Annotated in this window: 51 protein-coding genes (2 of these 51 cut by a window edge); 18 read left to right on the forward strand and 33 right to left on the reverse strand. The window is 50.6% G+C overall.

Features of this window, described 5'->3' with window-relative positions:
* Positions 1-67 carry the 5' end (the start) of a PVC-type heme-binding CxxCH protein gene (locus BLQ88_RS08060; RefSeq protein ID WP_090148274.1) on the reverse strand. Its footprint begins 3,017 nt before the window's first position, so 67 of the gene's 3,084 nt are visible here — the first part of the coding sequence; it begins with the start codon at positions 65-67; its stop codon lies off the left edge, out of view.
* 127 nt (positions 68-194) lie between these two features.
* Here BLQ88_RS08060 and BLQ88_RS08065 point away from each other — a divergent pair, with 127 nt between their 5' ends.
* The 3 genes from BLQ88_RS08065 to BLQ88_RS08075 all read left to right on the forward strand — a co-directional run bounded on the left by BLQ88_RS08065 (position 195) and on the right by BLQ88_RS08075 (position 3,037).
* Complete coding sequence (locus tag BLQ88_RS08065; protein ID WP_090148276.1) at positions 195-782, forward strand: hypothetical protein; 588 nt, start codon at positions 195-197, stop codon at positions 780-782.
* A 71-nt stretch (positions 783-853) separates the two neighbouring features.
* On the forward strand, positions 854-1,783 hold the full coding sequence (locus tag BLQ88_RS08070) for an alpha/beta hydrolase (protein WP_090148278.1): 930 nt from the start codon (positions 854-856) through the stop codon (positions 1,781-1,783).
* Between the two features lie 66 nt (positions 1,784-1,849).
* Positions 1,850-3,037 carry a glycosyltransferase family 87 protein gene (locus BLQ88_RS08075; protein WP_090148279.1) on the forward strand — a complete coding sequence of 396 codons (1,188 nt, stop codon included), beginning with the start codon at positions 1,850-1,852 and terminating at the stop codon, positions 3,035-3,037.
* 75 nt (positions 3,038-3,112) lie between these two features.
* Here BLQ88_RS08075 and BLQ88_RS08080 read toward each other — a convergent pair whose 3' ends face one another.
* The 6 genes from BLQ88_RS08080 to BLQ88_RS08105 all read right to left on the reverse strand — a co-directional run bounded on the left by BLQ88_RS08080 (position 3,113) and on the right by BLQ88_RS08105 (position 7,598).
* Positions 3,113-3,529: a T9SS type A sorting domain-containing protein gene (locus tag BLQ88_RS08080; RefSeq protein WP_090148281.1), complete on the reverse strand. Its 417-nt coding sequence runs from the start codon at positions 3,527-3,529 to the stop codon at positions 3,113-3,115.
* 116 nt (positions 3,530-3,645) lie between these two features.
* A complete protein-coding gene (gene moaA / locus BLQ88_RS08085; RefSeq protein WP_090148283.1) occupies positions 3,646-4,638 on the reverse strand; it encodes a GTP 3',8-cyclase MoaA in 993 nt (330 codons plus the stop codon).
* Between the two features lie 9 nt (positions 4,639-4,647).
* Positions 4,648-5,556 (reverse strand): bifunctional molybdenum cofactor biosynthesis protein MoaC/MoaB, encoded by a 909-nt coding sequence (moaCB, locus tag BLQ88_RS08090; protein WP_090148285.1) that lies wholly within the window; start codon positions 5,554-5,556, stop codon positions 4,648-4,650.
* Between the two features lie 104 nt (positions 5,557-5,660).
* Complete coding sequence (locus tag BLQ88_RS08095; RefSeq protein ID WP_090148287.1) at positions 5,661-6,107, reverse strand: molybdenum cofactor biosynthesis protein MoaE; 447 nt, start codon at positions 6,105-6,107, stop codon at positions 5,661-5,663.
* Positions 6,108-6,116: 9 nt separating this feature from the next.
* Positions 6,117-6,356 (reverse strand): MoaD/ThiS family protein, encoded by a 240-nt coding sequence (locus BLQ88_RS08100; RefSeq protein WP_090148288.1) that lies wholly within the window; start codon positions 6,354-6,356, stop codon positions 6,117-6,119.
* Between the two features lie 51 nt (positions 6,357-6,407).
* Positions 6,408-7,598, reverse strand: a complete 1,191-nt coding sequence (locus BLQ88_RS08105; protein ID WP_090148290.1) for a molybdopterin molybdotransferase MoeA — start codon at positions 7,596-7,598, stop codon at positions 6,408-6,410.
* 470 nt (positions 7,599-8,068) lie between these two features.
* On the opposite strand from BLQ88_RS08105, the gene BLQ88_RS08110 reads away from it, so the two are divergent.
* Together BLQ88_RS08110 and BLQ88_RS08115 are read left to right on the forward strand one after the other, a co-directional pair.
* Entirely contained in the window at positions 8,069-8,848 is a 780-nt protein-coding gene (locus tag BLQ88_RS08110; RefSeq protein ID WP_090148291.1) for a lytic transglycosylase domain-containing protein, read from the forward strand.
* 126 nt (positions 8,849-8,974) lie between these two features.
* Entirely contained in the window at positions 8,975-9,418 is a 444-nt protein-coding gene (locus tag BLQ88_RS08115; RefSeq protein ID WP_090148293.1) for a peptidylprolyl isomerase, read from the forward strand.
* A gap of 75 nt (positions 9,419-9,493) precedes the next feature.
* Here the strand turns inward: BLQ88_RS08115 and BLQ88_RS08120 are convergent, their stop codons facing one another.
* The 3 genes from BLQ88_RS08120 to purH form a co-directional block, all read right to left on the reverse strand.
* The gene (locus BLQ88_RS08120; RefSeq protein ID WP_090148295.1) at positions 9,494-11,113 is read right to left on the reverse strand and encodes a sodium/sugar symporter; all 1,620 of its coding nucleotides are present in this window, start codon (positions 11,111-11,113) and stop codon (positions 9,494-9,496) included.
* A gap of 162 nt (positions 11,114-11,275) precedes the next feature.
* Positions 11,276-12,091: a hypothetical protein gene (locus BLQ88_RS08125; RefSeq protein WP_090148296.1), complete on the reverse strand. Its 816-nt coding sequence runs from the start codon at positions 12,089-12,091 to the stop codon at positions 11,276-11,278.
* 52 nt (positions 12,092-12,143) lie between these two features.
* A complete protein-coding gene (purH, locus tag BLQ88_RS08130; RefSeq protein WP_090148298.1) occupies positions 12,144-13,679 on the reverse strand; it encodes a bifunctional phosphoribosylaminoimidazolecarboxamide formyltransferase/IMP cyclohydrolase in 1,536 nt (511 codons plus the stop codon).
* Positions 13,680-13,856: 177 nt separating this feature from the next.
* On the opposite strand from purH, the gene BLQ88_RS08135 reads away from it, so the two are divergent.
* Entirely contained in the window at positions 13,857-14,645 is a 789-nt protein-coding gene (locus BLQ88_RS08135; RefSeq protein ID WP_090148299.1) for an SDR family oxidoreductase, read from the forward strand.
* An 18-nt stretch (positions 14,646-14,663) separates the two neighbouring features.
* Here BLQ88_RS08135 and BLQ88_RS08140 read toward each other — a convergent pair whose 3' ends face one another.
* Positions 14,664-18,020 (reverse strand): VCBS repeat-containing protein, encoded by a 3,357-nt coding sequence (locus tag BLQ88_RS08140; RefSeq protein ID WP_090148442.1) that lies wholly within the window; start codon positions 18,018-18,020, stop codon positions 14,664-14,666.
* A 177-nt stretch (positions 18,021-18,197) separates the two neighbouring features.
* Between BLQ88_RS08140 and BLQ88_RS08145 the strand changes: the two genes are divergently transcribed.
* Positions 18,198-21,173, forward strand: coding sequence for an FAD-binding and (Fe-S)-binding domain-containing protein (locus BLQ88_RS08145; protein ID WP_090148301.1), 2,976 nt, complete (start codon positions 18,198-18,200; stop codon positions 21,171-21,173).
* Between the two features lie 55 nt (positions 21,174-21,228).
* Here BLQ88_RS08145 and BLQ88_RS08150 read toward each other — a convergent pair whose 3' ends face one another.
* Positions 21,229-21,861 carry an NAD(P)-dependent oxidoreductase gene (locus tag BLQ88_RS08150; RefSeq protein WP_090148303.1) on the reverse strand — a complete coding sequence of 211 codons (633 nt, stop codon included), beginning with the start codon at positions 21,859-21,861 and terminating at the stop codon, positions 21,229-21,231.
* Between the two features lie 194 nt (positions 21,862-22,055).
* Here BLQ88_RS08150 and BLQ88_RS08155 point away from each other — a divergent pair, with 194 nt between their 5' ends.
* Entirely contained in the window at positions 22,056-22,982 is a 927-nt protein-coding gene (locus BLQ88_RS08155) for a PDDEXK nuclease domain-containing protein (protein WP_090148304.1), read from the forward strand.
* A gap of 106 nt (positions 22,983-23,088) precedes the next feature.
* Entirely contained in the window at positions 23,089-24,210 is a 1,122-nt protein-coding gene (locus BLQ88_RS08160) for an ATP-binding protein (protein WP_090148306.1), read from the forward strand.
* Here the strand turns inward: BLQ88_RS08160 and BLQ88_RS08165 are convergent.
* The 4 genes from BLQ88_RS08165 to BLQ88_RS08185 all read right to left on the reverse strand — a co-directional run bounded on the left by BLQ88_RS08165 (position 24,207) and on the right by BLQ88_RS08185 (position 30,930).
* The gene (locus BLQ88_RS08165; RefSeq protein WP_090148307.1) at positions 24,207-26,984 is read right to left on the reverse strand and encodes a DUF5686 and carboxypeptidase regulatory-like domain-containing protein; all 2,778 of its coding nucleotides are present in this window, start codon (positions 26,982-26,984) and stop codon (positions 24,207-24,209) included. The two genes, BLQ88_RS08160 and BLQ88_RS08165, sit on opposite strands and share 4 nt — an antisense overlap.
* A 63-nt stretch (positions 26,985-27,047) precedes the next feature.
* Positions 27,048-28,958 carry an AAA domain-containing protein gene (locus tag BLQ88_RS08170; protein WP_090148309.1) on the reverse strand — a complete coding sequence of 637 codons (1,911 nt, stop codon included), beginning with the start codon at positions 28,956-28,958 and terminating at the stop codon, positions 27,048-27,050.
* A gap of 24 nt (positions 28,959-28,982) precedes the next feature.
* Positions 28,983-30,212, reverse strand: coding sequence for a multidrug effflux MFS transporter (locus BLQ88_RS08175; protein ID WP_090148310.1), 1,230 nt, complete (start codon positions 30,210-30,212; stop codon positions 28,983-28,985).
* Between the two features lie 505 nt (positions 30,213-30,717).
* A complete protein-coding gene (locus BLQ88_RS08185; protein ID WP_090148313.1) occupies positions 30,718-30,930 on the reverse strand; it encodes a hypothetical protein in 213 nt (70 codons plus the stop codon).
* A gap of 337 nt (positions 30,931-31,267) precedes the next feature.
* Between BLQ88_RS08185 and ku the strand changes: the two genes are divergently transcribed.
* The 3 genes from ku to BLQ88_RS08200 are packed head-to-tail and all read left to right on the forward strand — an operon-like array spanning position 31,268 to position 34,156.
* Positions 31,268-32,041: a non-homologous end joining protein Ku gene (gene ku / locus BLQ88_RS08190; RefSeq protein WP_090148315.1), complete on the forward strand. Its 774-nt coding sequence runs from the start codon at positions 31,268-31,270 to the stop codon at positions 32,039-32,041.
* A complete protein-coding gene (ligD, locus tag BLQ88_RS08195) occupies positions 32,038-32,937 on the forward strand; it encodes a non-homologous end-joining DNA ligase (protein ID WP_090148316.1) in 900 nt (299 codons plus the stop codon). Before ku ends, ligD begins: the two co-directional genes overlap by 4 nt.
* A gap of 52 nt (positions 32,938-32,989) precedes the next feature.
* The gene (locus BLQ88_RS08200) at positions 32,990-34,156 is read left to right on the forward strand and encodes a glycoside hydrolase family 18 protein (RefSeq protein ID WP_090148318.1); all 1,167 of its coding nucleotides are present in this window, start codon (positions 32,990-32,992) and stop codon (positions 34,154-34,156) included.
* A 41-nt stretch (positions 34,157-34,197) separates the two neighbouring features.
* Here the strand turns inward: BLQ88_RS08200 and nfi are convergent, their stop codons facing one another.
* On the reverse strand, positions 34,198-34,938 hold the full coding sequence (gene nfi / locus BLQ88_RS08205) for a deoxyribonuclease V (protein WP_229212621.1): 741 nt from the start codon (positions 34,936-34,938) through the stop codon (positions 34,198-34,200).
* A 62-nt stretch (positions 34,939-35,000) separates the two neighbouring features.
* Between nfi and BLQ88_RS08210 the strand changes: the two genes are divergently transcribed.
* Positions 35,001-35,507 carry a hypothetical protein gene (locus BLQ88_RS08210; RefSeq protein ID WP_090148321.1) on the forward strand — a complete coding sequence of 169 codons (507 nt, stop codon included), beginning with the start codon at positions 35,001-35,003 and terminating at the stop codon, positions 35,505-35,507.
* A gap of 3 nt (positions 35,508-35,510) precedes the next feature.
* On the opposite strand, the gene nhaA is transcribed toward BLQ88_RS08210, so the two are convergent.
* Entirely contained in the window at positions 35,511-36,689 is a 1,179-nt protein-coding gene (gene nhaA, locus BLQ88_RS08215; protein WP_090148323.1) for a Na+/H+ antiporter NhaA, read from the reverse strand.
* Between the two features lie 269 nt (positions 36,690-36,958).
* Here nhaA and BLQ88_RS08220 point away from each other — a divergent pair, with 269 nt between their 5' ends.
* Positions 36,959-37,180 (forward strand): hypothetical protein, encoded by a 222-nt coding sequence (locus BLQ88_RS08220; RefSeq protein WP_090148324.1) that lies wholly within the window; start codon positions 36,959-36,961, stop codon positions 37,178-37,180.
* Positions 37,181-37,267: 87 nt separating this feature from the next.
* Here BLQ88_RS08220 and BLQ88_RS08225 read toward each other — a convergent pair whose 3' ends face one another.
* From BLQ88_RS08225 to BLQ88_RS08260, 8 genes are all read right to left on the reverse strand, one after another.
* Positions 37,268-38,569, reverse strand: coding sequence for a DUF5690 family protein (locus BLQ88_RS08225; RefSeq protein ID WP_090148326.1), 1,302 nt, complete (start codon positions 38,567-38,569; stop codon positions 37,268-37,270).
* A gap of 21 nt (positions 38,570-38,590) precedes the next feature.
* On the reverse strand, positions 38,591-39,949 hold the full coding sequence (locus BLQ88_RS08230) for an aspartate aminotransferase family protein (protein ID WP_090148327.1): 1,359 nt from the start codon (positions 39,947-39,949) through the stop codon (positions 38,591-38,593).
* A gap of 34 nt (positions 39,950-39,983) precedes the next feature.
* Positions 39,984-40,928, reverse strand: coding sequence for an alkaline phosphatase family protein (locus BLQ88_RS08235; RefSeq protein ID WP_229212622.1), 945 nt, complete (start codon positions 40,926-40,928; stop codon positions 39,984-39,986).
* Between the two features lie 42 nt (positions 40,929-40,970).
* A complete protein-coding gene (locus tag BLQ88_RS08240) occupies positions 40,971-42,098 on the reverse strand; it encodes a TIGR03364 family FAD-dependent oxidoreductase (protein ID WP_090148328.1) in 1,128 nt (375 codons plus the stop codon).
* A gap of 29 nt (positions 42,099-42,127) precedes the next feature.
* Positions 42,128-42,832, reverse strand: a complete 705-nt coding sequence (locus BLQ88_RS08245) for an HAD-IA family hydrolase (RefSeq protein ID WP_090148330.1) — start codon at positions 42,830-42,832, stop codon at positions 42,128-42,130.
* Positions 42,833-43,140: 308 nt separating this feature from the next.
* Positions 43,141-43,719: a helix-turn-helix domain-containing protein gene (locus BLQ88_RS08250; protein ID WP_090148332.1), complete on the reverse strand. Its 579-nt coding sequence runs from the start codon at positions 43,717-43,719 to the stop codon at positions 43,141-43,143.
* Positions 43,720-43,854: 135 nt separating this feature from the next.
* Entirely contained in the window at positions 43,855-44,655 is an 801-nt protein-coding gene (locus BLQ88_RS08255) for an isocitrate lyase/PEP mutase family protein (RefSeq protein ID WP_090148333.1), read from the reverse strand.
* Between the two features lie 16 nt (positions 44,656-44,671).
* A complete protein-coding gene (locus BLQ88_RS08260; protein ID WP_090148335.1) occupies positions 44,672-45,127 on the reverse strand; it encodes a carboxymuconolactone decarboxylase family protein in 456 nt (151 codons plus the stop codon).
* Between the two features lie 299 nt (positions 45,128-45,426).
* Here BLQ88_RS08260 and BLQ88_RS08265 point away from each other — a divergent pair, with 299 nt between their 5' ends.
* Together BLQ88_RS08265 and BLQ88_RS08270 are read left to right on the forward strand one after the other, a co-directional pair.
* Positions 45,427-46,335, forward strand: a complete 909-nt coding sequence (locus tag BLQ88_RS08265) for a helix-turn-helix domain-containing protein (RefSeq protein WP_090148337.1) — start codon at positions 45,427-45,429, stop codon at positions 46,333-46,335.
* A 157-nt stretch (positions 46,336-46,492) separates the two neighbouring features.
* Positions 46,493-47,494 (forward strand): aldo/keto reductase, encoded by a 1,002-nt coding sequence (locus tag BLQ88_RS08270; RefSeq protein ID WP_090148338.1) that lies wholly within the window; start codon positions 46,493-46,495, stop codon positions 47,492-47,494.
* A 125-nt stretch (positions 47,495-47,619) separates the two neighbouring features.
* Here the strand turns inward: BLQ88_RS08270 and BLQ88_RS08275 are convergent, their stop codons facing one another.
* Complete coding sequence (locus BLQ88_RS08275; RefSeq protein WP_090148340.1) at positions 47,620-47,988, reverse strand: hypothetical protein; 369 nt, start codon at positions 47,986-47,988, stop codon at positions 47,620-47,622.
* Positions 47,989-48,209: 221 nt separating this feature from the next.
* Between BLQ88_RS08275 and BLQ88_RS08280 the strand changes: the two genes are divergently transcribed.
* Positions 48,210-48,713, forward strand: coding sequence for a hypothetical protein (locus BLQ88_RS08280; protein WP_090148342.1), 504 nt, complete (start codon positions 48,210-48,212; stop codon positions 48,711-48,713).
* 93 nt (positions 48,714-48,806) lie between these two features.
* Positions 48,807-49,910 (forward strand): Fic family protein, encoded by a 1,104-nt coding sequence (locus BLQ88_RS08285; protein ID WP_090148344.1) that lies wholly within the window; start codon positions 48,807-48,809, stop codon positions 49,908-49,910.
* On the opposite strand, the gene BLQ88_RS08290 is transcribed toward BLQ88_RS08285, so the two are convergent.
* The 6 genes from BLQ88_RS08290 to BLQ88_RS08315 all read right to left on the reverse strand — a co-directional run.
* The gene (locus BLQ88_RS08290; RefSeq protein WP_229212623.1) at positions 49,892-50,338 is read right to left on the reverse strand and encodes a hypothetical protein; all 447 of its coding nucleotides are present in this window, start codon (positions 50,336-50,338) and stop codon (positions 49,892-49,894) included. The two genes, BLQ88_RS08285 and BLQ88_RS08290, sit on opposite strands and share 19 nt — an antisense overlap.
* A 3-nt stretch (positions 50,339-50,341) precedes the next feature.
* Positions 50,342-51,094: a GDSL-type esterase/lipase family protein gene (locus BLQ88_RS08295; protein ID WP_090148346.1), complete on the reverse strand. Its 753-nt coding sequence runs from the start codon at positions 51,092-51,094 to the stop codon at positions 50,342-50,344.
* Between the two features lie 87 nt (positions 51,095-51,181).
* Complete coding sequence (locus BLQ88_RS08300; RefSeq protein ID WP_090148348.1) at positions 51,182-53,446, reverse strand: DUF2357 domain-containing protein; 2,265 nt, start codon at positions 53,444-53,446, stop codon at positions 51,182-51,184.
* Positions 53,446-55,014, reverse strand: a complete 1,569-nt coding sequence (locus tag BLQ88_RS08305; RefSeq protein WP_090148350.1) for an MrcB family domain-containing protein — start codon at positions 55,012-55,014, stop codon at positions 53,446-53,448. Before BLQ88_RS08305 ends, BLQ88_RS08300 begins: the two co-directional genes overlap by 1 nt.
* A gap of 127 nt (positions 55,015-55,141) precedes the next feature.
* Positions 55,142-55,669, reverse strand: a complete 528-nt coding sequence (locus BLQ88_RS08310; protein ID WP_090148351.1) for a YfiT family bacillithiol transferase — start codon at positions 55,667-55,669, stop codon at positions 55,142-55,144.
* Positions 55,666-57,671 carry the 3' portion of a hypothetical protein gene (locus BLQ88_RS08315; protein WP_090148352.1) on the reverse strand. Its footprint extends 490 nt past the window's final position, so the window shows 2,006 of its 2,496 coding nt (coding positions 491-2,496); the start codon falls outside the window, past its right edge; it ends in the stop codon at positions 55,666-55,668. The genes BLQ88_RS08310 and BLQ88_RS08315 overlap by 4 nt, the downstream gene beginning before the upstream one ends.

Genomic DNA, 57,671 nt, shown 5'->3' on the forward strand with positions numbered 1-57,671 from the left:
AGGCGACCATCAGACCCGCGAGCAAGCACCCGGCAGGAAAGAGGATGAGCGATTTTTTGAAGTTCATAGGTAAATCGAGCGCTTTTCGGCCTTGAATCAGAAAGCATTAGCCTGACTCAACGCCTAAACGTGTCATTTTTACAATAATAATTTTAATTAAGTGTATAAGGGACCACCTACTTATATTTACTATCATGAAAACGACTTTTTTTTCCTGCATTGCGCTTTGCCTCGCCGCTGAAATTTCAGCGCAGAACGTCCTTCCCGCCGACATCCAGATCAAAACCGCCGTCATGGCCGCACCGTCGGATAAGCAGGCAGGTGCGAAAGTGTACGGATACGCCACCGACGGCACATTCAAAGTCCTCCGCGAGGGCAATAACGACTTTGTTTGCCTGGCCGACGACCCTAAGAAAGAGGACATTGGCGTATCGTGCTACCTTGCCGAGCTGGATGCATTCATGGAGCGTGGGCGGGTATTGGCCAAAGAGGGCAAGAATCAAAAGGAGATTTTCGATATCCGTGAAAAGGAAGTGAAGGAAGGTAAACTGAAAATGCCGAAGCAATCATCGACACTATACGTTTTGTCCGGCTCGAAAGATAATTACGACGCAGCAACGGGTTCGCTTAAAAACGGTTACCTGCGCTATGTCGTCTACATCCCGTTTGCAACCGCCGAAAGTACCGGACTTCCGCTCAAACCAGACGTTCCGGGAATGCCCTGGATCATGGACCCGGGCACGCACCGTGCGCACATTATGATCAATCCGCCGAAACCGTAAGCTTGCAGGTTCATTTTGAGGGTATATTGCCGATGCGGGCGTCTTTTCGAGGAAAAAGCAATGGGAAATCAATGAAAAAACCAGCACTTATCCTCACCGTTTTGAGCCTGCTCGCATTATCCAGTCCATCCATGGCACAAACAGAAACCATTAACCTCTGGCCGGAAGGCAAAGTACCCAATTTCAAAAAGAGTGATGTCGAAGAAAAATCAGTCACCGATGCACAGGGAATTCTGCGGATCAGCGGGGTAACCGTCCCGACCATCGCAGCGTACATTGCGCCCAAAGAAAAGGCAACGGGAGCCGCGGTAATGATCTGTCCTGGCGGCGGTTACGGCATCCTGGCCGCGTCGCACGAAGGGAGCGATTTCGCCAAATGGTTCAACGACCGCGGCATTTCCGCATTCGTGCTCAAATACCGGTTGCCCAATGAAAAAGCCATGGAGCACCAGCACGAAGTTCCGCTGATGGACGCCATGCAGGGCATGAAACTGATCCGGCAGAATGCTTCGAAATGGGGCATTGATGCGAACAAGATCGGCGTAATGGGCTTCTCCGCCGGCGGGCACCTTGCGGCCACGCTTTCGACGCACTATAATATGGGTGCAAAAGCTTCCCCCGACGGCAAACCGAATTTTTCGATACTCATTTATCCCGTCATCTCATTCCAGCCCGTGATCTCGCACGGGGGCTCGCGCGACAACCTCCTCGGACCCGAAAAATCGGAGGAACTGATCAAGTATTACTCCAACGAATTGCAGGTTTCGGACCAAACGCCGCCCGCATTCCTCGTTCACGCAATGGACGATACAGGCGTGCCGGTTGAAAACAGCATCCAATACTACCTCGCGCTCAAAAGCAAGAAGATTCCTGCCGAAATGCATTTGTACCCCAAAGGCGGCCACGGCTATGGCATGCGCACGGAAGGAAAAGGATCACTGGCGAATTGGCCTGAGGCAATGGCAGGTTGGCTTTATTCAGCGGGCTATATGAAAAAATAAACGGTAACGGAGTGAATTTATCTCTTAGCTTTGACGAAAAATCAACGTTCGGAATAAGTTCACTCTATGACTGCCTTTCAACGCCTGGTGATCAGCAAACGGTCACTGCTGTTTATTGTATTGGCCATTGCGGCCTTTGCAACGCTCCAATCGGTATTCTCCCACCCCAAAACCTTCGCCAATCAGCCGCAGCTCTACACGACGTACAACAACTACATGATTTTCAAACAGTCTTTTTTTCATTTGATTGAAGGCAAAAATCTGTACAGGTGGCACGTCGACGAGCATTGGGATTTGTTCAAATACAGCCCCGCATTCGCGCTGGTATTCGGCATACTTTCCATTATGCCCACATTTGTCGGGCTATTTTTCTGGAACTTGCTTAATGTAGCCGTGATCTTCTTTTCGGTCTATTTTCTCCCTAGAATCGATTTGCGGACAAAGGGGCTGATGGTCACTTTTATGCTGGTGGAGCTCCTCACGGCCACGCAGAACGAGCAGAGCAATGCGTTGATAGCCGGTTTGCTGCTTTTTGCATTCGGGTTCCTGGAACGGGATAAATATTGGATGGGGACGCTGTGCATTGTCTGCACGATCTTCATCAAATTGTTCGGTATTGTCGCGCTGGCTTTGTATTTACTCTATCCGAACAAATTCAAACTCGCCTATACCACTGCGGCGTGGGTATTGCTGCTCACAATCCTACCGATCGTGGCCGTGAGTCCCGAACAGTTTGTGGTACTGTATAAAACCTGGTGGAAACTGCTCGCCGCCGACCGCGATTTTTCCGATGGCTTGTCGGTGATCGGCTGGCTGAAAATCTGGTTTTCGCTGGATGTGAATAAGACTTACGTCAATCTGACCGGAATGGTGCTGTTCTGCCTGCCGCTGCTGAAAATCAGATCTTACAGCAATTTCGTTTTCCGCGCATTGATGCTGGCTTCCGTGCTGGTTTGGGTAGTAATTTTCAACCATCGCGCCGAGTCCCCGACGTTTATCATTGCTATTGCCGGTGTGGCTGTTTGGTATTATTTGCAGGCACCTACCAAACTGAACTATGTGCTGCTAGTACTGGCATTCATTTTCACAACATTATCCCCTACCGACCTCTTTCCGCCATTCATCCGTAACCAGTATTTCTGGCCTTATGTGGTGAAAGCGGTGCCTTGCATTATCATTTGGGGCAAAATCATTTACGATCTCTTGTTCACCGAATTACTTCCGCGACCTACCGAAGCCGAGTTGGCGCAGTAAGTATTAGCATAAAAAAAGCGTTACAGGAACGCTGCGGCTGCATCCTGTAACGCTGAAAAATAGCCTTTTTTTGGATCAATTCACGCCCAAAAGCGACCGGTTTACTTCCCGCACCTCCTTCGTGGAGAGGTAAATGCTTTTCACAATTTTCTCATAGTCGTTGGAAATTTCGAGGGTATAAACACCGTCACCCATTTCATCGAATTTGATGGTCCGACCGGTTTTGGTGATATATTTCGGCACGAACTCCTCGTGAATCAGCTTTCCTTTGCTATCCATTAAGCGGATCGCCACTTTCTCGCCCTTTTCTTTTTCCATCATCACATTCATCGACATCGTCTCACGCACGCGGTACATGCCTACCCGAAACTTTTCACAAGTGTTGTTTTTGCATTCCGCTTTCGGCGAAACGATAGGGTCCGCCTGCACGTGGGCAGCAAGGGTAAATAATGCGAACGAAGCAGCAGCGGCGGTTTTTAAGATGTTCATCATGGCTCTTGAAGGTTAGCTGATTGGTACACTAAGATTGATTTTCGAACCAATGAGGTAACCGCCAGAGGCATTGTTGCTTGCAAAGTTTGGACGGTAAAATAGGAGGTTGAATGGTGCTAACCCCCAATCGCAATCATCTCCCGATTCTGCTCGTATTCCGATTTGGCTTTTTGCTCGGTGAAACCGGCGTGGCCGCCGTGGGCGAAGTGTTTCTTTTGGAAATGCGCGTAAATGAGCGCGCGGACGTCGTCGCCTTTGCGCAATGGAGTGAGTAAATCGACTTCCGAGGTGTCGAAAAGGCAATTTTTGAGCTTGCCGTCGGCGGTAAGGCGGATGCGGTTGCAGCCTTCGCAGAATGGATGGGTTACCGTGCCGATAATACCGAATGTACCTGCGCCGCCATTCACCTGGAATCGCCGGGCAGTGTCGTGTAGTTCACCTGCAACAGGCTGAAATTCAAATTCCTGACTAATACCGTTCAGCAAATCCGCGTAGGAAACGATTTTGGACAGGTCCCATTGGTTGCCTTTGAAAGGCATAAATTCAATAAAACGAACATGCAAATTGGGCTCGTCGAGCGTCAATCTCACGAAATCGTTCACCTCATCATTATTTGTACCGCGCATGACCACCATATTGAGTTTGACCACAAAGCCATCACTCAGTAGCAAGCGAATATGATCGAGTGTTTTGCCAAAATGATCCCGCTTTGTAATCGACCGGAACCGCTCTTCCTGCAACGTGTCGAGGCTCACATTAAGGGACGAAACCCCGGCGGCCTTCAACTCCGGAATGAACTGATCGATGTAAACGGCATTGGTAGTCAGCGTAAGCGACGAAGGCAGCTTTCCGAGGGTAGAAATGATCTCGCCGGCATCTTTGCGTATCAGCGGCTCACCGCCGGTCAGCCGGATTTTTTCAACACCCATTTCTACAAACAACCCGGCCAGATAAGAAATCTCATCTGCCTGCATCAGCCATTTCGACGGCATGAATTGCATGTCCTCCTGCGGCATACAGTAGGTGCAACGAAGATTGCACTTATCCGTCAGCGAAATGCGCAGATAAGTGTGTTTCCGACCAAATGTATCTACAATAGGCAATGCCATCAGTTGTTGCTAATCGTGTTTTTTCCCTTCCAAAACATTAAAAACATGCAAAACATGCGGAAAAAGCGCATCGATATATTCGTTAACGCCGCCTGTGCTGCCCGGCATGGTAATCACGAGCATCTCACCGATAAAACCCGCCGCAGACCGCGATAGCATCGAAGTCGGGACACGCTCCTGACCGTATTGGCGGGCAGTCTCGGCAATGCCGGGAATCTCGCGATCGAGCAGCTCAGAAACCGCCTCGGGCGTTACGTCGCGGGGCGACAGGCCAGTACCGCCGGTGATCAGCACCATATTGTACCCGCTTCCTTGCAGTGCGTGCAATTTCTGCTGAATGCCTGCCTTATCATCGGCAATAATGCTGTAATCGCTTACTTCCAGTTGGAAAGCTTTCAGTTTTTCGATGATCTTCCTGCCGGATTTATCTTCACCGATTCCATTGGAAATACTGTCGGAACAGACTACTACCGCCGTTTTCAAGCCTTCCGGCGCAGCTTTACGGTCGCTTTTCCCTCCCTTTTTCTCCAACAAACGGATATTCCGTATTTCCACGCCCTTGTCGATCGGTTTGAGCATATCGTACATCGTGAGCGCTACCACCGACGCACCATGCATAGCTTCCACCTCGACACCCGTTTTGTATATAGTCTTGACCGTCAGCTCAATGATAATCGTCAAACCTTCAATCCTGTACTGAACGCCAGTATATTCCACCGGAATCGGATGGCAGTCGGGCAATAAATCAGGCGTTTTCTTCACCGCCAGAAAGCCGGCTGCCTTCGCCATTTCAAACACATCGCCCTTCGGCACCGTCCTGTTCCGAATTGCCTCCACGGTCTCCGGCTTGCTCACCTGCACGGTTGCCTGCGCGATCGCGATGCGGAGTGTGTTGGTTTTATGGGTAATATCGACCATTAATAATGTTGAATGAATCAAATGTCATGTATTGTCAGATGTAGTCAGGTATTGTTTTTTCTAATACAAAACATGGCTACCAATGACCTCCTGACAACACCTTACTAAGTATTCTCCTTCCAAACATGCCCCGCTTCCCCTACCAGCTCCTTCCCGAAAATGGGCACGTTGGCTTTAATTTCTTCCACAATGTATTCCGATGCCTCGAATGCAGCACGGCGATGCGGGGATGATACGAACACGAAAAGGCTGATTTCACCCGTAGGGACGAGTCCCAGGCTGTGGTATATATGCATGCACGTCAGCTCGAATTTCGCGAATGCGGCCTCACGGATGTCGTGGAAAGCCTGCTCGGCCATTTCTTCGTAGGCAGTGTAATCGATGCCAGTGACAGTGCCGCCTTCTTTTAGGTCCGCGCGGATCTGCCCGAGGAAAATCGCGTGGGCACCAATGCCGGTTTTGGATTGGTGGCTCGCTATCGACTTCGCCACAAATTCGGGACTGATCGGCCCCTGAACGAATACTTTCTTGGGTTTATGAATCTTTTCCATGTCCTCCTGTTATCCTCCTGCAAACGGCGGAAGCAATGCAATCTCTGCCGGGGTTTCGATCAATACAAAATCCTCGGAGATTTTCTGATTAACTGCAATTTTGAATTTTTTATCGCGCATGGCCGGGTATTTGTCCAGCATTTGTGCACGGAATTGCCCTACGGTGAGACCGCCAGCCGCATTCCAGACCTCGTCAGACAGCCCCGCGATCTCCGCCAGCATTCCGAAATATTTGACTTGAAAACTCATGCTATATCGACTGTCGATTCATCCTGTAAACCCGTATTGCCACATTCAGGTTCAAAGCGGCAACAAATGTACTTCCACCAAATCGCCCGCCTCGACCTTATTTTGTGACACCGGCAAATAGATAATCGCGTTCGCCACCGCGAACGACCCTATCACAAACGACTCCTGCCCGTCCAGCGACACTACTTCACCATCTTCAACCCGCGCTTTCAGGAACTCGTCGCGCTCGCCGTCGAACCGGTAAGCATGCCGCAAAGGCAGCCGCACCCACCGCAAAAACGGCTCTTTGCTCCCCATTACTTTCTTCAATGCCGGCAATACATATTCGTAATAGCAAACCAGTGACGATGCCGGGTTACCAGGCAATGCAAAAATCAGTTTCTCACCCTTCTTGCCAAACAATAGCGGCTTGCCAGGCTTTTGCCTCACTTTATAAAAAACCGTTTCGGCCCCCAAAGCCTCCAATGCCCTTCCCACAAAATCGTAATCGCCGACGGAAATACCGCCTGATGCCAGAACGACATCGTAATGCTCCAACAGCTCAGCCAATGCAGAAATAGTCGCGTCAAGGTCATCGGAAGCGTAGCTTACCGAAACGTCCCTGATACCGGCCTGAGCTAATGCGGCTTGCAGCATAGCGGAATTGGATTCGTATATTTTACCGGGCACCAATGCATCACCTGCTTTCAACAACTCGTCGCCGGTCACCAGCAACCCTATCCGCGGCTTAGTGTGCACTGTTACTTCGCTCACATTCATTCCCTGCAAAAAACCAACAGCACCCGGAGAAATGAGCGTTCCCGCACGCAATGCCACCGCGCCTTGTGCGATCTGCTGACCTGCGCGACGGACATTTTTCCCTTCCGCAACCGGAAATTCATGGATCTGTACCGAGCCGTCGGCCAGCGAGGTGTTTTCCTGCATTACCACCGCCGTCGCGCCCTCAGGTACGGGTGCACCCGTGAATATGCGTACGGCCGTGCCCGCGCTCACAGTCGGCAAGTCGGTCTGCCCCGCTTTGGACTCCCCGGCGAGACGCAGCGCTGTGCCCGGTTCAGTAATATCCGAATGCACGATTGCGTACCCGTCCATCGACGACTGCCTGAATGGGGGCAGTGCGATCGGCGAGATCACATCCGCCGACAGATAACTTCCGACTGCCTCTTGCAACGGTATTTTCACCGTTGGGAGCGTGACGGTATTTGCAATAATTCTTTGTTTCGCCTCGTTGACTGTGACCATATTCGGAAAAATACCATGCAGAAAGTGCAAGTTAACACATTCGCGAGTGCAAATTCAGCAGGGTGAAAATGTCTACCAAAAACCGTTCTTGGCATACATTTGGCGACATTTTCCACAATAATACCATTAATCCTACAAAATAATTTTTGTAACCAATTGACGATCAATAGGTAAAACTTATACTAAAAAACCATCCTCTTGCTATAATTACATTCAATGCGGGAGTTTGCGTTTTGTGCTAAGCACCATTTACCAATTAAAATTTCATGTTCTATTGGGCTGGCGTGGTTTTTATTCAGGATCACTTGCCGGGAGCAAAATGTAGCGATCTTATTTTTGTCCTAGAATTAATTTGATCAAACCCCTATAAATCAGTTTTTTACCCCAAACTCAAATTTTATTTATTCAATACCGTTATCTTTGCACTTCGGCCCTGTGCCTAAAATGATGTTTTACGAAATACCAAATGCATGATTAGACTTATCTTTATGGCCTTCTCAATCGCAATATTCGGCAAGAGTCCGGTGAGCGAGGTGGGGGTGGAAAAGAAGGAACTGAAAGAAACAACCATCATTGATTCAGATCTTCTTGCTATTGACTTCTGTGGCGAAGCCGTTCCTTTATCAGAGCTTCGAATCGCCGAGCGATATCAAAACACGATCAGAAATTACGACAACCCCACTTTTCGTAAGCTGATGACCACGACAAAAAAGAGAATGCGCATTATAGAACCCATTCTCAAGAAGTACGGAGTACCAGCCGATTTTAAGTATATTCCATTGATAGAGAGCGCCATGAAAGATGAGGTCACTTCTCATCGGGGCGCAGGCGGATACTGGCAGCTGATGCCTTCCACCGCAAAATCTCTCGGGCTGGTTGTAAACGAAACCAGGGACGACCGCAAACATTTGGTCAAATCAACCCACGCAGCAGGCAAGTATCTTCGCGACCTGTATAAACAACTGGGTTCCTGGACATTGGTAGCCGCTGCTTACAACGCAGGCCCGACGCACATCCAGAACCGGATGGATTCGCAGAATAAAGACGATTATTTCAAACTGCGCCTCAATTCAGAGACCGCGAGGTATCTCTATAAGCTCCTCGCAGTTAAAGAATGGTTCTCCAATCCCGAAAGAAGCCGCGAATGGGTAAGCGGCGAAGTAGTCGACCGCCTTTCTGCCTTCAAGATCGAGCAGAAAAAGGCCGCAGCGCTTGCCAAGGCTGAAACTGAGCCAAAGGCCGGGTCATAACCTTCGTTATTTATTTGAAAGTTCATGAGAAGAAAAGGATACATTATCCTTTTCTTTGTGTTATTATAGCACGGGCACTATGCTGCCCGGCTACTTTTTCGTACCTCTTTAATACTCACTTTTGACATGACAAAAGCGGAAATGATCACTGACAAGGGCACAATGCTCATCGAATTCTACGATGCGGATGCTCCAAATACAGTGAAAAACTTTGTTGATCTTTCTAAAAAAGGCTTTTACGACGGTGTGATTTTCCACCGTGTGATCCCTGATTTCGTAATCCAGGGCGGCGACCCTACCGGCACCGGCCGTGGAGGTCCTGGCTACCACATCGATTGCGAGCTGACCGGCGGCAATCAGTACCACGACCGCGGTGTGCTTTCCATGGCACACGCAGGCCGTAATACCGGTGGCTCACAGTTCTTTATCTGCCACAGCCGCAACAATACCGCCCACCTCGACCGCAACCATACCTGCTTCGGCCGCGTAGTGGAAGGCATCGAAACGGTTGACGCGATCCGCCAGGGCGACAAGATCCAGAAGATTACAATTATTGAAGAACAAGCGTAAGCTTTTCCGAAATGCAAAAAAAGGGGCCGGAATCAACTTCCGGCCCCTTTTTTTGCATTTATAATGACGGCTATCTCACCAGAAATGGCCGTACAGGAACGAAATAATAGCAAGTACTACCACGGCACCGATAACGAAGGTGCGGTGCGGCATGAACATCGACGCGTCGATCGCAAGGCCTTTCTTTTCGTCAGGCATGATCAGACCTAGAATCACCATTACCACCACACATATTAGGAACACGAGGCCCATACGGTCGAGGAACGGAACTTGCGTCCAGTCGGCGAACGGGAAGTAGTTGTTATGCATCGCCAACGCGATCAGGAAGCCACCCACGATCGCGAACAATGCGCCCGCGGAGTTGGTGCGTTTCCAGAAGAAGCCCATGATGAACGACGCGAAAATACCCGGCGACAATAGCCCTGTCATTTCCTGAATGAACTGGAAACCGCCTTTCTTATCGATACCCATGTAAGGAGAAACGATAATGGCGAGAATCATCGAGATCACCACCACCGCGCGGCCAATGCGCACAAGGGTTTTCTCGTCGGCGTTTTTACCAATGTAGTTTTTGAAAATATCCAGTGTAAAAATCGTCGAAATACTGTTCGCTTTACCGGCCAGGGACGCCACTACGGCGGCTGTCAGTGCGGCGAACGAGAGGCCTTTCAAACCGGTAGGCAGCAGGTTAAGGAGCACGGGATAGGCTTTATCCGCATTGATCACGCCGTCCTCGCCCAACATTTCGGCCTGGAACATGCCTTTGCTGTACAATGCGTAAGCCGCAATACCCGGCAATACCACGATCACCGGCATTAATAATTTCAGGAATGCCGCGAAAAGGATACCATTCCGGGCCGTTTTCAGGTCCGCACCCAATGCGCGCTGGGTAATGTATTGATTACAGCCCCAGTAGTTCAGGTTCACAATCCACATACCACCGAGCAACACCGCCAGACCTGGCAACTGCATATAGAAAGGGCTCGTTTTAGGGAAAATCATATGGAAGTGATCGTCGTGGTTGTCGCGCATCACCTTGAAACCCTGCACGACACCTTCCACACCTGCATTATCGGACACCAGATTAATGGCCAGATAGGTAGTAGCCAAGCCGCCGATCACGAGGAAGAACACCTGAATTACGTCCGTAAAACCAATCACCTTCATCCCGCCGATCGTAATGATAATGGCGAAAGTGGCCAGCGCAATCATACAGAACTGAAAATCAAGCCCTGAAATACCCGAAACTGCCAGTGCACCCAGGTAAAGGATCGAAGTAAGGTTTACAAGAATATACAGCGCCAGCCAGAACACCGCCATGATCAAACTCACCGACTGATTATACCGCTGACTGAGGAACTGCGGCATGGTGTAAATTTTGTTTTTGAGATAGATAGGCATAAAAAAGACGGCCACTATCACGAGTGTTGCCGCCGCCATCCATTCGTAAGTCGAAATCCCGAGGCCCATTGAAAAACCATTCCCCGACATCCCGATAAACTGCTCCGCCGAAATGTTCGACGCGATCAGCGATGCACCGATCGCCCACCAGGTGAGGGAGCCTTCCGCGAGGAAGAAGTCTTTTGTAGATTCAACTTTTGATTTTTTCCGCTGATAAATCCAATAACCGTAACCGGAGACTACAATGAAGTAAAAGAAGAAGACGACATAATCCAGTGTTTGTAATTGTTGCATTTCAAATAATAAAATAGATGAATGAATGAAATTGATCAGCTTAGATTAAAACGTACATTATTTTCAATAAAAAGTACAAAATCCGAATAAGCACACCAATATTCGGTCCTGTTTCAAAAAGGAGCGCATAAATATAGCCTGTAAGCACCTATTCGTAATGCTTTACTCTGATATTTTCTTCGAATCTTTAAAATGATGCGGGCGCATCGGGCCGTAGGCTTCTTCGAACGGAGCGCCATTCCGCATTTCAGCGATAAACCGCTGCAAACCAGCTTCTCTGCGAAGTAAAAGCCAGTAAGAAACCTCCATTCCGGCGGTCATATAGGCGCTCATGACGTGTTTTTGCCCTCCACTGAAAAACTCGCGCATGGTCGAAATATCTTTCAGCAAAAGCAGGTCGCGGCCGTTGCGCGTATAGTAGCGCCATTCGTAACGGTAGGCGCGGTAACGATCACGCGGGCTGATTTCGCCCACGAAGCGGCGATCGAGCATGAGCGCGAGGCCTTCGTTAAACCATTGCGGGATGTCGGTCGTGGTTTTCCACCAGCCTATTTGTTTCAGTAATTCGATATGCCCCATTTCATGAGCGATCACGTCGATATTCATACCCTGCTGTGCATTCAATATCACATACGAACTTCCCCAAGGCGTGCCGATACTGCACCCGGCGCCTTCCGTACTGCTGCAATATTTCTGGTACTGCTGCGGGGTTTGGCAGATAATGATTTTGGGGTTTGATATTTTGCCCTGATAGAAAGAATCTACCCGCGCCTCGGCTAGTGCGATGGTGCTTTTGAGCGTTTTGTATTGTTTTCGGTTGATATCAGGGCTGAAATAGACCTTTTTATCGCTTGACTTGAAGTTGGAGAATGCGATGAATTCGCAGTAGAAGATTTGCGGGTAGAGAAAAAACAGGCTGCCCGCCAGGATCATTAATCCGGTCAGAAGGAATTGGATGACTTTCCGGAGTGGGTTCAAGGGGTTCTTATTTTGCCACCGCAGCGACTGACCGCTGCGGTGGCAACTAAAATTAATGCTTAAAGTGACGAACCCCGGTAGTTACCATCGCAAGCCCATTAGCATTGCAATAATCCACCGAATCCTTATCACGAATAGAACCGCCCGGCTGAACCACGGCAGTAATACCCGCATGGTGCGCGATCTCCACGCAGTCCGCAAACGGGAAGAATGCGTCCGAAGCCATCACAGCGCCATTCAAATCGAAACCAAATGCTTTCGCCTTCTCGATCGCCTGGCGCAATGCGTCCACACGGGAAGTCTGGCCGGTACCGCTCGCCAGCAACTGGTTTTCTCTGGCCAGCACAATGGTATTCGATTTGGTATGCTTACAAACTTTCAATGCAAACTCCAATGCAGTAACCTCGCCGGCAGTAGGCGCCTTCTCGGTAACAGTCGTAAACTGAGCCGCCACTTCGGTAGCAAGGTCTTTATCCTGGATCAGAACCCCGTTCAAAATAGTTTTGAACATGATTTTCGGCAACTCTACCGCATTGCGTTTCAGCAAAATACGGTTCTTTTTAGATTTCAGGAGCTGCAATGCATCTTCATCATAAGCAGGCGCGATCAGGATTTCCATGAACAGCTTGTTCAGTTCCTCTGCCGTCGCCAGGTCTACTTTTGTATTGGTAATAACAACACCGCCGAACGCCGAAACCGGGTCGCAGGCCAACGCATTGTCGTAAGCCTCTTTCGCAGTCGGCGCCGTAGCGATACCGCAGGCATTGGTATGCTTGATGATCGCGAAGGTAGGCTGAGCGTCGGCAAACTCGTCGATCAGGCTCACGCACGCATCCACGTCCACGAGGTTATTATAGGAAAGTTCTTTGCCGTGCAGTTTATCAAAAATGCCTTCCAGGTCGCCGTAGTAGGTCGCGCTCTGGTGCGGGTTTTCGCCGTAGCGGAGCGTTTGCGACGCAAGATTAGTGAAGTCGAAAAGCTCCTTATCGGTCGTTTCTTTACCGGAGGTGAAGAAGCTGTTGATCGCGCCGTCGTAATGCGACGATACGCCGAATGCCAGACCGGCGTAGTAACGGCGGTCTTCGATATCGGTAGCACCGGCTTTCGCATTCAAAAGCTCCACCACTTCCGCATATTGGCTGCGGGAAGAGACGATGAGTGTATCTTTAAAATTCTTAGCCGTTGCGCGGATCAGAGAGATACCGCCAATGTCTATCTTCTCGATAATATCCTCCTCGCTCGCGCCGGATGCCACCGTTTCCTCGAAAGGATAAAGATCCACCACGACCATGTCGATAGCCGGGATGTTGTATTGCTCAGCCTGCGCTACATCGCCCGCGTCGTCGCGACGGTACAAAATGCCGCCCATAATGGCCGGATGGAGCGTTTTAACACGCCCGCCGAAAATCGATGGATAACCGGTCAGCTCTTCGGCAGCGGTCACGGGAATGTTGAGATTTTCAATGAAAGTCTGAGTTCCCCCGGTGGAGTACAGCTTTACGCCGTTGTCGTGCAGGAGGCGGACCAAAGGCTCAAGACCGTCTTTGTAATAAACAGAAATAAGCGCGGATTGGATTTTTTTAGACATTGTGCAACGTTTGCTCTAAGATTACAAATGCGGGATTTTGCTTACATTCGGCATTTCGGCTTGTCCCATGTGGAAAAATAAACCGCAAAGATAGCCGAAAAATCAACGAAACCGGCAGCGGGACAAACGAAAATCAAAACGTTATCAATCTGAAACCAAGTTTAAAAAGCCAAAACCATGAACCTCGACCTGACCGGAAAAACAGCGATCGTATGCGGAAGCACGCAAGGTATCGGACTCGCCGCCGCCGTTGAACTCGCATTGCTGGGCGCAAACGTGACATTAGTGGCCCGTAACGAAGAAAAACTCCGCGAAGCCATCGAAGATCTGGACACTTCCCTCGGCCAGCTCCACCGGTACGTGGTAGCCGATTTCGCCGATCATGAGGCCGTCAAATCAGCCATTGAAAACTACCTTCGCCTCTGCCCCGAGGTACATATTCTCGTGAACAACACCGGCGGTCCACACGGTGGCCCGATCATCGAAGCGGAAACCGGCGAGTTCCTGAAAGCCTTTCAAATGCACGTCATCAACAACCAGTTCCTGGCGCAATCGGTGGTACCGTCGATGAAAAAGGAAGGTTTTGGCCGCATTATCAACATTATCAGCACGTCGGTGAAGCAGCCGATCATCGGCCTCGGCGTGTCCAACACCATCCGCGGCGCGGTGGCGAGCTGGGCGAAAACGCTCTCGCTCGAACTCGGCCAGTTTGGCATTACGGTTAATAATGTATTGCCGGGCTACACCGAAACGGCACGGCTCGATTCCGTGTTCGAAATGCGGAGCAAGAGCCAGGGCAAGCCCAAAGAACAGGTTGCGGAAGAGCTGAAAGCGTCCATACCTATCCGCCGGTTCAGCGAGGCCAAGGAAGTGGCTGCGGCGGTGGCATTTCTGGCGAGCCCGGCCGCTGCGAGCATTAGCGGAGTAAGCCTGGCGGTGGATGGCGGTCGTACGGAAAGTTTGTAGCCAGCGTCAGCAAGCAGATTATAACTTATTGATTTTGAATAAAACCGGTGCAGCATTATTGACCAGATTGATCAGATAAGGCTGCCCGGCAATGCTGATCCGGCTAATCTGCTTCACTTCGCCATCCAGCGCATAACCGCTTTGGACCGACTGTAAAACCTCAAACTGCATATTACCTTTATTAATCAGCACATTGCCCCGGCAGGCATCGAGGCTACCGAATTGGGGAATAAAATAGGTAAAATTGCCGGCCACGATCAGGTCGGGTTTGCCGTCGTGGTTCACGTCCTCGCTCTGGATCGCATTCAGGCAGGAAAATTGCGTCAGATAAGGCAATGCCACCAGTTTGAACTGCCCCTTGCCGTCGTTCACCGCAATGCCCGATTGCATATAAGTCACGGTCTTTTCCACCGATGATTTCAGTAAATCTTCCGGAAAAAGATCCTGAACCGTGAGCACCGCATATTCCGAATGCTTGATACTCTTCTTTTTCAGGAAAGGAAACTGCGTGGTCATTTCACGTTTCAGCAGCACAGGCAGGTCTTTGGAATCGACGGTTTTGGAGATAACTTTTTCAATCGTCCCGTTTTTGTTAAAATCGTTGACCCACATTTTCAACGGCGAACCTGCCGATGCTTGAAGCGAAAAGTTCTCACCAATGTTACCCAAAACAATGTCCTGATCGCCATCCCCATCGAAATCACCGGTTTTGAGCGTGCCCCAGAAACCCGTATACGCTTCCAGTCCCGTGGGTACCTTTTTGAAATTCCCACCTGAAAACCGGAATGCAGCCGGCGCCATCCAATCGCCCACTACCACCAGCTCTTTCTGCCCGTCGCCATCGATGTCCGTCCAGGCAGCGTCGCGTACCATGCCGGGTTTGGTCAGTTCCGGCGCAATGGCTTTCGTAACGTCCTTAAAATTACCCTTACCGTCATTCTCATAAATGTAGCTGGAAGGACTCGAACCGTACTCGCGCGGAACGCTCCGGCTACCCACGAACAGGTCGGTATCGCCGTCCTTATCGTAATCCTCGGCGGCGATTACCGCGGTATTCATTGCATTAGGGGGCAATGCGCGACTATTAAATGTAAAATTGCCTTTTCCGTCGTTCAGATACAGGCGGGTGGGCAAGTCGGCATTCTTCGCCATGCTTTCATTACCACCGCTTCCCACCACCAGGTCCAGGTCGCCGTCGCCGTCGGCATCGAAAAGCAATGCAGCGGTGTCCTCAAAGCCTGCAAAATCGCTGAATGCCTTTTGGGACGATGACGCAAACTGTCCGCCTTTTTGCAAATACAGTTGCCCGCCCTGCCCTTTCGCACCGCATACATATATATCGTCGAGCCCGTCGCCATTCACGTCGCCAATTGCCGCCTTCGGGCCTTCGCGGGAGAGCATTGCCGGGATATTTCTTTCGTTGTAAAAATCCTCATAACGGTTTTCCCGATGCGCGCCCAGCCCTTTCGCAGGCACATTGGTCAGCATTTGGCCTTGCCTGGGATTTGGCCGATTTGCCGGATCAATGTATTTCACTTTGGCATCCCCAATGGTGAGCGTCAATAATGTATCAGATTTAATTGCACCAATGCTCGTCACCTTGCTTGTAGGCCACAGCACACGCACGGAATCTATCTGGCTTATTTTCCCCAAACCGATGGTCACCGGATATTCCGTGCTCGACTGGAACCCGCGTGAGGGGTTCAGTTGCCTGCTGAAAACCTGGCCACCCGCGTAAACCGCTATTTTAGAACCGATAGCACGGGTATTCATCCCCTGCCCCTTCAAATGGAACCGGATGAAGTGGTTCTTATCCTTCCGGCCTTCGGATTTGTTTTTAAATACAAAACAAGGATCGTTCACATTGTTGACGACCAGGTCCAGGTCGCCGTCGTTGTCCAGATCGGCATAGGCGGCGCCGTTTGAAAACGAAGCTTTGCCAAAACCGAATTCCATTCCCCTTTCCTTGAATTGGAGATTTCCTTCATTATGGAAGAAATGATTGGCGACCGGCGTGGAAGGCATCCGGTCGATAATGCTTTGCATATTCTGTTTTTCGCCCGACATCACCATTTTCTGCGTGACTTCATTGGCAAAAAAGTCGATAAAATCCTGATCGAGAATATCGTGGTAAATGCCGTTCGAAACGTAGATATCTGTTTTAGAATCGTTATCCGCATCGAAAAGCAATGCGCCCCAGCTCCAATCGCTCGCCGCCACGCCCGCGTAATGGGCAATCTCACTGAAAGTCCCGTCCTGGTTATTGAATTGCAGGCTATTCTGCATGTACTGGTTATAAAAACCCTTCTCTTTTTTCAGGTTAAAAAGATAATGGTTCTCGAACGAAGTGGTCGTTTTGTAGCGGTACTCATCGCGCGGGAGCATGTCGGTTACGAACAGCTCGGGGTAGCCATCGTTGTTGATATCGGCCATGTCGGCGCCCATCGAAGCGAGGCTCGTATGCTTGATCCGTTTTTCGAGTTCTTCCGAGAATGTGCCGTCTTTTTGATTGATATACAAATAGTCCTTCTCGTAGAAATCATTACAAATGTAAATATCGGGGTAAAGATCGCCATTGATGTCGCCCACGCTCACACCAAGTCCGAAACCGATCAGGCTGCCATAAATGCCCGCTTTCTCGCTCACGTCCACGTATTTCCCGCCGTCGTTTCGGAATAATTTCGCGCCGCCGCCTTTGAGAAAATCCTTGACGGGCCAGTCTTTCGCGCGCAGGTTGCGGTCGTTGGCGTAATTGAGCGTATTAACCGGTATAAAACTGTTGTTCAGCACATAAGCATCGAGGTCGCCGTCGAGGTCGTAGTCCAGGAAAGCGGCGTGGGTGGAGTACCCGGCTTCGTCCAGGCCGTATTTCCGGGCCGATTCGGTGAATGTAAGGTCGCCATTATTAATGTAAAGTGAGTTGCCCTGTTTATTCACAAATTTCTGGTAACCCGCATTGCAGACGTAAATATCCAGCAGATTATCGCCGTTTACATCGACCATGACTACACCTGTGCTCCATTTATCGGCTTCGGCTACGCCGGCTTTGGCCGTAATGTCCTCAAACTTCCAGTTGCCTTTGTTCAGGTACAGTTTGTTTTCACCCATGTTGGCGGTGAAATAGATATCCGGCAAGCCATCATTATTAATATCCCCGATCGACACGCCGCCGCCGTTGTAGAAATTGCGGTAGTTGAATATGTTGATATCCTCCCGGTCCTCGACCTTGTTCACGAAATCGATACCGGTTTCGGAAGCGTCCATCTCCTGGAAGAGCGCATTAGTATTTTTTTCAGGATCGCTGCAAGAAAATAAGGCGCACAATGCTGCGAGGAATACCGATATCCGTGAAGCGGCAAAACAGTTTGTAGTCATGGGTTTGAACTGGCGGAACCGAACACCCACCATTCACAAAATAATATAAATAACTTAAATGATCCAATACGGATAGCAGGCACAAATGCGGCCGCGCACTTTACGCAACTTTTTGCTGGACTTCCTTCGTTGATGTACGTAACTTTGAGTCCGTTATTTTTCCAGTTAATTGCATTTATGACATCCCTGTCTCCAGTATCAGATGCAGATCTGAGTTTGCTTGCACAACGCCTTGATGGTGACCTCTTTTACGACAATACCATGCGGACGTTATATGCAACAGACGCGTCTGCCTACCGCGAAATGCCCCTGGCCGTATCGATCCCCAAGTCGATTGGCGACCTGAAAACGCTCATTTCGTATGCCACGGAAAAGAAAGTTTCGCTGATTCCCCGTACAGCCGGCACCTCGCTGGCAGGCCAGGTGGTAGGTAACGGTATAATAGTAGACGTTTCGAAAAATTTCAATAAAATAGTCGAAATAAACGCCGAAGAACGCTGGGTACGCGTGCAGCCGGGCGTAGTGCGCGACGAGCTGAATATGGCCCTGAAACCTTACGGACTGTATTTCGGACCCGAAACTTCCACCGCCAACCGTGCCATGATCGGCGGGATGGTCGGCAATAACTCCTGTGGCTCCAACTCTATCGTATACGGCAGCACGCGGGAGCATTTGCTGGAAGTGAAAGCGATCCTGGCCGACGGCAGCGACGCGGAGTTCAAAAATGTGAGCAGCAATGATCTGCAATCGCTTTTGAATAGCGCCCGGCAGAAAAACGGCAGCGCATCACTGCTGGATAAAATATATCTCAAAACCGACGCCATCCTGAACTCGCCTGAAAACCAGGCAGAGATCCGGAAAAATTTCCCGAAACCTTCGGTAGAGCGCCGCAATACGGGTTACGCCCTCGATATGCTCCTGAATATGGAGCCTTACACGACGGGTACCGATGCCGACAGGCCGTTCAATATGTGCAGCCTCATTGCCGGTTCGGAAGGTACGCTTTGTTTTTTGACCGAAATCAAAGTCAACCTGGTACCACTCCCACCGAAAACGCAGGGCCTCGTATGCGTACATTGCGATACCATCGACGAAGCATTGCGCGCAACGATTCTGACGCTCAAATACGGCCCGCACGCCGTGGAGCTCATCGATGAGTACGTACTCGAATGTGCTGCGACCAATGTTGAACAAAGCAAAAATGCATTCTTCGTCAAGAATAAGCCCGACGGAAAGTTTCCGGCCATTCTCGTTGTAGACCTTTCGAGGGAAACCAAAGAAGAAGTGGAGCAGCTGGCCGCCGACCTGGAAAAAGAATTCAGAGAAGTGGGCATCGGTTTCCATTTCCCGCTGCTTTTCGGCGACGATACCAAGAAAATCTGGACGCTTCGGAAAGCTGGTCTCGGCTTGCTGGGTAATATTCCCGGTGATGAAAAAGCGGTAGCGGTGATCGAAGACACGGCGATCGACGTTTACGACCAGCCGGAATACATCCGCGAGTTCAACGAAATCCTGAAAAAACACGGCATGTCGGCCGTGCATTACGCGCATGCAGGCTCTGGAGAGCTGCATTTGAGGCCGATTATCAACCTCAAAACTAGTGAAGGACACCGCCAGTTCAGGATGATTGCAGAGGAGATTGCGGACCTGGTGAAGAAATATGACGGCTCGCTCTCCGGTGAGCATGGCGACGGCCGCCTGCGCGGGGAATTTATCCCGAAAATGGTTGGCCAGCATAACTACCAATTGTTCAAGGACATCAAAAAAGCCTGGGACCCTAATAACATTTTCAATCCGGGCAAGATCGTCGATACCGCGCCGATGGACACGTTCCTGCGCTACGAAGCCGATCAGAAAACGCCCGCATTCAAAACGAATTTCCGTTTCCACGACCAGGACATCCTGCAACACGCCGAGCAATGCAACGGTTCGGGCGACTGCCGGAAAACACATTTGAGCGGCGGTACCATGTGCCCGAGCTTCATGGCGACCCGTAACGAAAAGGACACCACGCGCGCCCGTGCGAACATCCTGCGCGAAATGCTCACGCGCTCGCCCAAGGAGAACCGCTTCGATAACAAGGAGATCAAAGAAGTGTACGACCTCTGCCTCGCCTGCAAGGGCTGCAAAGGCGAATGCCCTTCCAATGTGGATGTGGCGAAACTGAAAATGGAGTTCTTGCAGCAATATCACGACGCGAACGGCATCCCGGTACGCTCTTGGCTCGTGGGTAATTTTTCCAAAATGACCGGCATTGCGAGCTATGTACCGTGGGCTTACAACCTGATCTTCAAGAATGCGCCGCTCCGCAAGATTGCAAATACCGTCGTGGGCTTCCACCCGGAGCGTACCATGCCGCTGCTGCATAGCACGACCGTGAAAAAATGGTATGATCAGCGGAAAAGCAGCGCGCCGAGATCGGAGCGGAAAGTTTACTTGTTCTGTGATGAGTTTACCAATTATAATGATGTAGAAATTGGCAAAACCGCCATTCTTGCATTGGAAAAGCTGGGTTATGAGGTAATTATTCCAAATCACGGTCCTTCCGGACGTCCGCAGCTTTCCAAAGGCTTGCTGAGGGATGCGAAGAAAATCGCGGAGGAGAATATCCGTCTGTTGAAAGACATTATCTCATACGACACGCCGCTGGTGGGCATCGAGCCATCGGCGATCCTCACATTCCGCGACGAATATCCCGATCTCGTAAGCGACGAATTGGTGGAAGATACCAAAATGGTCGCCCAGAACGCATTGCAGTTCGACGAGTTCATCGCTCGTGAAATTGAACTGAAAAACATTTCAAAAAACCAGTTCACCAAGGAAAAACGGCTCATCAAGCTGCACGGACATTGCCAGCAAAAAGCCATTTCCAGCGTCATACCAACGAAAAAAATGCTTTCACTACCGGAAAACTACACCGTACAGCTCATTCCATCGGGATGCTGCGGTATGGCGGGATCGTTCGGTTATGAAAAAGAGCATTTCGATATTTCCATGCAAATCGGCGAGCTCGTACTCTTCCCGACCGTGCGCCAGCAGCCGGAGGAAGTGATCATCGCCGCGCCCGGTACCAGCTGCCGTCACCAGATCCACGACGGAACCGGTCGTAAAGCACTCCACCCGGCGGAAATCCTCTGGAATGCATTGGTTTAAAAGCATTTGACTAATATGAGTAGTGGCCGGCAAACGAATTTGCCGGCCACTTTTTTTAGTTGGAAATAAACGGCGCCTTCCGCAGCCAGGTATCATCCGCAAGCTGCCCGATCATGAATGCGGCAATATCCGCGGCATCGATCTTCGTACCCGGCGAATCGACCCCGCTTACCTTCACCTCCGAGCGGTTCCCATTGAATTCGATGTAAGGAACCCGCACCATAATCCATTCCGCATTGCTTTCGGCAAGCACTGCGTAAGATTTCTGGCGGTCGTTGTGAATGGTCGGAAACGTAGTACGCATCCATTCGGTAGCTTTTGCCGTTTCCTCCCCTTTCCGGTCCGTCGGCGTATCTACATTTAAGCCCGCCAGCACCACATACCGCACCGGCCGATCGCCGATCGCATTCAGGATATTGACGCTGGCTTGGCTCGCAACGAGCGGCTCACCCTGCCGTTGCCCTGCCGTGCTCAAAACCGCGTCGCAGCCATCCAGTAGCGTCTGTACCGCGTCCGGATTCAGCACATCGCCATGCACGATTTCGATCTGTGGGTTTTGAATAGTGAAATTCTCAGGATGCCGCAGCAGCAACTTCAACGAATAACCTTTTTTAAGAAGTTGATTGACAAGATATTGACCCGTACGGCCACCGCCGCCGATCACAGCTATTTTTTGTATTCCTTCCATTTCTCTCTGATAAAATTTTGGATGTAGCAAATTGTCCCGGAATCAAGCGCCGGGGAGGTTACAGAAGAGCATGGCTCGATTCTGTGATTTGGAGAGGTATTTTATCAGGAGATTTTAATGAGGGTAAAGATAAGTAACTAGGCGAGACAAATCTGACGCATTCGAAAAAAGTTTATTCTACAAACCGTTACCAAATGAGAGTCCTTATATCAAAACTATACTGGGAAATCGGCAAATCCATTGCCGAAAAACAGAGCGAAAGCTGGGGTAAATCGATTGTAGCATCACTGTCGAAGGAGCTGCAAGCAGAGTTCCCGAAATCGAGTGGTTTCTCGACTACTAATATTTGGTATATGGTTCAGTTTTATACTGATTATCAATCAGATATAAATCTCCAACCACTGGTTGGAGAAATTAGCTGGAGTAAGCATTTGGTCATATTATCCAAGTGTAAACTTAGTCATGAAAGACAATTCTACATTCTTTCCACAAGCAAATATGGTTGGTCGAAAAATGTGCTTCTTCATCAGATTGAGAACAAGGCATTTGAACGATATCTCCTCAATCAAACCAATTTCGACTACGCATTGCCTGAACCGACCAACAAGCAGGCACTACTCGCTGTAAAAGACACATACACATTCGATTTTCTGGATTTAGCAGAGCTGCATTCCGAGTCCGAATTAGAACAGCAGCTTGTAAAAAACATCCGAAAATTTTTATTGGAAATGGGCAACAACTACACTTTTGTCGGGAATCAATACCGGATTCAAGTCGGAGAAAGGGACTACTGGGTGGATTTGCTTCTCTACCATCGTAAACTGCAATGCCTCATTGCCATCGACCTTAAAATTGGAGAGTTCGAACCCGAGCACAAGGGCAAAATGGAGTTCTATCTTTCGGTTTTGAATGACAAAGTTAGGTTACCTCACGAAAACGAGTCAATTGGAATCATCATTTGCAAAAACAAGGACAGAACCGTCGTAGAATATTCATTGAAAAACACCGCGCTGCCTATTGGCGTCGCCACTTACAACACCACCAACCAGTTGCCTAAGCAATACCGAAAACTGTTACCAAGCGAGGAAGAAATTACAGCGAAGCTTAGAGATTTCTACTAACAAATATGCAAAAACTCGACTTTTTGGGAATGGATTCCTAAAAAACATCGACTTTTTAGGAATCCATTCCCAAAAAGTTGTAATTTTATAAAAACCGAGATGCCATATGGTCACACGAAATCTCCAAGCCGTACTCGAAAAGAAGCTGTATGATGGCAAAGCAATTATACTGACAGGTGCCAGGCAGGTGGGTAAAACTACATTACTTCAAAGCCTCTTCGGCAGCTCTGACGACACACTTTGGCTCAACGGCGATGAAGCGGATGTACGGGCATTGTTCGATAATGCGACTTCCACTCGATTGAAAAACCTGTTTGCAGGAAAGAAAAACATCGTCATCGATGAAGCTCAGCGCATTGCTGATATCGGTGTAAAATTAAAACTGATCACCGATAATATTCCAGGAGTTCAGCTCATAGCAACCGGAAGCTCTTCTTTTGAACTTGCCAATAAAATCAATGAACCACTTACCGGTCGGAAATGGGAGTACCAAATGTTTCCATTGTCGTTCGGTGAAATGGTAAATCACCATGGCCTGATCGAAGAGCGGCGGCTGCTGCCTCAACGGCTGCTTTATGGCTACTATCCTGATATCGTCAATAACCCCGGCGAGGAAAAAGAAATTTTAAAACAACTGTCTGACAGCTATTTATACAAAGACATTCTCACCTGGGAAAACATTCAGAAACCTGAAAAACTACTGCGTTTGTTACAGGCATTGGCATTTCAGGTGGGATCACAGGTTTCTTACAATGAATTGGGGACAATGTGCGGGCTCGATAACAAGACTGTCGAAAAATACATAAACCTGCTCGAACAGGTTTTTATCATCTTCCGGCTCAGTTCTTTCAGCCGCAATTTGCGGAACGAGCTTAAAAGCAGTCGAAAAATTTACTTTTACGACAACGGCATCCGCAATGCATTGATCGCCAATTTCAGCCAGCCTGAGCTCCGGACCGACATAGGTGCATTGTGGGAGAACTTCATTATTTCCGAGCGGATGAAGTTTGTCAACTACAATGGCATTTGGGCGAATCAATACTACTGGCGAACCAAAGAACAAAACGAAATCGATTATCTGGAAGACATTGACGGCCAGCTGCATGCCTATGAATTTAAATGGAGCTCGAAAGCCCGGGCCGTTTTATCCAAAACGTTCAGCAACGCATATCCGGGCAGCGAATTCAAGATCATCCATCCGAATAACTTCGAGGAATTTATATTTTAATTCCTCCCCCAGTTAATATTCATCGTAGTCCCGACCCGAAAGACGGTACGCTTATACTTAAATCCTTCAAAACTATTAGCCACCTCGACGCGCAGGGGGAAGCGGATGCCGATGTCCAGTCCGTAGCCTAGCTCTGCGTAGTTGCGCGAGTCGGGGGTGGCGAGGTAATGCAGGAAGAAGTTTTCTTTCACGCCCATAATGCGCAGCCAGGTGATCTGGGTTAGCAGGAATTGGCGGAGCTCGCTGAGTACGTGTGCTTCGAAGAAACTTTTGGAAGTACTGTACTTGTAGTAATCGAGCATGCGGAATGTGCCGACGGGATCGCCGAGCTGGAAAAAGAAACGGTTGCCCGCAAAATGCTCGTAATCGGGAAATTGAAGACTATCTCGGCCCAGGAAACTGCCGACGGCCAGCTTATAACGCAATTTGCTGCGGATACCGGTCTCAAACCCATGCTCGATGCCGATCCGCACGAAGTCATAACCGACGTCGCTGCCGAATGCATTGCGGATGCCTTTGCGGTATCCGATGGAAAATTTCGGTGAATCGTCGTCGTAATAGGAAGTCTTGCCGTTGCGTGTGCGGTACTTCTGCCAGGGTTTGTAGGAAGCGGCAATGCCGATGGTGAGTGCCTGGTGGCGCTGCAATGGTGGAGGCAGCACATTTGCATCGGTGCGGTTTTCGGCATTGTCGGGGATGTTGGAGGTAAACTCCCGCCGTTTCCAGTCGATCCAGCGGTATGGCGACGTCCTTTCCAGGTTGGACAGCGCCGTGCGATCCGCATATTCGATGCTGGCTTTAAGTTCGAAATGTTCGTTCTCCCTGCTGTTCTTAAAATCGACCCGGAAGAAATCCTTTTGATATTCTTTGATAAAATTTTGCTCCAAAAACAGTGTTGTGAGCGTGTTCAGTAGCGGATGCATCGGACTTTCGCCATTGAACTGGGCAATGCCCCGCCCGCCCGACACGCTGATCGCATTACGCGCCCAGCTGTAATTGCCCACGCCTGTCGCGAGCAACTTGTTACGACCGAACGAATACCGCGTCAACCCTCCCACCGACCAATCATGACCACCTTTGACGACTCCTGACTTCCCGGTATCAGAACCTGCCTTCTTCCGCCCGCCCGAATGCCGCAATTTCAGCCCCGCGCCATTCAGTACCAGCCCTTCCACCGTATTCACCTGCACACCAGGCAACGGACCGATGTAATCCAGCCGGAACGGACTTTCCTTACCCAACCGGAAATTACGGCCCGTCAGCAGGTCGCCGAAGCCGAACTTGTTACCCTTCTTCGATCTGGTCGTATCCGCTTTGCTGGTTTTCAGGCTATCCTTCTGTTTTTCGGAGCCTTCATTGATAATCACCAGACTGTCCAGCCGGGTGTAACTTTTCACTTCCGCCACCGTAAGCGGCACCGTCCGCAGCGAATCCCAGAAAGCCATGCTCCTTTTCGAAGCCATCGAATCCACTTGCGTGGAGTCTTCCCGGTTCATTTTCATATCGATATCCTCGCCCTTTTTCTCTTTCTCTTTAAGGTCCTGCTTTTCGTACTCCTTCATCATCTTGCGCAGGTTTTTGGCCGAAAACGATTTCTGCTTGCTTACCACATCCTCCATGCTCTGCGACTTGATTTCCCGGCCGGTCAGACGTACTTTTTTGGCTTCCTCGGCATATTTCTTGTCATCGATTACCGCAATATCCGGTTTGAATGTAGGGTTGATCTTCACATTCGTGAAAGACTGCGAAATCACGAAATCGCCTTTTCCTTTAAAACCATAAATGCCTCCCGCTACGTGGAATTGCTGGTTAACCGGCATCCACACGCCTTGTACCGGGCTGTAAACCTGCTTGATATCGACCCGGAAACCGGTATTGACCGTCTGCAAATCCAGGCTGTAAATACTCCATTCGCCCTCGATGATCTGGATTGTGCCGCGGTACACGCCTTCGCCCCAATTGCGCGGCGTTACTTTGATTTTGTTCACTTCAATGCCATTCTCGCGGAATGCGCCCAGGTATTCGAATTTATAATAGGTAAATGCGCGCGGCGAGAGCGGCGACACCGCTTTCACGACTTCCGGCTGGTAAAAGCTTGCGAGCAGGTACATATTCGGGTCGGCCATGTTCTTGTCCATACTGCTCCGCGTGGCCACTACGCGTTGTTTATACACATTTGGCTGGCGGAACGTCACTTCCGAAACCGTCTCGTTCAGCATCGGAACGCCCTTTTTGAAATTGGCTTCCTTCTCCATTTCCTTTAATTCCTTTTTATAGAGGAATTCCATCGGGAGGTCGGTGACCACAAACGACGATTTGGAATACACTTTGGCGGTGTAAGCATCCACTTGCAGGAAATGGTAACGGCTTTTGGCAATGGCGCTCCGCATGATGGTGTACGCCGGATCCTCGTCGCGGGCACCAATGCGCACCTCCCCGAGGCTCAGCGCCTGCTCCTCCATGGTGAGGTCAAAAGTTTGCATTTTATCCTCTACCGTGAAGCTTTTTTGCCCTGTTTTATAACCCAGGTACTGAAAAATCACCTCATAATACCCCGGTTTCAGATCGAGCTGGTAGCGGCCTTCTTCATTGGAAATGGTACTCACGCTCGTTCCTTTCACAATAATGGCCGCAAAGGGCAGCGGTTCGCCTTTTTTGGTTTTAATTAAACCTCTTAACCCGCCGGGCGGGTCGCCGCCCGGCGGTGTTTGCGCGAGGGTGGCAAGGGAAGTGGTAACGATCAGACAAAACGCGAGAAGGTACTGTTTGAACATAGGATTTTCAGCAAGTCGGATGAATATCTTTGTGTCTGAAAGAAAAATCCACTCATCACATACTTACAAATCCGAAAACTCCCAGGCGCTTTGATAGGTATTCAAACCCTCGGCGTAGGCGATGAAATTTTCGTAAAACGGCAGCACCGAAAGCGTTGCGCTATCGCCTATCACGACGAGTTTCTTGCGTGCGCGGGTCATGGCCACGTTCATGCGGCGGATGTCGGCGAGGAAGCCGATCTGTCCTTCGGCATTGCTGCGCGTCATGCTGATATACACCACATCCCGCTCCTGCCCCTGGAAGCTGTCGATGGTGTTGACGGCTATTTTGTCGAGATAAGGTTGCAGATCAAGTGCGTGCGCGAGCTGGGTTTTGAGAATATTGATCTGCTCTTTGTAAGGTGAAATAATGGCAATGCTGGGAAAATCTTCGATTTTGGCATTACGCTGCGCAAATTCCGTCGCCAGTTGGGTCAAATGCTTGAAAAGAAATACCGCCTCTTCGGGGTTGGTGGAGCTGGTACCTTCCAGCTTTTCATCGAAACCACATCCTGCCGTATCGACAAATGCCAGCGGCGCCTCGCCTGGAAAGAGCACACGGCTCGCCACCGATTCGTGGGCCTTTAATTTATCCTGATAAAACACTTTGGAAGAATAACCCATAATCGCCTCGTTCATGCGGTATTGCTCTTCCAGCAGGACAACCGAGTCAGGATGCAATGCCACGGATTTTTCGAGCAATGTGGTGCTCAATCCGCCTTTGGCCGCATCTTCCGATTTAATGGTTGGAGGCAATTGCAGATGGTCACCGGCAAATACCACTTTCTCCGCTTTCAGGATCGGTATCCAGCAGGCGGGCTCCAATGCCTGCCCCGCCTCGTCGATTACCACGGTACGATACTTCATGCCGCGGACGATGAAATGGTTCGAGCCCACAAGCGTAGCCGTCACGACTTGCGTTTTGGTCAGCAAATCATCGATAATGTACTGCTCCATGTTCGCCACATCCTTCATAATGCGGTGTGCCTCGTCGAACAATGCTTTCCGCTGGTCGCGCTCGGCCTTTCCGAAATGGCGCTTGTATTTGTGCGCCATATTTTTGTACTCGTTGGCCTGCTTTTTCAGCGTTTTAATGTCCTTCACGCTCGGGTGTGCCGACATTTTACTATCCAAAGTCAATGCCGAAAGTCGTTCCGAAACACGCACCGGGTTTCCGACACGAAGTACGTTCAGGCCTTCCTCGCTCAATTTTTCACTCAGCAAATCCACTGCCGTATTGCTCGGCGCCACGACGAGAACTGGCCGGCTATCCTTTTTAACCAAAGCCTTAATGGCCTGCACCAATGTGGTGGTCTTACCCGTACCCGGAGGCCCGTGCACGATCGCGAGCTCCTGCGCGGAAAGGATATTCTGCACCGCGCGCTGCTGCGACGGATTCAGTTTGGGAATATGAATGGGATAAATGTCTTTGTCAAATGAAGGCGCTTTCTCTCCGGTCAGCACCTTGATCAAATGCCCTTCTTTTTCCGACGAACCCAGCGCATCCGCAGCTTTCAATGCGGATTGCATTTCGTCGTAACTGTTATCATCGAACAGCAAATCGATGCCCAGCTTGCCATCGCGCGACCATTCGGGAAGCTCGTCGGTACGCAATGTGATTTTCAGCCGGTTACCGCCCTGATGAGAAACAACTCCTTCGACGCGGTCCTTTTTAGGTTCATGGTTACTGAACAAAACAGCCGGCATTCCAAACCGCAACTGATGCGGCAAATCCTGGTGCGTCGTACGTTCCACTTCCACGGTGAGGTAATCGCCGCGGCTCATTTCCTGGCCGCGGATGGCAATGGGGTACCACGCCAGCCCGGCGGCACGGCGTTCGGAGACAGACGAGCGTTCGATCAATCGCTGGTACGATTGCTTATCTTCTTCCCTTTCTATTTTCAGTAATTCGAGTAGTCGCTTGAAGTAATCCATTCACAAATTAAATAAACCGGCCGCTTAATGCATCACACCGGCATCCGCACCCTGCTGTACTTCCACCTTGCTCGTGATAAACCGCCTGCCTACCACCAGCACAATCAGCGCCAGTGTAGCCGAACCGGCCATAGCCGCCACCATTGGAATGATAGAAGGCTCCTCGAACAAACTGATCGCAATGGAAATCAATGTGCCCGCTCCCATTTGAAATGCGCCCATGAGCGCCGACGCGCTACCCGCATTACGCGTGAACGGCGCGAGCGAAAGTGCGGCTGCATTCGGGTAGGTGTAGCCCACGCAGCACAGGAAAAGGAACAGGAATACGAGCGTGGAGGTGAGCGTCAATGCGTCGTTCAATGCCGCTGCGAGGAAGGTAAGACCAATTATCGCCTGGCATATCAGCGCCACATTCACAATTTGCTCACTTGTAAACCGCCTCAGTATCAAAGTATTCACCTGCCCGGAACCGATAAAGCCCACGGAAAGAAATGCAAAGATCCAGCCATACAGCTTGCCGTCAATTTTAAATACCTCCATAAAAACAATAGGCGACCCGGAAACGTAAGCGAACAGCCCCGCAAATGCGATGGCGCCGGTAATGGAATAGGTGTAAAACTGCGGCTCGCGGAACACCTCCATGAAGTTCGCGATGATGGGTTTGGGTTTCAACGAAAGGGTTTTGTCGGGCTTGTAGCTATCGGGCAGCCACAATGCGGTGGCAGCGAAAATGGCTACACCCATGACAGTCAGGATCATAAACACGGCGTGCCAGCCGAATGCGTCGGTCACATAACCGCCCAGCGTCGGCGCGATCATCGGCGAAAAACCCACGACCAGCAATAGCAGCGAGAATACTTTGGCATTCTCACTCACCGGGAAAAGGTCGCGTACCATCGCTACGGAAGCCACAGTAGCGGCACAGCTGCCGACAGCCTGGATGATGCGCAGCACGATCAGTTGGTCGACGGTCGTTGCCACCGAGCAACCTGCCGATGCAAGAATATACACCGCCAAACCGATAAAAAGCGGCTTTTTACGGCCAAAACGATCCAGCAAGGGCCCGTACAGCAGCTGACCGAGCGATATTCCAACGAAATATCCCGACAATGTCTGCGAAACTTTTGCGGCGGTAGTATTCAGGTCACGCGCGATGGCCGGGAAGCCCGGCAGGTACATATCGATCGAAAAAGGGCCAAGCGCTGTCAGGCTCCCCAGAATGAGGATCAGGAAAAAGTAAGTCTTTTTGGACATGGAATTTTGTGGTGTGGAGCATTTTGGTACTCTGCTAACACCGATAGCGCGGGGCTGGTTCGGTTGGGGAGGAATTTCGTGGTGGGGAGATGGACCGCCGACGGCAGACCGCCGACCGCCGATCACGTGGATGTTCGTTCGTAATGCTGTCAGTGGTCGGCGGTCACATTAAATTTCGGTAATAATGCGATCGGCGGTCGGCCGTCAGTGGTCGTCGGTCATAAAAAAGGCCCCGGATATACCCCGGAGCCCCGCTCTTATTTTCATGGCAACAGACCGAAGATCATGCTGCGACCCAGTTGAGTTTCTTATAAACCTCCTTTTCGCTTTCACTTACCGCGTAAGGAACCTTGTTTTTGAGATAAATAATGCAACCATGTCCCTTCTTAATGGGGGTAATCTTCATTACGTCTTCTCTATGAATAATAATATTAATGAGCTTTTGCCCAAGCAATTTGAAAGTACCTTTCTGTACCATGTCCTTCTAAAAGAAAAAAGTTAACGCTTATGCAATTCCACTGATCGAATTTCCCGATTTCGGATAGAGCAGGAAGTAATCCTTCGAAATAAGGAAATAGCCAAGGTCGGTCCGGTTACTCAATTGTAGAAAATCAGCCACTTCTCTTTGGGCTTCCGATTCAGATCTGGCACCTGTGACGGTAAGCACTGCGCCGGGTTTCAAGCTTTTCGCTGGGTCGTTACCTAGTGTCGCTACCATAGTTATATCCGATTTAAGAGTTAGTCTTGTTGTGAAATTGTTTTCGGAAGGCATCCATTAAAAAGACATGCCAGACTCCGGGCACAACGAACGTATAAGGATATTTCAGGGAGGCTTACGTGGTAACTTGCTAGGAAGTTAGAAATTCAAATAGTTGATTACAAGCATTTTGTAAATTTCTACAAAAATTTAATGCGCAACCCCCGAACTGAGCGCTCAAACGCACACCGGCTGTCCGTTTTTGAGGATGTATTATCAAATTGATCACACCCGCCCGCCCACTCGACGGAGACAAAGGCATGAATTTTGCTTGCTACTGTTATCAAACGACAACAATATGAGAGCAATATGGTCCGGGGCGATCGGGTTCGGCCTTGTGAATATCCCCGTCAAACTTTTCAGCGCCGTCCAGGCGAGCGAGCTCGATCTCGATATGCTGGACAAAAAAGACCACGCAAACATCCATTTCCAGCGTGTGAACGCCAATACCGGCCGCGAGGTGAAGTGGGAGAATATTGTCCGTGGCTATAAAGTGGAAGACAATTATGTGGTGCTCGACGAAACCGATTTTGAAAAGGCGAGTCCCGAAAAATCGAAGATTATCGAAATTGCGGAGTTTGTCGACGAAAAAGAGATCGACAGTATTTACTACGAAACGCCTTATTACCTCCAACCCGAAAAATCGGGCGCGAAACCTTATGCATTGCTGCGCGACGCCCTGAAAAAGACCGGCAAATGCGGCCTGGGTACTTATGTACTGCGTAACCGCGAAAGCCTGGTGCTCATCAAACCGCAAAACGAGCTTTTGATCCTCAATAAAATCCGGTTCGCCGAAGAGATCCGCGATACCGACGAGCTGAATATCCCAGATGTGAAGATCAAACCCGCGGAAATGAATATGGCCGTACAGCTCATCGAGCAGCTGACCACCGATTTCGACATTTCAAATTACAAGGATACCTATAACGAGAAGTTGCTGAAACTGATCATGGCCAAGGCGAAAGGGAAGAAACCGGCTGCTACCAAGATGAAAGTCGTGCATTCGAAAAGCCGCGACCTGATGGCCCAATTGAAGGAAAGCCTGAGCGCGCCTAAAAGAAAAGCATCATGAAAAAGAAAGCAGAGATTACCCACCCGGAGAAGATATACTGGCCGGACGAGCATATTACCAAAGGCGAGCTGATCGAGTACTATCGAAATATCGCGCCCTATATTTTACCCTACATGAAAAACCGGCCGCTCTCGCTGCGCCGGCAACCTAACGGCATTAAAGATGAGGGCTTTTTCCAAAAAGACGCCAGCGATTCGGTGCCGGAATGGATCAAAACCTTTGAAATACTCGCCGAATCAACCGGGAAGATGGTGAACTACCACGTGGTGAACGATGTAGAAAGCCTGCTGTACATTGCCAATCTGGGCTGCATTGAAATGAACCCGTGGAATTCAACGATCAACAAGCTGGAAAATCCCGACTGGGTGGTGATGGACATCGACCCATCGGACAAAAACACATTCGACGATGTGATCGACGTAGCGCTGACCATCAAGCAAATTCTCGACGAAATGGGTATTGAAGGTTTTTGCAAAACGTCGGGAGCGAGCGGAATGCATGTTTACATTCCATTCGGCAAGAAATACGACTACGACCAGGCCCGCGACTTCGCCGAAATGCTGGCACAACTGGTCACCGAGCGCCTGCCTAAAATCACCACCCTCGAACGTTCGCTTTCCAAGCGTAAAAAGAACCAGATTTACGTCGATTACCTGCAAAACCGCATCGGGCAGACGCTCGCGTGTGCGTACAGCGCCCGCCCGAAGCCTGGCGCAACGGTTTCGACACCGCTGGAATGGAGCGAGGTGCAGCACGGGCTGAGTCCGAAAGATTTCACGATCAAGAACATTTTCGACCGGCTCGATAAGAAGGGCGACCTCTTCAAGGGCGTTCTGGGCAAAGGCATTAATCTCAATAAAGCATTGCAAAAACTCTCGGTACCTGCGCAGGATTAGGAGATGATTTGAAGGTGTATTTAATTTAACCCTTCAAACCAAAACCAATACCATGCGCCTAATCCCTACTCAAAAGAACATCGGCACCGCATTGCTGATGGTATTCCTCATCGCCCCATTACTTTTCCTGAACAGCTGCTCGTCAGACAAAGACGGCGAAGGCGACGCAGATTCCACCAAACGGCCCGTCGTGATCGGTTATGTGGGCGGTTTCCACGGCTTGCTGAACACCAGTAATATCGAAGCGAAAATGCTTACGCACATCAACTACGCATTTATCGATATTAAGGACGGCAAGGCGTTTTTGAGCAATGAAAAAACCGACACGACCAACTTCCGTCAGCTTAATCTTCTCAAAGCCGACAATCCCGAACTGAAAATCCTGATCTCGATCGGCGGCTGGGCTTGGAGCGAAAATTTCTCCGACGCCGTCCTCACCGATTCTTCACGCAAGGTATTCGCCAAAAGCAGCGTTGGGATCATCAAAAAATACAATCTCGACGGTGTAGACATCGACTGGGAATATCCTGGCCTGCCCGGCGAAGAAGGCAACGTTTTCCGCACCGAAGACAAGCAAAACTATACTGAAATGTTCCACGCGATCCGCAACGAGCTGGATGCTTTGGAAAAAGAAACCGGCAAGAAAAAACTGCTCACCACCGCGGTAGCCGGCTGGGTGGAGTTTTTGAAAGCCACCGATATGAGCAAGGCCCAGGCGTACCTCGACTATGTAAACCTGATGACCTACGACCTTTTCCAGGGCGACACAGCCGTCCACCACGCGAGCTTGTACCCTTCCAACATCTACAAGACGGCCAAATCAGTAGATAATGCGGTAAAAGGCTTCCATGCGGCAGGTGTACCGATGGAGAAACTGGTGGTAGGGCTGCCGTTCTACGGCCGGATGTTCACGGTTGCGAAACTGGAAAAAGGATTAGGTCAAAAGCAGATCAAGCAGCAATACATCGACGGCTATTCCTACATTAAGGATAGTTTGGTCAACAAAAAAGGCTACAAAGAATACCGCGACACAGTAGCAAAAGCGCCTTACCTCCTCAATGCAGAAACGGGCGACGTACTAAGCTACGACGACGAAGAGTCGGTCAGAGAAAAATGCAAATACGTCCTGGCTAACAAACTAGGCGGAGTAATGTTCTGGGAATACGATTCCGACCCAAAAAAATACCTCCTAAACGAAATCGACAAATCCCTAAAATAACCCAAGGTTTCAACCTTGGGAAGCAGCCCCCTCCCCCCCCCTCAAAACAACCTCCACCGCTCAACCTCATAATACCCCTCGGCAAGCGCCCCTATCCGGAACCTGTTCACGTACTCATGTGCGTGACGCGTGGGCTCGGGCAGGCGGTGCTTGCCGGTACATTTGAGCGCGAGGGTGAGACTATCTTCGAGGCTCATTTTGTGCCCGGGTGATATGAACACCGGCTTCACATGATCCTTCGTCCGCACGGCGTAGCCAATCACTTCGCCCTTGTCGGTCACATGCGTGTACTCCCCTTTCGACGCGCCCGGCTCACCATACTGACCCGCCAGCTTTTTCTTCGCGCAACCCATCGTAACCGCGCCGGTAAGCACGCCGAAATGCGAAGCAATGCCCATTCTCCGGCCGTGCAGGATGCCATTACCGTCGAACATGACCACATCGGGTTTCACCGGCAGCTGTTCATAGGCTTTCAGGATGGCCGGTATTTCGCGGAATGCGAGGTAGCCGGGCACATAGGGAAATATGGTGCTGCTTTTCACCAGTGAGTAGCTAATAGGTTGAAGTTCGGGATAACTCAGTACCACCAGTCCGGCGTAGACGGTTTCGCTGTAAAGCGCGAGGGAAATATCGGCACCGGCGATCGTTTGAATGCCCTTTTGAAGCGGTTCCAGATTTAAATGGCCACGCAGCTGCTGCTGGATGAGCGTCGCTTCGGGGATCGTGAGCTGGTCGTAATTCAGCTCGGGCGTGATAACCATCCGGTTCAATGAGTCTGGCATGATATTTCGTGGTTGTATACCAAAGTTATTTACCCTGAATATTCAAAAACCAAGCCACCTTCATGGAACAGACCTCCGTCAGACGCAAATGGGCGAACTGGAAATTCATTTCGTTCATCGTGATCCTCATTGCCATCTTTGTCAAATTCTATGTGCTCGACGAACACGACGAGAATGCGGCGGTTACCGTCGAGCTCGACCTGCCGCAGGTTGCAATGCGCAGCCAGCAGGAAGTGGCCGCGATCCTTGGCAAAGGCCAGCTCGAAAACTTTTACCGGGACGAAAAAGCCGGCTGCGAAAAATGCCCCCGGGTGAGCTACCGCGACGGCAAGGTGGAAATTATTTATATGAGCGAGATTGCGGACCAGATCCGGCTGAACGGCCTCGCGGATTACGCCTTCGAAAACCGCATTATCCTCGGATTGCTCAACCTCTCCGAAAACATCGCCCCGAACATCGATAGTGGCGGCGTTAAAACCTGGGATAACTATCAGAAATACACCCAGATCTCCGCATTTTCGAAGGACGGCCATGTTGATTACATTCTGGTCAAAAGCAAGACCGAATAGCCACTACCGTGCCGATTTTTTGCTCACGCTGCTCAGCATCGCATAACCCAAAATTCCCGAAAGGATCGAGCCCGTCAGGATCGAGAATTTCGCCTCCGACAGGATCAGGTGCTCGCCCGGAAAGGATAGTAATGCGATAAATACCGACATCGTAAAACCGATTCCGCCCAGCATCCCCACCCCTACGATATGCGCCCAGCCGGCCTGGCTGGGCATACTGCTGATACCGAGCTTCACCGTCAGCCAGGAAAGCAGCGTAATGCCGAGCGGCTTGCCTATTACCAATCCGAGGATGATCCCCAGTCCAAGCGTGGTCGTCAGCCCTTCCAGCATGCCCGTTTCGAAGGTAATGTTGGTATTAGCCAATGCAAAAATGGGCATAATCACAAAATTTACCGGCTTCACGAGCATATGTTCGAGCTTCTCGAGCGGTGACTCCTGTGCGTCGGGTGTGGTCGGGATGGCGAACGCTGTGAGCACGCCCGCGATGGTTGCGTGGACGCCTGAATGGTGCACGAAGTACCAGATGAACGCGCCGGGAACGAGGTATACCGCCAGATTTTTCACTCCCGCGCGGTTCAGCAGCAGCAATGCCGCGAAAATACCTCCGGCGTAGAGCAGGTAGTTATAATGCAGTTCGGAGGAATAGAAAATGGCGATCACGAGAATGGCCATGAGATCGTCGACGATCGCGAGCGCCGCCAGGAAGATTTTGAGTGAGGACGGCACTTTACTGCCCAGCATAGTGATGATCGCAATCGCGAAGGCAATGTCGGTAGCCATAGGAATGCCCCAGCCCGCGGCGGTGTGCGTGCCTTTATTGAGCAAAAAATAGATCGTCGCAGGGGCAAGTACTCCGCCTATCGCCGCAAAAATGGGTAATGCCGCTTTCTTGAACGACGACAGTTCGCCCTCCACCAGCTCCCGCTTGATTTCCAAACCCACCAACAGGAAAAAGATGGCCATCAGCCCATCGTTGATCCATAACAGCGCCGTATAGCGCAAATGAATGCTTTCGGTATGAAAACCGAGCTCCGTGCCGAGCAGGTTTTCCAATGCACCTGCGAGCGGCGAGTTCGCTATTACGAGCGACAGGATCACGCAGATAATCAATATCGCGCCGCCCAGCGACTCGGATTGTACAAATTCCTTGAAGGGTTTCAGGTTTATCAGTTTAGCCATGACGCCAATATAGCAAATCGAGCGAAAATGCAGTTTTGATACATATTGTACTTTTCAAATAAAAACCAGCTCATAAGCATGTTAGCCCGTATTTGAATATTTCAAAATTATAGCAACCCTCAAAAGCCACTAAATCACTCTTCACCAATAAAAACCATTCAAATAACCGTTTGATCACTCATTGAATAAATATATAACCATTCATAAAATCCCATTTATATTTGCATCATCAAATAAGACAAAGACAAGAAAACAAAATAAATAGAGCTATGAAAACTTTGATCACAACCCTCGTAAGCGTTATCGCATTGACCAGTTCAGTTGCATTTGCAGACGACAATAAATCAGCCAATACCATCAAAAATGCGTTGCCAGTTTCAACACCCGTCATCGAGACGCCGGCACCACAGAAAGAGACGAAAGTAAACCCATATAAAACGCAGACGCCTGCTCAAAAAGCAGCCATCGTGGAGCTTAAAACGACAAAATAGGTTTTAGTAAAAATTGAAAGGTGAAATTGAGATGTTAAAAAGGAGGGCACTTGCACCTCCTTTTTTTATGCCCCTTCAGATGCGAAACTACGCCGCGGCAAATGGCGCGCTCCTCTTCTGCGCCGACCGACCGGCGCGGTATTTATCGAAGTAGATATTACTCGCGAGCAGCAGCAGCAGCCCCAGTGCGAATTGCAGGTAAGAGAATTGCATCAGTACCCGCGACCAGCTCAGGTCTTTCATAAAAAACTCTTTGTAGAGCAACAACCCTACGCTGCCCATATAACCGATACTTTCACAGATGTACACGAAATACCCCGCATTGGCCTTGATGCGGAACAGCGCGATCATCCGCTCGAAAATGACGGTTTGCAGTACGGTATAGGCTAAAAACAGCCCGAGCCCGACCATCAGCATCCAGTAAAAGCCGCTGATCATCGATTTCTCGAACAGCAGCGTCCCGAGGCCGATCAGAGTGACGCCGCCGAAAAGAATCAGGTAGGCGAGCTTGAAACCGGCAAGGTTATCCCGCACGAATGCCAGTGCGCCGATGATCACCAGCACTACAATGCCGGTAATCATTTCGGTAGTGGTAAGCACGCCGCTACCCCAATGCGAGTCGATTTCGTTCCAGATTTCGATCGTAAAATTGTCGCGAAAATCACGGACGACCACCAGCGTGGCGTAGAAAATCACCAGGCAGACGATCGGGAAGCCGAACTGCCGCATGACCAGCCGCTTGTCCTCGCTCGTCATGGGCACGCGCTCCGTGCGCAAGGCAATGTCCTCGGCTGTTGGCTTGGGGATCATTGAAAGCATCCACACAAACACCAGGAACAGCGGCAGGAAAAGTAAACCCATAAAAAACGGCATCCAGAACTCCGAGATGCCGGGAAAGATGCCGTGGACTTCGATGTAAGTGGTTTTAAGAACTCCCGACGCGATCACGACGCTGATATTGAGCCCCATCGAGAGCATTTCGGTAAACCGCCTACCTTCCAGGAAGCTGAATACCACGCCCCACACCATCCCCAGCGGCAGGCCATTCATAAAGAGAAACACGAAATTGTAAGGATACGGGACCAGCCCGAAAAACAGCAGCGCCAGCTCGGCCAGCAAGATCAGCCCGGTGACCAGCTTCACCCGCGCATCAGGTTTCAGTTCCGAGATCACTTTGATACCCGCAAACTTGGAAAGCGTGTAACCCGCCACCTGCGAAATGATCAGGATCGCCTTGTAGCTCACCTCGCCGAGTTCGAGCCCCTGGTAGAGCCCGGCATTGAACGGCTTGCGGAAAGCATACATGCAAAAATAAGCCCCGAACGAAGCGATGACAGCCCAAATGATAAAAAACGTATTCGATCGCGTAAGTGCTTCTTTCAGGCGCATATAGTGTCAAATGTTGAGTTTTTATACCAAAACCGAAGCCGTTTCGATGGCTTTTTCCAGAATCTGTAATGCTTCTTTCAGTTGTTCGCGGGTGATGATGAGCGGCGGGGAGAGCTGTACTACATTTCCCTGTGATACTTTGAAGCTCAAACCGTTTTTCAGGCATTCATACATCACGATTTCCGCTTCCTGCACAGCCTTTTCCTTCGTTTCACGATTTTTCACCAGTTCCACACCCCACAAAAGGCCGATCCCGCGTACCTCGCCGATGAGCGGATATTTGTCTTTCAGTTTTTCCAGTTCTTCGCGCATGAACTCCGCGTCGGCATTCACTTTGGCGAGCATATCGTTTTGCTCGATAAATTCCAGCATTGCCAATGCCGCCACACTGCCTAGGGGACTTTTTTCATGCGTAAAATGCCCCAGCGACACGCTTTGCGCCACATTATAGCTATTGCGCGCCACAATGGCCGCCATGGGCATCACCCCTCCGCCGAGCCCTTTGCCCAGGCAAACGATATCCGGCTCGAACCCATAATGCTCGAATGCGAACATCCTGCCCGTGCGCCCGAATGCGATCGGTATCTCGTCGAGAATGAGGAGCACCTGATGTTTGGTACAAATCTCCCGTACACGCGCCCAATACGCCTGCGAGGGAATCTGCACATCGGTATTGCGGATGGTTTCGATCACAAAAGCGCCGATATCACCCTCTTTTTCAATCACATATTCCAGGTAATCCGCGTAAGGAACGTCACCGTTACCAGCCGCGGCAAACGGCCCGCGGTAAGTCATCGGCGGCGGAATGCGCTCCACGCCCGGCATCAGCGGGCCCATATCTTTCCGAAAATCGAGTTCGCCGCCTGCGGAAATGGCATCCAGCGAGGCGCCGTGGAATGAATCCCAGAGCGAGACTACTTTATGCCTGCCCGTCACAATGCGGGCCAGTTTCAAAGCCATACTGATCGCCGAAGTGCCTCCGGGCGCAAAAAGCACACGGTTAAGGTCGCCGGGCATGAGGTTACCGAGCTTTTTGGCAAGCTCGATGGCCGGTACATTGGTATATCTTCGGGGCGAAAACGGCAGGACATCCAGCTGTTCTTTCAGCTTTTCGATCACGTAAGGATGCCGGTAGCCGAGCTGGTGCACATTATTGCCGTGAAAATCCATGTAGCGCTTACCCTGCACGTCGGTCAGGTAAATGCCCTCGCAGGAAGCGAGCACATCCAGGCAGGGTGTAGAAAGCGATTGATGCAGGAAATACTCCGCATCCTCGTGCAGGTAGCCCGATGTTTCGGGGTCACTCACGACCGCATACCAGTCCTGACGCGCGGATGATAAATTAATGTCGCCTTCCGTTCGGTTATGTTCAGCTGCCATGCGCAGGGTTCAGGGTTAAATGCTTTGAGCCAATTTAACGTTTTTCGCCCAGCCAGAGGTTTTTAGGTTCATCAAACCCTTTGAAAACCGGCTTCACCGGGCGGCCGATCCACGCATAAGGCTGCTCAATGCCGAACGCAAACGCGATCGTCGACGCAAGATCATAAGTATAAACCTGCTGTTGAATCTGATAACCTTTCTTCACGCCCGCACCATAGAACACACCGGCTATCTCCGCTTCCTGCGGTGTGGCGCCGCCGTGACCTTTACCGATCCCGCCGTGGTCAGCCCAGAGGATTACCAGCGTTTTTTCGGCGATACCAGCATCCTTAATGCTCGCCAGGATTTTACCAATTAATGAATCCGCCTTTGAAACGGATTGGTAATACTGCTGCGAGCCATGCCCGTCGTGGTGACCGGCGTGGTCTACGTGGTCGAAATGCACGAAGCCCAGCACAGGCTTTTTGTTTTTGATATACTGGATAAAATCGGCGGCAGTGGAATCTTCCGTACCGAAATGCTTGTCGTAATTCACTGCATTTTTTTGGAATAACCTCCCAAAATCACCCCAATGGTACACCGCACCGATCTCCGCATTAGGCTTTGCTTTGTGTAAAACGCTGAAAATTGTCGGAAAGCGACCGTCCGCTTCCTGCACAATGGGTGGGAGCGTATGCTTGTTGAGCTGCCAGTCATTATCGATGATCCCGTGCTGCTCCGGCCCGGCACCCATGATCATCGATGCCCAGTTCTGGCTGCTTGCGGAGGTAAGTACCGTCCGCACGTTCCATTTCACGGCGCCACCGGCTACCATTTTGTCGATATTCGGCGTCTCTGCCTTTTTGATACCATCCGGACTCAGGCCGTCGACACCAATCACGATCACATGTTCTATACCCGCCGGCTTATCGTCCGGTTGAGCGTAAAAGGCCGACAGCATCAACGCCGTAGCCACAATGCAGGAAACTTTCGCAAGCATATCAGTTAATGTTTAGGAATTATCAGATTCAAACCGATCAGTTCAGGAGCGGTAAGTGCCGCCAACCACTTCATCGCAAAGACCAAATGAAAGCGTCATACCGTTTCCGCCGAGGCCATTAAGGATCGTCACGCCGCTTTCGGGCTTCAACACGATCTCCGTAGCCCCGTTGGTCATTTTTGGATAGATCCCGTGCCAGCTCTGGAACACCTTCGGCGATTTGAACTGCGCGAATGTACCCAGGTAATCGAGGATCATCGTATTGATAAATTCACGGTCAAACGGATCGAAGGTGAGCGCGTATTCATGCGAATCGCCCACTGTAATCTCGCCCAGGCCGTTTTGCGAAGCCATTACGTGGATGCCCCATTTCAGGTATTCGGCGTAATCGCGCTCGTACCTGGCTTTCAGGCCCGGCAATGACGCAGCTGCTTTGAAACCCTGGTAGTGAATGAAAGACAATCCGCCGCACAATGCAGGGCCGATTCGCCAGTCGTCCGGCTGGGCTTCGAGGCGCATCATTTGCAACTTGCATTTAGTCAATGGCGCCGCCGAAAACTGCTCCGGGTAAAGCGTCTCGAAATCCTGGCCGCTACAAACGAAAATCTCATCCGCCGACCAGCTTTTCGTACCCGAAAACACAGCCGGATATTCCACTTTTGAAATAGCCGTATTCCATATGAATGTCACGCCCAATGCAGCCGTTAGATAACCCGGAATGGCCGCAATGGCCTCACGCGGGTCGACAATCATTTCGTCCGTCGAATACAGCGAACCCAGCAACCCGTCGGGATTTACCGCCGGTGATTTGGCCAGCGTTTCTTCCGCATTCAGGAAACTCACGGGCCTGTAAGCGCTTACTTCCACGAACTGCCGGATCACTTCCAGCTCGTCCTGATGGTAGGCCATATGCAGGCTGCCCGCTTCCTGCGACCAGCATTTCGCACCCGCAAGCATTTCCTTCCAGATACTTTTGGCATGTAATGCCCTTTCATATAATGTACCTTCCGGCTGGCCGATCGGCCACACCATTCCGAAATTCCGGATAGACGCGCCCACCGCTTTCGAAGACCGTTCGATAACCGTTACTTTATAACCTCTTGTGACCAAAGCCCTTGCCGTTGCCAGCCCCACGATTCCCGCGCCGATAACTATCGCAGATTTGCTCATACTTTTCAATCCGAGTGAATGTGGGTGAATTAAGCTTTGACTGCTATTTCGAGACTGGCCGAGATAATGCCCGGCACTTCGGCGATGTCGTCGATGATATGTGTAGGCTTGTAAGGCAGCAACTCCTCGCGGGTGAATGCACCCGTGGTAATCCCGATCACATATTTGCAACCCGCATTAATCCCTTCATTGATATCCACTTCGGTATCACCCACTTTCGCAATGCGGTCCGCGGATTCGATACCCAGCTCGGCCATAATTTTACGGATCATGTCCGGATAAGGCCGCCCGAAAGGCACTTCGTCGCTTGCCACGAGATAGTCGATTTTATCCTGCCAGTCCAACCGGCTGATAATTACATCGGCAATGTCACGGGAGAAGCCCGTGTTCAGACCGATTTTAATACCTTGCCCGCGAAGCGCACGGAAAGTCTCTTCCACATGCGGCAGCGGCGCGATTTCCGTCGTCGTTTTATAAAATTCGATCATCCCCTTCACGAAATGCGTGTGAATCGCATCCACGAGCGCTTCCGTGATCTTCGATTTATCAGTTTCACGTATTTCAAGCATCATTTTAATCGCCAACGGCTTTTCGTAACCCATCAGCGGGTTCACATGCTCGATCGAGATTTCATATCCCTGCGACGCCATGGCCTGCTGGAACGCGATCCCTACAAAATTTTTATCCTTGACAGTCGTACCTGCCATATCGAAAACTACCAGTTCTATCGACATCTTACTTGGTATAATTGGTGAACTAATACTGAACTTTTCCGTAAATCATGCCTGCATTCCGGCGCACTTCTTTTCGCACAATAAATGTTTAGTAAAATTTAACTTAAACATTCCTCACACACCGGGCTGACATTGACTTTCAATCGAAAAATACCGTTCATTTCTTTAAAGCACAAGAAAAAGTTAACTAATATTAAAAATTGAGCACAACAAATCCCTGATCACTGCAAAACTAGTGAACTGCACCTTGCCAAAGGTTAAGCAAATGTTAATTAATATTTAACAAGAAAGAATTTTCTGAAAAGGCTCTACTGAGCCTCGTTGAAGAAGTAAATCACGAGTAGCACCGCCTCGTCGCATTCATGGCATTCGAGGTTATGCAGCTCGTTGGCATCGAAAAACATCGAATCGCCCTGGTTAAGGATATATTTATTTTTCCCGACAGTATATTCCACCGCTCCCGAGAGCATGTATTTGAATTCAAATGCATTCGTGCGCACCATCGGCCGCTTCGCATCCTTTTCGAGCCGCAGCAGCACGACGTCGATATGGTTGTCTTTGAATTGTTTGCTGAATATGCGCTGGTAGAAGTAACCTTTCGCGTTTTCCTTGGTAAACGGCTGATACTCTTCTTTCCGGCGGACGAGCACATTCTCGCCCGGGGCCGTTGAGATGATATCCTTGAAAAACACGTTCAAATCAATGTCCAGCGCCTTGATCAGCCCCAGCATCACCGGCAGCGAGGGGATCGTGCGGCTGTTTTCGATTTGGGAAACAAGGCTTTTCGTCACGCCCGCCTCGTCGGCAATTTCCTGAAGGGTAACGCCCTTACTCTTTCTGACTTCTTTTAATTTATTACTGATCTGAAAAAGAATGTCCTCCTGCATAGCACTGAGCGTGGTAACGGGTTAAGTTCGTTGGATATAGGTACAAAGTAAAGCCTAATTTTGGTCCAAAAATAGAAAATCTCCCGGTTGCGGCAGCCGGGAGATTCCATATCTAAACGTAAATTAATCATTCGGTCACATTAGGAGCGTTGTCACCGGATAGTGGCTTCGGGTTTCTTTCACAGTTTTCAACATCGCCTCCATCGAAAGTAACGTGGCACGGTGCAGGTTCGGACCGAAGCTCACCCGCGCAACACCCAGCTTTTGCAACACATCCAGGTCGGGGGTATCGCTTTTGGCAAGGATATTCACAGGTACTTTCAATGCATTCACCAAAGTTTTGATCGTATCCTCCCCCGTCGCGAAGATGGGATAAATGCTACCCGCGCCCGCCCCCACGTATGCGCGTGCACGCTCGATCGCCAGCGCGAGTTTCTGATCTTCGGACAGGCCGGGATTTACAAGGAAAATATCCGTCCGCGCATTGATAAACAGCCTCGTATTCTCCCGGTCGGCGACGCGGGCGATGAGTTTCAGCTTTTCTACCTGCTCTTCGAGCGGCAGCAATTCACGCGTGCGCACGTCGGAATCCTCGATATTGATACCAGCCACACCGGCGGCGATCAGGCGGCGGATGTTCGATTTCAATGTTTCATTATCCGCCGCATAACCCGTTTCCAGATCCACCGTTACCGGCACATTCACCGATTTCGCGATTTGCGCCACAATGGCCAGCAACAAATCGAAGGGAATCCGCTCACCATCCTCGTAGCCGTGCGCGCGTGCAATGGCCGCACTGGCCGTCGCCACAGCCGGGTAACCCAGGTTTTCGAGCAAAACGGCGCCGGCCGCGTCCCAGATGTTTGGCAAAACGAGCATTTTGCCGCTATGGTGCAGTTTTTTGAGCAAATCAGCCTTTTCCGACTGACTGTTCATTTGAATAGGCCGACTGTTAAACATGGCTTTCGAGGGCATTGACAGTGGCCTGATCGGTGATCATAATGCGGTTCCAGGCGCTGATCGCCACCACACCCATGACCACGGCTTTGGTATACTCCTCTCCCAGCAGCGCTACCGCCCGGTTATAAACCTCGTCGCTCACGCCTCCCTGATGAATTAGCGTCACCTGCTCGGTAAGCGCCAGGATCGCCTTTTCTTCTTCGGTATAAATGTTGGCTTCGCGCCACGCGCTCAACATATAGATGCGCTGCTCGGTCACCCCCAGGTCGCGGGCCTGTTTCGCGTGCATATCCAGACAAAACCCGCATCCGTTAAGCTGCGATGCCCGGATTTTGATCAATTTATAATGCACCTTACTGAGGCCCGTCGAGGCGACATACTTTTCAAGTTCCCGCACCGCCGTAAAGGCGCCGGGAGTAAGTTCAATGGTTGGTTTGCGGGTGGACATGGTTAATAAGTGAATGACTGAATGATTGAATGATTGAATGATTGAATAGGCGAGTGTGAATAGCGAAATGAGTGAACGAATGACTAGGGCGAACGAAATAGAAAAATATTCGATCATTCAATCATTCAATCATTCAAAATTACATTTAACCGGACTACCCACATGATCCATTTAACCAAATTTCAAATAGTCCAATCGATATTAGAGCCGCTTTACTTCGAAATTAAAAAGCGATTAATTCCAGCGGTTCTGAAACTTTCATATCTGCATTCGCTATTTGAATTTTATAATATTGTGATATGAGCCATTCTGAATCTATCCAGGAGTTTTACCGTCGCGTGCCGCAGGCTAATCCGGCGGATTTGTCGCTGAACAATGCCGGCATCGGGCATTTCAATGTGTTCGAGAGGAATTCTTGCTACAAGAAAACACCATACAGCCGCCGCGACTTTTATAAGGTATCGTTCATCATCGGCACCGGCCGCCTGCATTATGCCGATAAGTGGATCGAAATAGACCGCCCCGCATTGCTTTTTTCGAACCCGATGGTGCCCTATTCATGGGAAGCGATTTCTGAGACGCAGCTGGGCTGGTTTACATTATTTACCGAAACTTTCGTGCATCCCGCTGAGCGGAAGGACTTTTTACAGGATTCGCCGTTGTTCAAAATCGGTGCTAATCCAGTCTATTTCGTGAATGAACAGCAGCAGAAGGAGCTCTCGATGATCTTTCAGAAAATGATGACCGAGATCGAGTCGGACTACCCGCACAAGTATGGCATGCTGCGCAACTACCTGCATTTGATTATCCACGAAGCCATGAAAATGCAGCCTGCGGAGACATTTGAACGGCAAACCAACGCTTCTGCGCGGATCACATCGCTATTCATGGAGCTCCTCGAACGGCAATTCCCCATCGACACGCCCGAAAGTGCATTGCGCCTCAAAACCGCCAATGATTATGCCCAGAGCCTGTCGGTACACGCCAACCATTTGAACCGTTCAGTGAAGGAAATCACGGGCAAAACCACCACAGAGCACATTTCGGCACGCATTACCAAGGAAGCGCAGGCCTTGCTCAACCATACAAACTGGAATGTGTCGGAGATCGCTTACAGCCTGGGCTTCGAGTACCCTGCCTATTTCAATATATTCTTCAAAAAACAGACCGGCCTCACACCCGGAAACGTGCGCGCGAGGGCTGTGTGATTTTTATAAAGATCTGTTTGAAAACTATAAAATGGCGACCGTCGCCGAGAAGTAGCTTTGTATCATCAGAAACATTCTGACGAACTGCATTATCCACCCCGGCCGGGCGCCCCGGTTCAACCCGCAAACAAGGCGCCAGCCGATAGCCAACAAACAAATGCAATACAGAAGCCTTGGAAAAACAGACGAAAAATTATCAGCGATCGGACTCGGCTGCATGGGCATGAGCTTCGCCTACGGCCCCACCGACGACACCGAGAGCATTGCCACATTACACCGCGCCCTCGACCTGGGCATCAATTTCTGGGACACCGCCGATATGTACGCCAATGGCGAAAACGAGAAGCTGATCGCGCAGGTGCTGGTCCCGAACCGCGACAAGATTTTCATAGCCACCAAATTCGGTTTCCGCTACGGCGAGAACGTGAACGCACCGCGCAATTCTGCCGGCGCTTATTTCGACGGTTCGCCGGCCTGGATGAAAACAGCCGTTGAAGACAGCCTGAAAAGACTGAAAATCGACACGATCGACCTCTACTACGCCCACCGCGTCGACCCGAATGTACCTGTGGAAGAAATGGTAGGTGCCATGGCCGAGCTTGTAAAGGAAGGGAAAGTCCGCTACCTCGGCCTGAGTGAAGCCTCCGCGGCGTCCATTCGTAAAGCGCACGCCGTGCACCCTATCGCCGCATTGCAAAGCGAGTACTCGGTAATTACCCGGGATGTGCAGGGTGAGATACTGGATACCGTGCGTGAGCTGGGCATTTCGCTGGTGCCCTATTCACCGCTCGCCAGAGGGCTGGTAACCAACACATTAAATACAGCATCTTTCGCTGAAAGCGACTTCCGCCGCACCTTGCCACGGTACCAGGGCGATGTGGCCGACAACAATGCGAAACTCGTGAGCGGCTTTGCGGAAATCGCCGCGGACAAGCAATGCACCCCCGCACAGCTCGCGCTCGCGTGGGTGCTCGCGCAAGGCGACGACATTATCCCGATCCCCGGCACCAAAAAACGCAAATACCTCGAAGAAAACGCCGGAGCCCTCGATGTGGGCCTGTCAGCCCAAGACCTGGAAACCATCGACGCCCTCATCGCCCGCTACCCCGACACCGGGGCCCGATACAGCGAAGGCGCCATGAAAATGGTTAACCATTAAAAAAATTAGAAAACATTTTCTAAATCTCTTTATCCCCGGGTTAAAACCCGGGGCAATGGGATTGGCACCTAAGCATTAGCGCCAGAGGCGCGCACAACCATAGCCTCCGGATTTAAATCCGAGGATTAAATAGTTTTTAAAGAAGGATCATAGAAAGATTTCCAGAGTGTTATAGATTCTTCTATTGTTTCGGGCGGGGAAGCCAGGTAGTCCTTAATTTTGGTCAAATTCGCAGAATGCGCCTCTTTTGCGGAATACTTGATCAGGTTTACCAGCAGCTTGTCGATGTCCACCGTATCGTTTTTCCAGTTTTTACTGTACTTCGCAAACCACTCTTCATTCAGAAAAACCACACCCGAATACCTGTACACATCCGAAAACCCGAACGCATCGATTACAATCGGCTCGGTAGGCCATTCCGCATCCAATTCCTTGTCGCTGTACCGCTCGCGACCATCGCCGAGGAGGGCGATAAATCTGTATGTTTTTACCATTACTGAACTATTACATTAAAGTGCTTGAAGGGCTCAATTTAGAGGATATTCTATCACGGTACCAAATCAGAAATTGAAATTCTCTTGGCAAATCCGGTCATAAAACCGGAACGTGTCCGGTTTTCGCACAAAAACTGGACATGTTCTGTTTCATGTCCAAATAATGAACATATATTGGCCTGATCAGGATACACCAATCCTGACCGCGAAATACAAATACCATGATCCGAATCTCCCAACTCCCGCTGATCCAGAATCCCGGACAATTTTATTCCACCGAGCTTATCCTGCTTGTGGACGTGCTCCTGGTAGGCGACGCGCCGCGGCAAATGCGGGAATACATCAAAAACGTGCACGGAGGGTTTATTTACGACAAAAAGACCTACATCCCTATCACACTCACCGGCACGCCCGAAAGCCTCCTCGCCAATGCCGGTAAGCCGATCGTCTTCAAATTCGACCGCGGTTTTGAAAACCATTACCATTTCAACGGCGACCTGAACGAGCTGATCTGGCATAAAAAGCTTTACAACATTTCCGGACTCATCGATCAACCCTCGGTACAATTCGAGCGGGAAGAGGACTTTATCACCGGGCGTTACCTGGCTGGATATAGGGAATATGTAGAGGTCGATTCGGAAGATAAAATGCTCTCGATTCCGGTGCAAAGTCCGGCTATTGGTTTAAAAGCAATGAAGGGCTTGCGGCCGGTTCGGAAAGACTGAGATCGGCGTTGAGCCGAATATGCGGAGATAAGCTATCTATTCTCCGCATATTTGCGGAGAATAATCACTATATTCACCGCAAAAAGAACAATCATGGCCCGGTACATCCATCAACTGCCCGACTGGCCCTCGTTTTCGTGGGATGATACAGCCTTGTCCGAAACGCTTGGCCAAGTGCGCTATATACAAGGCAGGATATTTGGCAGAATGCAGGCATTGGGTGTTTCCGCCCGTGCAGAAGCGGTGCTGAAAACCCTTACCGAGGATGTGCAGAAATCTTCCGAAATAGAAGGAGAAATACTCAATACCGATCAGGTACGCTCTTCTATTGCCCGCCGGCTCGGCCTGGAAATGGGCGGCCTGGTTCCCTCAGACCGAAATATTGACGGCGTTGTGGAAATGACTTTGGATGCAACCCAAAATTACAATAGCCCGCTGACGGAAGATCGCCTCTTTGGATGGCATTCGTCATTATTCCCGGGCGGCAGGAGCGGGATGCTCAAGATAGTTACGGGACAATGGCGGGACAATGAAAAAGGCCCCATGCAGGTAGTTTCCGGCGCAATGGGGCGAGAGATCGTTCACTTCGAAGCGCCCGATGCTTCAAGACTGGAAGACGAAATGAAGCTTTTTCTGGAATGGTTTAACAACAACCAATCCATTGATCCTGTACTGAAATCCGGGGTCGCGCATTTATGGTTCGTTACAATCCACCCGTTCGACGATGGTAATGGGCGCATCGCCCGGGCTATTGCCGACATGCAGCTGGCCAGGGCCGATGACAGCGCGCACCGGTATTACAGCATGTCTTCGCAAATCAGGAAACGGAGAAATGACTACTACCAGATTCTGGAAAAATCACAAAAAGGCGATCTCGACATCACAGAATGGCTCAAATGGTATTTACTATGCTTGGAAAGTGCAGCTGAGGAAACAGAACAAACGCTTCAAGACGTCCTCAAACGCGTTGAGTTCTGGGATAAACATGCCTCAGTATCTTTGAATGCAAGGCAAAGAACAATGATCGCACGAATGCAGGAGGGCTTCTTCGGTAATTTATCATCTTCCAAATGGGCCAAAATGACAAAGAGTTCACAAGACACTGCCGGAAGGGATATTGCAGATCTTATTGAAAAGGGCATGCTAAAAAAAACAGATTCGGGCGGGCGGAGTACCCGCTACGAACTCCTCTGGTAACCAAACTTCTCCCGCAAATCCGCGACCTTCAACACATCGCACCCGCGTACGAACACGCGTGTGCGGCGGTCGTTGGGGCCGCCGTAGGGAATGCTGTCTTTCCAGAAATCGATATTCCGTGTGGCCAATTCGTGTAGAAGCGCTTCTTCCTCTGCCTGGTTTTGAACTAAACCAATCAGGTGGCTTGATGCGAAGCGGTCGTTTTCTATGATTTGCATTGCGTAGGCGACGGCATCCTTCTCGACTTCAAAAGTTTTCAGAATGTCCTTAGAACCGCGCTCGGTATAGTACCAAATGTACATGCCGCCGGATTGGCGCAGACCGTAGCCTTCGTGCACAATCCGTTCACCGATCGCGTAGTGGTGATCGCTGTAACAATGGGTTTCCATCCATTGCCGGAGCTGTTCGATGGTTTCGGGCGAGAGCACGGGTTAGAGCACGTTTTTCTTGATCGCCTTTCCCCAGAATTCTCCCAGAACGGCCACGCCTTCTACATTAGGATGCAGGTAAAACACGCCCTGCTGGCCGTTTTCCGGCTTGAAAAGTTTGAGATAATGCTTTTTGAAATATTTGAAAGCTTTGGTATCGCCTTTGAAAACGCGTCCCGGCTCGGTGCTTTTGTATTCGCCGATGAGCGCGTCGAGCTCCGGCACGTAGGTTTGAAGCCGCTCCAATCCCTCGGCGAGGTACTTCGAACGATTGTAGGTGTTGGTACTGTACCATATCGGGTGGTGAATGATCACTTTACTGCCGGGATAGCGTTTCAGCAGCTCCGAAACGATCGTCTGTACATTCTTTTTGTAATTTTCTTTCGAAACCGGTGAGCCGTTAGGACCCTGTATCGCGCTGTCGTTCGTGCCCAGTTTCATCGAAAAGAGCAACTGGTGGTCCTTTTGAAGATACAAACTGTCGGCAGCCGTGGTGGCGAGGGTGAAGTATTTACCGGTTTCAGGCAGCCAGTCGACGGTAGTGGAGCCGCTCCGGCCTACATTGGCATACAACACATCCTCGACGCCCTTTTGTGCTTTCAGATAGTTGACGGCGTGTGTCGGCGGCGGAAAGCCGTTATCACCCCCCTTGCCTTGCGTGATGCTGTTGCCGATGAAGACAATGCTCAGTTTGGTTTGGGAAAATACATTTAAAGAAATCAGCAGCAGTACGGCGACAAGCGATCGGGTTCTCATTGATCGGACAGGTATGGGAAGCGATGAACATTTTCAAACAATGTTTAAGAAAAGCCTCACACCGCAAATACTACCGAAAAAAGCGCATCATTTTACCAATACTTTCATCAGATCCGTCAGGCTGACCGAAAACGGCAGGCCGGATGCGCGATTGGCGCGGTAGCCCGGAAGCTGCGTCACGTCCCAGCGCATGCCCGCAAACTCCGGTTCCACATCCGGGTCTGTGGTGTAAACCAGGTATAGCTCGCGGGTAGGTCCGGGATACCCTTTTTCCAGCAAATCCCGCCTCGAAAACAACCTGGGCGACCTGTTATTTAATTTGAAAAGCATGCTCGACACCGTCTGCCCGGGCCCATGCAGCAGCAAATACCGCGCATTCACTTCCGCCACGCCCAGCGACAGCGACCCGCTCTTCGCACCCGTCCGGAAGTTGTACAGGTTATGCTTCCGGACCCAGGCCAGGTGCAGGTCATTTTTGTAATAGCCTACCAGCACGAAAGTTTCGTCCGGGATCAGGTCGCGGTTCTTGCCGAACGGTTCGGGCAACAGTTCCCGCATTTCCTCAGACGACCGGCTGTTGTAAATATCAAAATTCCTGAAAGCGATCTTTTCCCGCTGCGAGGCCCTGTTCTGGAAATGCGCTACCACGTCGGTGAGAAAGCGTTTCAGCTCGTCGCGGCCATTATCGGTTTTGGACGGACGGATCGCGAATGCGCCGAGACCCGGGATAAGCTCATGGAAGCCTTTGCGTTTGTACACCTGCCCCGTCGCGCCCGGGTACAACACATATGCCCCCGCGGTGCGACGAATCGCATCCTTATAACTATGCATTTTCAACAGATCGTCGCGGTGATGGTCCGGCTGAATCCGCCCCGCCGTGAGCATTGTTTCGTCCTCGCCAAACACTCCGGCAACCGATTCCACCTTGTATTTAGCGTCGAAATGAATGTGCACGATCAGTTCCTCCGTTTCGGCCTGGGCCTGGGAAACGCCTGCCGGCCAGATCGACAATGTGAAATCCGGCCGCATGCCGGTTGTCCAGCTACCCGCTTGCGGATAGTCGTTTTGTCCGGAAAACGATCTGTTGAAACTAAACTCGACATTCAGTTTCCTCGAACCTGCATCGAAAATGCCGCTAACCGGTAAATGCCGCCCCTGTTTGAGTTGAAGCGCCAGTCCGTTCTTAGTAGGCTTCACCAGATCGCTGATGTGCGCCGGTTCAATGGCGAACACGCTCTTCACCACATCCAGCAGTTCGAAAAAGAGCCAATATTCGTACAGCACGGCAACATCCTTTTTGCCTGCCTGGTACACGTCGTCGCCACCCCGCCACACCAGCCGGGCGGCCAGATCGAACATCAGCCAAACCCGAAGCACCTGCTTGTAACCCTCCTTGCGGACGAGCCCGGGGCCATTCAATGCAAGCCGCAGCGGCTTCTCTACTTCTTTGAACAACTGGGCCGAAAGCATCCGGTTCAGATGATTTTCTAATAAGGTAGCTTCGTCGTAAAAGCGGCTGCGCACCGGTGCAATGCTTTTGATATGCGCCACAAAACCTGCAAAAACTTCCAACGCATGCTTTACAAACCGGTTTTCGGGCGTATCCACCGAGTCTGTTTTCGAACTTACCGATATCCGGGCCGGTACCGACGCCATTCGTCTTTTGAGATTATGATGACTGGGAAGCACAATGCGACTACCCCTTGTAGCCAGTTGAGCAATCGCTTTCCAGTCGGGCTTACGCAGGTTGCGGACGTCCTGTTCTATCTCCTCGCCCGTCCATTTGGTAATCGGGTTCCGGATGATTTTCTGGAATGCTATTTCAAACTCCCGGTTGGTAAGCACCGCATTCACGAATGCGAAACGCTGATACAATGTCTGAGGATCAGTCAGATAATCGGGTGTGAATGGATGTGTAACGGGTGCATTGTAATAAAACAGCAGATCGGTGCAGCGCTCGGTGATCCCTTCCAGCATCAGGCGGTAATCGCTTCGGTAACTGGCTTTCCTGGAACGGATTTCAACTTTGATTTCCCCGCAACAGGCATTATCCGACGGCCGCAAAACTTCGATCGTAAGCGTACCCACGTACACATTCGGCGTCAGGCGGCCCATTGCAGGATTAATGCGGGAAGGCACCACCACGGGCGACTCTCGCAGCGCATATGCTCCGAGCACTTCATATTCATAAAAGCAGCCTTCCAGTAGTTGAACACGTGCTTCGCCGTGCTCGAAAGCGTCCCATTCGTCCAGTTCAAAAAAGGTCGGCTCGCCGCGTTCTTCGGCGATAATGCGCACTGAAACGATCCCGTCGGAGGTTTCTGCATCGATAAGGAGTTCAGTTCCCTTCATCAGGCCTCCGCGTAGCTGGCAAAGCCATGGTCGATCAGGTTCCTGTAAATGCGCCTGATCTTCTCCAACGCGGCCGGGTAATGTACCGCCTGCGCGTCGGGCAAATCTTTTTTACCGGTCAGGTAGTCGTCGAGCAGGTCGGGATTAGCGAGGCAGCGACGGCCCAATGCTTTCAATACCGGTTCCAGCTTTCTGCGGGAGCCGTAGATTTTAGGTAAAAGTTTTTGCATTAAAGCGGCGTCCATTACCTTTTGCAAAGGCCAGTTCGCACCCAACACATTGATAACCGCCGCAAACCGCAGAATTTCAGCCGCGCTCCGGTATCCGAACTCAGCTCCCGCCGGTTTTAGTATTTCAAACAATGCGAGTAGCTCTGCATTGAGCTGTTCGCGTACCGGACTTTCCGGAACAATGCTTCGCGCCATTTCCACGAACACTTCGGCCGCAGCTCCACCTGCCATACGCCGGTTATCGGACTCAGATTTACCGGCTGATTTCAAGAATGCCTGCATTTCGTCCTTCGAAATACTAAACTCGATCACACTCGCCCTATCGAGCACCTTGGGACTGAACATGTAGGTAGTTTCGTCGATATTGACTGTCCCCACGATGAAAAGATTGGAAGCTACAAGCACGCGTGCCGGTACTGCGCCGGCTGTGCCATTGTGCAGCCGGATAGGCTCACCGGACTCCATTCCACTCAGGAAATCGGCAAAATACCGCTCCACGTGGCTTAGATTCATTTCATCGAGGATCAGGAAGTAAGGTCTACGCGGATTAGCCCCGGCGGAGATCAGTAAATCGACGACGCCGCTTTCGGGCTTCACGTACTGGCCGGGTTCGAGCGCATTCGGGAAGCCGAGGAGCGGCTCGCGGTTAGTCCAGTCCGCCCCGACCGGCACCAGGCAAACCTGCTCTTCCGTTTCACAAATCCATCGTGCAAATGCGTGCGCCAGCCGCGTTTTACCTGCGCCCGAAAGCCCCGTCAGGATCACAAAAGGCTTCGCAATGAGTGCCGCTACAAAACGGATCACCACATCCGGATCAATTTGCAGGCCGCTATCCAGTGCATATTGGTAAAATGCCGGGTAGTCGAAGCGCGGCGTTTTCGCAATGCCTTCCGCGGCGAGGGTAGCGTGGTAAATGCCGGTTATTTCCTGCAAATCAGCCTTTATTTGCCCTCTGTCGAGATCAGCCACTTCATAAACCCTGAAAACAAACGAGCCGCCATACCTGGCAGGCTTGCCTAATCCATTTCTTTTGAAGTAGCTGTCGATGGTTTCCATGCCCGATTGACGCCACGGGACCGGGGGAGGGAGTGTTTCGCTGACGCCGAACGACAGCACGAGCAATTGCTGGTTTTTATAAAAAAGATAAAATGGGTAAATGCCGCTGCTGATATGCTGCCCCGGCGCGAGAAATGCGATCCAGGGCACCCTCGCAGGATGGCCTTTTCCAAAACTGATCTTGACTTTAAGCCCTTCCAGCCTGTTCGCGAAGTGGGAAGTTTTGAGGTTTTCGGTCTGGCATTGCGCCAGAAAGCGGGTAAGCTCGTCGAAAAAATCCATGTAATAGTGTGTTTGAGATCAAATTCATTCTATTGGCTTAAATATGAATGAAATTTTGTTCTCTCCCAAGCAAAACTAACCCTCGAAGCGATTTTATAACCCTGGTTATTAAGCTGATACAAAGAAATTATTCCAGATTACCCAATGCAAGGTCGATGTGCCCCAGGTGGTGCTTCACGTGCCAGACCGACATCGCCAGCGCCTGCCGCTGATCAAGCCAGAAGCCACGCAAATGGTGGTAATATTTCCGGGCGAACTGCTCTTCGTTCAACGAACCCGCCAGGTAAGCGTACCGGGCGTGTGTTCCTTCGAAAATGGACAATGAAACATCGATCGGCATATGCAGAGAGTCGGAAGTGAAGGCCCATGCATTCATGTCAATCATGGTAACTTCCTTGTAATCCGGCTCGGTAATGGCCTTTTTCATGCGCAGGTAATGCACAAATTGCAAATCCGCCACGTGGTGAATGAGCTGCCGGATTGTCCAGCTTCCTTCGCGATAGGTTTTTGCCAGATCCTCGTCCGAAAGGTGCTCGACGCGCTTCCGGTATTCCGCCGGAATTTCGGCGATGATCTGTATGAATTCCCTCACCTCCTCGTCGGAATACGTTTCCTTCAACGCAATGGGGCCAATGGGAAAGCGGCGGTCGGTCATGCGTTTTGCTTTCTTTTGGATTCAACAAATATGGCGCCTACCACAAGCCCTACCAGCAACAGGGAACTCACAAGGTCGATTTTTTTACCCGCAACCACCGAAACCGGTTCGAAGCGGAACTTGATCGTATGCTTGCCCGCAGGTACGCGCAACGCACGCAGTACGTAGTTGGCGCGCAACAGATCGGCCGGCTTGTCGTCGATCGTCACCTGCCATTCGTCGCGGACATTGTAATAAATCTCCGAGAACACCGCCAGGCCATCGCCATTGGCATTCGTTTCGTAAACCAGTTCGTTCGGTTTGTAGGAGATCAGGCTGATCTTCGACGTCGAATCGGTCGCTATTTTCAGGTCGCTTAATTTCGCTGCGAAACGCTGGTCCACCACCGCTTCTTCGCGCAGATTAACAGTGCGCAGCGCGGCCATTTCAGCATCCGCATTGGGCACAACTTTAAATGATTTGACAAACCACGCGTGGCCGTAAGCTTGCGGATTGGGCTGCGCCACTTTGTTACCTTGCTGATCCGGCGTGATGAAATACTTGGCATTCAGCATGTTCAGCACTTCCATATTGGGCTTTTCAGTAAAAAACTGATTTTCAAAAAGCTCCTGGTAGCGGCGCATTTTGGCAGCGTGGTACCCGCCCAATGATTTATGGAAATAAGATGCCTGGGCGCTATTGAACGGTCCTCCATGGGAAGCGACGTCATAAACGCGGTAATCCGGGTCGGTATCGCGCAGGATCTGCTCGTCGGCCGGCGAAGGTGTAGTAACCCCCTGCGCGACGTAAGCACTCACAAAATCTTCGTTATTAAGATACCTCTTATCTACCCCGAACAGGTCGAAAATCACGAGCACGAGCAATGCGCTGTAAAACACCATCGATTTCAGTTTATCCTGGGCATAAAACCACACCAGCGCAGCGGCCAATGCAATGAATACCAGTCCCCGGATCGCATCACCTTTCATGAGGCCTTCACGATCCTGCACAACTGCATTGTAAAGCAGCTGACCAAATTCGGGGCTTTGTGCCTGTTGCCCATACTGTTGCGCCAGCGCGGCCATCTGATCGTTTGCACCTTTGAAGCCGAAAAACAACCCGGGCAGCAATGCCATGATCAGCATGAGCCCGCCGGTAATGCCCACGGATATCAGGAATGGCTTTTGCAGCTCCTTCACAGTGATTTTCTTTTGCGCAATCGCGGAAAGCGCCAGAACACCCACCATTACCATCTGCATTTGTGCCAGCGAGATCACCATCGTCATCGCCCGGAACTTGTTGAACATCGGGAAATAGTCGAAAAACAGGTAATTGATCCCTGCCAGGCTCTTCCCGAGCGCCCAGATCACGTAGAGCACGATCACGCCCGCGGCCCAGTGCTTCAATGGGCTTTTAACAATAAACAACCCGAGCACGAACAGGAAAAATACGATGGCGCCAATGTAATTAGGACCGCCCATGATCGGCTGGTCACCCCAGTAAAGTGGTAGCTGCTGAATGACATTCTGGGCTGTGGCTGCATCGATACCACGGCTGGTAATTGCCTTAAATGTTTCGGAAGAATTCGAAAGCGGACCGACCGAAGCACCACCATAGGCATTGGGGATCACCAGCGTGAGCAATTCTCCAAGGCCGTAACTGTATGTAAATGCATATTCCTTATCCAGTCCGGTGCCTTGTTTGGCAGCGGCGTCTTTGCCGGTTACCGTCAATTCCGATTTACCGCGGATGGTTTCTTTGGTGTAATCATATGCATTCCAGAGGCGCGTCGTATGCGTCCCGACAGCCACCACGGCAGCGAAAGCGAGCCCGCCGAGTACCAGTACCAGGTCTTTCGCAAGGCCTTTTTTGATCAAAGCAATGCTTTCGACGATCACCAGTATCACAATGCCGATACCCAGGTAGTAGGTAATCTGCACGTGGTTGGCATACAATTCCAGGGAGAGAAACAATGCGGTAACTGCCGCTCCGGCCAGCCAGTTACGGCGGAAAGCAAGGATTA

Origin of the sequence: Dyadobacter soli (genome assembly GCF_900101885.1) — a bacterium.
In the GTDB taxonomy this organism is placed as follows: Bacteria; Bacteroidota; Bacteroidia; order Cytophagales; family Spirosomataceae; genus Dyadobacter; species Dyadobacter soli.

Coding starts and splice junctions, on each gene's coding strand:
- BLQ88_RS08245 (WP_090148330.1), bottom strand. CDS start 42,832: ATGTCGATAGAACTGGTAGTTTTCGATATGGCAGGTACGACTGTCAAG.
- BLQ88_RS08150 (WP_090148303.1), bottom strand. CDS start 21,861: ATGGAAGGAATACAAAAAATAGCTGTGATCGGCGGCGGTGGCCGTACG.
- BLQ88_RS08095 (WP_090148287.1), bottom strand. CDS start 6,107: ATGGAAAAGATTCATAAACCCAAGAAAGTATTCGTTCAGGGGCCGATC.
- ku (WP_090148315.1), top strand. CDS start 31,268: ATGAGAGCAATATGGTCCGGGGCGATCGGGTTCGGCCTTGTGAATATC.
- BLQ88_RS08065 (WP_090148276.1), top strand. CDS start 195: ATGAAAACGACTTTTTTTTCCTGCATTGCGCTTTGCCTCGCCGCTGAA.
- BLQ88_RS08250 (WP_090148332.1), bottom strand. CDS start 43,719: ATGCAGGAGGACATTCTTTTTCAGATCAGTAATAAATTAAAAGAAGTC.
- BLQ88_RS08145 (WP_090148301.1), top strand. CDS start 18,198: ATGACATCCCTGTCTCCAGTATCAGATGCAGATCTGAGTTTGCTTGCA.
- BLQ88_RS08200 (WP_090148318.1), top strand. CDS start 32,990: ATGCGCCTAATCCCTACTCAAAAGAACATCGGCACCGCATTGCTGATG.
- BLQ88_RS08300 (WP_090148348.1), bottom strand. CDS start 53,446: ATGAAGGGAACTGAACTCCTTATCGATGCAGAAACCTCCGACGGGATC.
- BLQ88_RS08265 (WP_090148337.1), top strand. CDS start 45,427: ATGAGCCATTCTGAATCTATCCAGGAGTTTTACCGTCGCGTGCCGCAG.
- nhaA (WP_090148323.1), bottom strand. CDS start 36,689: ATGGCTAAACTGATAAACCTGAAACCCTTCAAGGAATTTGTACAATCC.
- BLQ88_RS08270 (WP_090148338.1), top strand. CDS start 46,493: ATGCAATACAGAAGCCTTGGAAAAACAGACGAAAAATTATCAGCGATC.
- BLQ88_RS08220 (WP_090148324.1), top strand. CDS start 36,959: ATGAAAACTTTGATCACAACCCTCGTAAGCGTTATCGCATTGACCAGT.
- BLQ88_RS08260 (WP_090148335.1), bottom strand. CDS start 45,127: ATGTCCACCCGCAAACCAACCATTGAACTTACTCCCGGCGCCTTTACG.
- ligD (WP_090148316.1), top strand. CDS start 32,038: ATGAAAAAGAAAGCAGAGATTACCCACCCGGAGAAGATATACTGGCCG.
- BLQ88_RS08170 (WP_090148309.1), bottom strand. CDS start 28,958: ATGGATTACTTCAAGCGACTACTCGAATTACTGAAAATAGAAAGGGAA.
- BLQ88_RS08230 (WP_090148327.1), bottom strand. CDS start 39,949: ATGGCAGCTGAACATAACCGAACGGAAGGCGACATTAATTTATCATCC.
- purH (WP_090148298.1), bottom strand. CDS start 13,679: ATGTCTAAAAAAATCCAATCCGCGCTTATTTCTGTTTATTACAAAGAC.
- BLQ88_RS08235 (WP_229212622.1), bottom strand. CDS start 40,928: ATGCTTGCGAAAGTTTCCTGCATTGTGGCTACGGCGTTGATGCTGTCG.
- BLQ88_RS08105 (WP_090148290.1), bottom strand. CDS start 7,598: ATGGTCACAGTCAACGAGGCGAAACAAAGAATTATTGCAAATACCGTC.
- BLQ88_RS08135 (WP_090148299.1), top strand. CDS start 13,857: ATGAACCTCGACCTGACCGGAAAAACAGCGATCGTATGCGGAAGCACG.
- BLQ88_RS08070 (WP_090148278.1), top strand. CDS start 854: ATGAAAAAACCAGCACTTATCCTCACCGTTTTGAGCCTGCTCGCATTA.
- BLQ88_RS08275 (WP_090148340.1), bottom strand. CDS start 47,988: ATGGTAAAAACATACAGATTTATCGCCCTCCTCGGCGATGGTCGCGAG.
- BLQ88_RS08175 (WP_090148310.1), bottom strand. CDS start 30,212: ATGTCCAAAAAGACTTACTTTTTCCTGATCCTCATTCTGGGGAGCCTG.
- BLQ88_RS08285 (WP_090148344.1), top strand. CDS start 48,807: ATGGCCCGGTACATCCATCAACTGCCCGACTGGCCCTCGTTTTCGTGG.
- BLQ88_RS08075 (WP_090148279.1), top strand. CDS start 1,850: ATGACTGCCTTTCAACGCCTGGTGATCAGCAAACGGTCACTGCTGTTT.
- BLQ88_RS08240 (WP_090148328.1), bottom strand. CDS start 42,098: ATGAGCAAATCTGCGATAGTTATCGGCGCGGGAATCGTGGGGCTGGCA.
- BLQ88_RS08155 (WP_090148304.1), top strand. CDS start 22,056: ATGAGAGTCCTTATATCAAAACTATACTGGGAAATCGGCAAATCCATT.
- moaA (WP_090148283.1), bottom strand. CDS start 4,638: ATGGCATTGCCTATTGTAGATACATTTGGTCGGAAACACACTTATCTG.
- BLQ88_RS08310 (WP_090148351.1), bottom strand. CDS start 55,669: ATGACCGACCGCCGCTTTCCCATTGGCCCCATTGCGTTGAAGGAAACG.
- BLQ88_RS08255 (WP_090148333.1), bottom strand. CDS start 44,655: ATGAACAGTCAGTCGGAAAAGGCTGATTTGCTCAAAAAACTGCACCAT.
- BLQ88_RS08100 (WP_090148288.1), bottom strand. CDS start 6,356: ATGAGTTTTCAAGTCAAATATTTCGGAATGCTGGCGGAGATCGCGGGG.
- BLQ88_RS08110 (WP_090148291.1), top strand. CDS start 8,069: ATGATTAGACTTATCTTTATGGCCTTCTCAATCGCAATATTCGGCAAG.
- BLQ88_RS08165 (WP_090148307.1), bottom strand. CDS start 26,984: ATGTTCAAACAGTACCTTCTCGCGTTTTGTCTGATCGTTACCACTTCC.
- BLQ88_RS08280 (WP_090148342.1), top strand. CDS start 48,210: ATGATCCGAATCTCCCAACTCCCGCTGATCCAGAATCCCGGACAATTT.
- BLQ88_RS08185 (WP_090148313.1), bottom strand. CDS start 30,930: ATGGTAGCGACACTAGGTAACGACCCAGCGAAAAGCTTGAAACCCGGC.
- BLQ88_RS08140 (WP_090148442.1), bottom strand. CDS start 18,020: ATGACTACAAACTGTTTTGCCGCTTCACGGATATCGGTATTCCTCGCA.
- BLQ88_RS08115 (WP_090148293.1), top strand. CDS start 8,975: ATGACAAAAGCGGAAATGATCACTGACAAGGGCACAATGCTCATCGAA.
- BLQ88_RS08305 (WP_090148350.1), bottom strand. CDS start 55,014: ATGGATTTTTTCGACGAGCTTACCCGCTTTCTGGCGCAATGCCAGACC.
- nfi (WP_229212621.1), bottom strand. CDS start 34,938: ATGCCAGACTCATTGAACCGGATGGTTATCACGCCCGAGCTGAATTAC.
- BLQ88_RS08080 (WP_090148281.1), bottom strand. CDS start 3,529: ATGATGAACATCTTAAAAACCGCCGCTGCTGCTTCGTTCGCATTATTT.
- BLQ88_RS08210 (WP_090148321.1), top strand. CDS start 35,001: ATGGAACAGACCTCCGTCAGACGCAAATGGGCGAACTGGAAATTCATT.
- BLQ88_RS08120 (WP_090148295.1), bottom strand. CDS start 11,113: ATGCAACAATTACAAACACTGGATTATGTCGTCTTCTTCTTTTACTTC.
- BLQ88_RS08160 (WP_090148306.1), top strand. CDS start 23,089: ATGGTCACACGAAATCTCCAAGCCGTACTCGAAAAGAAGCTGTATGAT.
- BLQ88_RS08225 (WP_090148326.1), bottom strand. CDS start 38,569: ATGCGCCTGAAAGAAGCACTTACGCGATCGAATACGTTTTTTATCATT.
- BLQ88_RS08295 (WP_090148346.1), bottom strand. CDS start 51,094: ATGAGAACCCGATCGCTTGTCGCCGTACTGCTGCTGATTTCTTTAAAT.
- moaCB (WP_090148285.1), bottom strand. CDS start 5,556: ATGGTCGATATTACCCATAAAACCAACACACTCCGCATCGCGATCGCG.